Annotated in this window: 46 protein-coding genes, 1 pseudogene and 1 riboswitch (1 of these 48 running past the window's edge); of the genes and pseudogenes, 17 read left to right on the plus strand and 30 right to left on the minus strand. The window is 73.2% G+C overall.

The window, feature by feature from the left end:
• Positions 1–34 precede the first annotated feature (34 nt).
• Positions 35–1,336, minus strand: coding sequence for a DUF6986 family protein (locus tag IG62_RS0109360; RefSeq protein ID WP_030799728.1), 1,302 nt, complete (start codon positions 1,334–1,336; stop codon positions 35–37).
• 201 nt (positions 1,337–1,537) lie between these two features.
• Here IG62_RS0109360 and IG62_RS44385 point away from each other — a divergent pair.
• Both IG62_RS44385 and IG62_RS0109365 read left to right on the plus strand, forming a co-directional pair.
• A pseudogene (locus IG62_RS44385) lies at positions 1,538–1,786 on the plus strand (DUF664 domain-containing protein); the annotation flags it as partial.
• A gap of 73 nt (positions 1,787–1,859) precedes the next feature.
• Positions 1,860–2,174, plus strand: a complete 315-nt coding sequence (locus IG62_RS0109365; RefSeq protein ID WP_030799732.1) for a putative quinol monooxygenase — start codon at positions 1,860–1,862, stop codon at positions 2,172–2,174.
• 111 nt (positions 2,175–2,285) lie between these two features.
• On the opposite strand, the gene IG62_RS0109370 is transcribed toward IG62_RS0109365, so the two are convergent.
• The 4 genes from IG62_RS0109370 to IG62_RS0109385 all read right to left on the minus strand — a co-directional run bounded on the left by IG62_RS0109370 (position 2,286) and on the right by IG62_RS0109385 (position 5,459).
• Positions 2,286–3,248, minus strand: coding sequence for an electron transfer flavoprotein subunit alpha/FixB family protein (locus tag IG62_RS0109370; RefSeq protein WP_030413215.1), 963 nt, complete (start codon positions 3,246–3,248; stop codon positions 2,286–2,288).
• Between the two features lie 49 nt (positions 3,249–3,297).
• Positions 3,298–4,083, minus strand: a complete 786-nt coding sequence (locus IG62_RS0109375) for an electron transfer flavoprotein subunit beta/FixA family protein (RefSeq protein ID WP_078871898.1) — start codon at positions 4,081–4,083, stop codon at positions 3,298–3,300.
• 224 nt (positions 4,084–4,307) lie between these two features.
• Positions 4,308–4,814 (minus strand): flavin reductase family protein, encoded by a 507-nt coding sequence (locus tag IG62_RS0109380; protein ID WP_030799736.1) that lies wholly within the window; start codon positions 4,812–4,814, stop codon positions 4,308–4,310.
• A gap of 225 nt (positions 4,815–5,039) precedes the next feature.
• Positions 5,040–5,459: a thioredoxin family protein gene (locus IG62_RS0109385; RefSeq protein WP_030799740.1), complete on the minus strand. Its 420-nt coding sequence runs from the start codon at positions 5,457–5,459 to the stop codon at positions 5,040–5,042.
• Positions 5,460–5,534: 75 nt separating this feature from the next.
• On the opposite strand from IG62_RS0109385, the gene IG62_RS0109390 reads away from it, so the two are divergent.
• Complete coding sequence (locus tag IG62_RS0109390; RefSeq protein WP_030799742.1) at positions 5,535–5,963, plus strand: DUF4395 domain-containing protein; 429 nt, start codon at positions 5,535–5,537, stop codon at positions 5,961–5,963.
• Positions 5,964–6,122: 159 nt separating this feature from the next.
• Positions 6,123–6,833, plus strand: a complete 711-nt coding sequence (locus IG62_RS0109395) for a lysophospholipid acyltransferase family protein (RefSeq protein WP_030799745.1) — start codon at positions 6,123–6,125, stop codon at positions 6,831–6,833.
• 40 nt (positions 6,834–6,873) lie between these two features.
• Here IG62_RS0109395 and IG62_RS0109400 read toward each other — a convergent pair whose 3' ends face one another.
• The 4 genes from IG62_RS0109400 to IG62_RS0109415 form a co-directional block, all read right to left on the minus strand.
• Entirely contained in the window at positions 6,874–7,572 is a 699-nt protein-coding gene (locus IG62_RS0109400; protein ID WP_030799748.1) for a B3/4 domain-containing protein, read from the minus strand.
• A gap of 224 nt (positions 7,573–7,796) precedes the next feature.
• Complete coding sequence (locus IG62_RS0109405) at positions 7,797–8,867, minus strand: threonine aldolase family protein (protein ID WP_420711055.1); 1,071 nt, start codon at positions 8,865–8,867, stop codon at positions 7,797–7,799.
• Complete coding sequence (locus IG62_RS0109410; RefSeq protein WP_030799752.1) at positions 8,864–9,625, minus strand: SDR family NAD(P)-dependent oxidoreductase; 762 nt, start codon at positions 9,623–9,625, stop codon at positions 8,864–8,866. The genes IG62_RS0109405 and IG62_RS0109410 overlap by 4 nt, the downstream gene beginning before the upstream one ends.
• A gap of 59 nt (positions 9,626–9,684) precedes the next feature.
• Positions 9,685–11,082, minus strand: coding sequence for a DUF6421 family protein (locus IG62_RS0109415; RefSeq protein ID WP_078871899.1), 1,398 nt, complete (start codon positions 11,080–11,082; stop codon positions 9,685–9,687).
• Positions 11,083–11,569: 487 nt separating this feature from the next.
• Between IG62_RS0109415 and IG62_RS0109420 the strand changes: the two genes are divergently transcribed.
• The 4 genes from IG62_RS0109420 (at position 11,570) to IG62_RS0109435 (ending at position 14,957) form a co-directional block, all read left to right on the plus strand.
• Positions 11,570–12,253 (plus strand): glycerophosphodiester phosphodiesterase, encoded by a 684-nt coding sequence (locus IG62_RS0109420; protein WP_030799756.1) that lies wholly within the window; start codon positions 11,570–11,572, stop codon positions 12,251–12,253.
• A gap of 114 nt (positions 12,254–12,367) precedes the next feature.
• On the plus strand, positions 12,368–13,249 hold the full coding sequence (locus tag IG62_RS0109425) for an ABC transporter substrate-binding protein (protein ID WP_030799760.1): 882 nt from the start codon (positions 12,368–12,370) through the stop codon (positions 13,247–13,249).
• Positions 13,246–14,151 (plus strand): amino acid ABC transporter permease, encoded by a 906-nt coding sequence (locus IG62_RS0109430; RefSeq protein ID WP_078871900.1) that lies wholly within the window; start codon positions 13,246–13,248, stop codon positions 14,149–14,151. Before IG62_RS0109425 ends, IG62_RS0109430 begins: the two co-directional genes overlap by 4 nt.
• Entirely contained in the window at positions 14,148–14,957 is an 810-nt protein-coding gene (locus IG62_RS0109435) for an amino acid ABC transporter ATP-binding protein (protein ID WP_030799766.1), read from the plus strand. Before IG62_RS0109430 ends, IG62_RS0109435 begins: the two co-directional genes overlap by 4 nt.
• A gap of 18 nt (positions 14,958–14,975) precedes the next feature.
• Here the strand turns inward: IG62_RS0109435 and IG62_RS0109440 are convergent, their stop codons facing one another.
• Positions 14,976–15,509: a GNAT family N-acetyltransferase gene (locus IG62_RS0109440; protein ID WP_030413229.1), complete on the minus strand. Its 534-nt coding sequence runs from the start codon at positions 15,507–15,509 to the stop codon at positions 14,976–14,978.
• Between the two features lie 119 nt (positions 15,510–15,628).
• On the opposite strand from IG62_RS0109440, the gene IG62_RS0109445 reads away from it, so the two are divergent.
• The 4 genes from IG62_RS0109445 to IG62_RS0109460 all read left to right on the plus strand — a co-directional run bounded on the left by IG62_RS0109445 (position 15,629) and on the right by IG62_RS0109460 (position 18,631).
• Positions 15,629–16,015, plus strand: coding sequence for a VOC family protein (locus IG62_RS0109445; protein ID WP_030799769.1), 387 nt, complete (start codon positions 15,629–15,631; stop codon positions 16,013–16,015).
• A 121-nt stretch (positions 16,016–16,136) separates the two neighbouring features.
• Positions 16,137–16,745 carry a DUF5134 domain-containing protein gene (locus IG62_RS0109450; protein WP_030799771.1) on the plus strand — a complete coding sequence of 203 codons (609 nt, stop codon included), beginning with the start codon at positions 16,137–16,139 and terminating at the stop codon, positions 16,743–16,745.
• 125 nt (positions 16,746–16,870) lie between these two features.
• Positions 16,871–17,806: a M56 family metallopeptidase gene (locus IG62_RS0109455; protein ID WP_030799773.1), complete on the plus strand. Its 936-nt coding sequence runs from the start codon at positions 16,871–16,873 to the stop codon at positions 17,804–17,806.
• Positions 17,807–17,932: 126 nt separating this feature from the next.
• Positions 17,933–18,631 carry an HAD family hydrolase gene (locus tag IG62_RS0109460; protein ID WP_030799778.1) on the plus strand — a complete coding sequence of 233 codons (699 nt, stop codon included), beginning with the start codon at positions 17,933–17,935 and terminating at the stop codon, positions 18,629–18,631.
• A gap of 22 nt (positions 18,632–18,653) precedes the next feature.
• Here IG62_RS0109460 and IG62_RS0109465 read toward each other — a convergent pair whose 3' ends face one another.
• The 3 genes from IG62_RS0109465 to IG62_RS0109480 all read right to left on the minus strand — a co-directional run bounded on the left by IG62_RS0109465 (position 18,654) and on the right by IG62_RS0109480 (position 22,900).
• A complete protein-coding gene (locus tag IG62_RS0109465; protein WP_030799780.1) occupies positions 18,654–19,052 on the minus strand; it encodes a VOC family protein in 399 nt (132 codons plus the stop codon).
• Positions 19,053–19,407: 355 nt separating this feature from the next.
• A complete protein-coding gene (locus tag IG62_RS0109470) occupies positions 19,408–19,965 on the minus strand; it encodes a DUF3291 domain-containing protein (RefSeq protein ID WP_030799782.1) in 558 nt (185 codons plus the stop codon).
• A gap of 715 nt (positions 19,966–20,680) precedes the next feature.
• A complete protein-coding gene (locus IG62_RS0109480; RefSeq protein ID WP_030799788.1) occupies positions 20,681–22,900 on the minus strand; it encodes an NADP-dependent isocitrate dehydrogenase in 2,220 nt (739 codons plus the stop codon).
• Between the two features lie 647 nt (positions 22,901–23,547).
• On the opposite strand from IG62_RS0109480, the gene IG62_RS0109485 reads away from it, so the two are divergent.
• Positions 23,548–23,982: a GNAT family N-acetyltransferase gene (locus IG62_RS0109485; protein ID WP_030799791.1), complete on the plus strand. Its 435-nt coding sequence runs from the start codon at positions 23,548–23,550 to the stop codon at positions 23,980–23,982.
• 34 nt (positions 23,983–24,016) lie between these two features.
• Here IG62_RS0109485 and IG62_RS0109490 read toward each other — a convergent pair whose 3' ends face one another.
• The gene (locus IG62_RS0109490; protein ID WP_234326360.1) at positions 24,017–25,138 is read right to left on the minus strand and encodes an amidinotransferase; all 1,122 of its coding nucleotides are present in this window, start codon (positions 25,136–25,138) and stop codon (positions 24,017–24,019) included.
• Between the two features lie 231 nt (positions 25,139–25,369).
• Positions 25,370–26,785 (minus strand): peptidase C39 family protein, encoded by a 1,416-nt coding sequence (locus tag IG62_RS0109495; protein WP_030799797.1) that lies wholly within the window; start codon positions 26,783–26,785, stop codon positions 25,370–25,372.
• 238 nt (positions 26,786–27,023) lie between these two features.
• Here IG62_RS0109495 and IG62_RS0109500 point away from each other — a divergent pair, with 238 nt between their 5' ends.
• Together IG62_RS0109500 and IG62_RS0109505 are read left to right on the plus strand one after the other, a co-directional pair.
• Entirely contained in the window at positions 27,024–27,608 is a 585-nt protein-coding gene (locus tag IG62_RS0109500) for a uridine kinase family protein (protein ID WP_030799801.1), read from the plus strand.
• A gap of 483 nt (positions 27,609–28,091) precedes the next feature.
• On the plus strand, positions 28,092–29,981 hold the full coding sequence (locus IG62_RS0109505; RefSeq protein WP_030799804.1) for an AAA family ATPase: 1,890 nt from the start codon (positions 28,092–28,094) through the stop codon (positions 29,979–29,981).
• Positions 29,982–30,001: 20 nt separating this feature from the next.
• Here IG62_RS0109505 and IG62_RS0109510 read toward each other — a convergent pair whose 3' ends face one another.
• The 10 genes from IG62_RS0109510 to ribD form a co-directional block, all read right to left on the minus strand.
• Positions 30,002–31,120 (minus strand): hemolysin family protein, encoded by a 1,119-nt coding sequence (locus tag IG62_RS0109510; RefSeq protein ID WP_030799807.1) that lies wholly within the window; start codon positions 31,118–31,120, stop codon positions 30,002–30,004.
• Positions 31,117–32,475 carry a hemolysin family protein gene (locus IG62_RS0109515; RefSeq protein ID WP_030799810.1) on the minus strand — a complete coding sequence of 453 codons (1,359 nt, stop codon included), beginning with the start codon at positions 32,473–32,475 and terminating at the stop codon, positions 31,117–31,119. Before IG62_RS0109515 ends, IG62_RS0109510 begins: the two co-directional genes overlap by 4 nt.
• Before the next feature lie 165 nt (positions 32,476–32,640).
• Positions 32,641–33,093, minus strand: a complete 453-nt coding sequence (locus IG62_RS0109520) for a PH domain-containing protein (RefSeq protein ID WP_030799812.1) — start codon at positions 33,091–33,093, stop codon at positions 32,641–32,643.
• A gap of 45 nt (positions 33,094–33,138) precedes the next feature.
• Complete coding sequence (gene hisG / locus IG62_RS0109525; RefSeq protein ID WP_030412068.1) at positions 33,139–33,987, minus strand: ATP phosphoribosyltransferase; 849 nt, start codon at positions 33,985–33,987, stop codon at positions 33,139–33,141.
• A 52-nt stretch (positions 33,988–34,039) separates the two neighbouring features.
• Positions 34,040–34,312, minus strand: coding sequence for a phosphoribosyl-ATP diphosphatase (locus IG62_RS0109530; protein ID WP_030412067.1), 273 nt, complete (start codon positions 34,310–34,312; stop codon positions 34,040–34,042).
• A 34-nt stretch (positions 34,313–34,346) separates the two neighbouring features.
• Complete coding sequence (gene ribH / locus IG62_RS0109535; protein ID WP_030412066.1) at positions 34,347–34,832, minus strand: 6,7-dimethyl-8-ribityllumazine synthase; 486 nt, start codon at positions 34,830–34,832, stop codon at positions 34,347–34,349.
• 58 nt (positions 34,833–34,890) lie between these two features.
• Complete coding sequence (locus IG62_RS0109540) at positions 34,891–36,174, minus strand: bifunctional 3,4-dihydroxy-2-butanone-4-phosphate synthase/GTP cyclohydrolase II (RefSeq protein WP_030799815.1); 1,284 nt, start codon at positions 36,172–36,174, stop codon at positions 34,891–34,893.
• Positions 36,171–36,758 carry a nicotinamide mononucleotide transporter family protein gene (locus IG62_RS0109545; protein ID WP_234326362.1) on the minus strand — a complete coding sequence of 196 codons (588 nt, stop codon included), beginning with the start codon at positions 36,756–36,758 and terminating at the stop codon, positions 36,171–36,173. Before IG62_RS0109545 ends, IG62_RS0109540 begins: the two co-directional genes overlap by 4 nt.
• Before the next feature lie 137 nt (positions 36,759–36,895).
• Positions 36,896–37,540, minus strand: coding sequence for a riboflavin synthase (locus IG62_RS0109550; RefSeq protein ID WP_030799819.1), 645 nt, complete (start codon positions 37,538–37,540; stop codon positions 36,896–36,898).
• A gap of 1 nt (position 37,541) precedes the next feature.
• Entirely contained in the window at positions 37,542–38,669 is a 1,128-nt protein-coding gene (gene ribD, locus IG62_RS0109555) for a bifunctional diaminohydroxyphosphoribosylaminopyrimidine deaminase/5-amino-6-(5-phosphoribosylamino)uracil reductase RibD (protein ID WP_030799820.1), read from the minus strand.
• A gap of 152 nt (positions 38,670–38,821) precedes the next feature.
• Positions 38,822–38,952, minus strand: a riboswitch (FMN riboswitch).
• Positions 38,953–39,139: 187 nt separating this feature from the next.
• Between ribD and IG62_RS0109560 the strand changes: the two genes are divergently transcribed.
• Complete coding sequence (locus IG62_RS0109560) at positions 39,140–39,919, plus strand: SDR family oxidoreductase (RefSeq protein ID WP_030799823.1); 780 nt, start codon at positions 39,140–39,142, stop codon at positions 39,917–39,919.
• Positions 39,920–39,976: 57 nt separating this feature from the next.
• On the opposite strand, the gene IG62_RS0109565 is transcribed toward IG62_RS0109560, so the two are convergent.
• On the minus strand, positions 39,977–41,233 hold the full coding sequence (locus IG62_RS0109565; RefSeq protein WP_037838060.1) for an ROK family transcriptional regulator: 1,257 nt from the start codon (positions 41,231–41,233) through the stop codon (positions 39,977–39,979).
• A gap of 71 nt (positions 41,234–41,304) precedes the next feature.
• On the opposite strand from IG62_RS0109565, the gene IG62_RS0109570 reads away from it, so the two are divergent.
• Complete coding sequence (locus tag IG62_RS0109570; protein WP_030799827.1) at positions 41,305–42,555, plus strand: MFS transporter; 1,251 nt, start codon at positions 41,305–41,307, stop codon at positions 42,553–42,555.
• Between the two features lie 42 nt (positions 42,556–42,597).
• Here the strand turns inward: IG62_RS0109570 and IG62_RS0109575 are convergent, their stop codons facing one another.
• From IG62_RS0109575 to IG62_RS0109590, 4 genes are all read right to left on the minus strand, one after another.
• Positions 42,598–43,086, minus strand: coding sequence for an acyl-CoA thioesterase (locus tag IG62_RS0109575; RefSeq protein ID WP_030799829.1), 489 nt, complete (start codon positions 43,084–43,086; stop codon positions 42,598–42,600).
• Between the two features lie 112 nt (positions 43,087–43,198).
• Positions 43,199–44,023 carry an ABC transporter permease gene (locus tag IG62_RS0109580; RefSeq protein WP_030799830.1) on the minus strand — a complete coding sequence of 275 codons (825 nt, stop codon included), beginning with the start codon at positions 44,021–44,023 and terminating at the stop codon, positions 43,199–43,201.
• Positions 44,020–51,237, minus strand: coding sequence for a non-ribosomal peptide synthetase (locus IG62_RS0109585; protein WP_030799832.1), 7,218 nt, complete (start codon positions 51,235–51,237; stop codon positions 44,020–44,022). The genes IG62_RS0109580 and IG62_RS0109585 overlap by 4 nt, the downstream gene beginning before the upstream one ends.
• Positions 51,237–56,999, minus strand: the 3' portion of a protein-coding gene (locus IG62_RS0109590; RefSeq protein WP_030799834.1) for a non-ribosomal peptide synthetase. 681 nt of this gene lie beyond the right edge of the window; only the last 5,763 of its 6,444 coding nucleotides appear in the window; its start codon lies beyond the right edge, outside the window; its stop codon occupies positions 51,237–51,239. Before IG62_RS0109590 ends, IG62_RS0109585 begins: the two co-directional genes overlap by 1 nt.

Raw genomic sequence — 56,999 nt, forward strand, 5'->3', positions numbered from 1 at the left:
GGGGGTGGGTTCGGGGGTGGGGGGATGGACCCGTCTACCCCGCCCGCCCCGCCAGCGAGTCGAGGTCCGCGCGCGTCAGGCCCGTGAGGCGGGCGACCTCGGCCGTGTCGACGGCGCCGCAGTCGAGGCCGCGGAGGAGGTAGCCGCTGAGGGCCTTGGCGGTGGCGGGTTCGTCCATGACGTCGCCGCCCGCCTTGGCCACGTACGCCGCGAGCCGGGCCGCGGCCTGTTCGAGGCCCTCGCGGTAGAAGGCGTAGACGGCCGCGTAACGGGTCGGGAGGTGGGCCGGGTGCATGTCCCAGCCCTGGTAGTACGCGCGGGCCAGCGAGCGGCGTACGAGGCCGTGGTGGAGCCGCCAGGCGTTGTGCACCTGAGCCGTCGGGCCGACGGGCAGGACGTTCGTCGAGCCGTCGGACAGCCGCACCCCGGTGCCCGCGGCGGCGACCTGTATCACGGCCTTGGCATGGTCGGCCACCGGGTGGTCGAGGGACTGGTGGGCGGCGCTGACACCGCAGGAGGCGCTGTAGTCGAAGGTGCCGTAGTGGAGGGAGGTGGCGCGGCCCTCGGCGGCCTCGATCATCCGGGCGACGGTGGCCCGGCCGTCGGCGCCCAGGATGGCCTGGGTGGTCTCGATCTGGATCTCGAAACCGATCCGGCCGCTCTCCAGACCGTGCGCCTTCTCGAACGCCTCCAGCAGCCGCACCATGGCGGTGACCTGCTCGGCGTAGGTCACCTTGGGGAGCGTGAGGACCAGGCCGTCGGGCAGTCCGCCGGCCGCCATCAGGCCGGTGAGGAAGATGTCGAGGGTGCGGATGCCGCGGTCGCGGACGGCGGCCTCCATGCACTTCATCCGGATGCCCATGTACGGGGCGGCGGTGCGTCCCCCGGCCTCCGGCTGGGAGGTGCGCCCACGGCAGGCGGCCGCGACCAGGGCCGCGGCGCGGGCCGCGGCCTCGTCCTCCTCGGCGTCCGGGCGCGGGCCGTAGCCGTCCTCGAAGTCGATCCGCAGGTCCTCGACGGGCTCGCGGGTCAGCTTGGCGCGGACGCGGTCGTGGACGTCGGTGGCGAGCTCGTCCGGGATGTCCAGTACGGCGGCGAGGGCGGCGGCGTCGGGGGCGTGCTCGTCCAGGGCGGCGAGTGCCTGGTCGCCCCAGGAGCGCACGGTATCGGCGGCGAAGACGTCGCCGGGCACGTAGACCGTGTGCACCGGCTGGCGGGTGCCGGGGTCACCGGGGTAGCGCCGGGCCAGATCCGCGTCCACCTGGGCGAGTGCGGCGCCGATCCCCTCGCGTACGGTGTCCGCGAGGCTCGTCGCCACGGTCTCCTGCTGCCCCATTCGTTACCCTCCCGACGCTTACGCCCGATGCTGCCGCCGGGCGTTTTCCGCTTAACGGAATCAACAATCCGTAGAGCGAAGTTAACCGGGGAGATTGCCGAGGTCAACACCCCGCCGCGGGAGGCGGTGCAGGTCACGGCCGCCGGCACCGGCCCGGGAAACTCCATGGCGCCCGCCGCGCCTCGCCATCGGACTCGCGGCCTGACGTGGACCGCACCCTCCATCCGGCGCGGAGCCGTCCCGGCCGCGGCCGGCGAGCGGGAGATGCTGCGGGGCCGGCTCGACTTCCCTCGCGACACCCTCCTCGCCAAGTGCACCGGGTTCACCGGCGAACAGCTCGCCGAGGCGGCAAACCCGCCGTCCACCCTCACCCTGCTCGGCCTGGTGCGCCACCTGACCGACGTCGAACGCGCCTGGTTCCGCCAGCGCTTCCTCGGCGAGCGGATCCCGGAACCCGCTCTCCAAGATCACTTACGATCACTCACCAGTGACCACACCCGTCCGCAGCACCCCAGGAGGCCCCGTGCCCGTCGTTGTCGCCACCATCCGGACCAAGCCAGGCCGCCGCGAGGACGTCCTCGCCGCGTTCCGGCGGCACACCCCGGCCGTGCACGCCGAGCCGGGCTGTCTGCTCTACGCGGTGCACGCCGGTGAGGACCGGGTCACCGTCATCGAGAACTGGGCCGACCAGGCGTCCCTGGACGCCCACTCGGCCGGCCCGGCCCTGGCGGCCCTGGGCGCGGAGATCGCCGAGGCGCTGGCCGCACCGCTGGACGTGGCCGTCGTCGAGCCGGTGCCGTACGGGGAGCCCGGCAAGGACCGGCTGCCGAACACCTGACGCCGGGGCCCCGTCGGGGCCGGGGCAGCACGAGGCCCCGTACGCACCGCGCGTACGGGGCCTCGTGCGGTTCTGCCGGAGACGGCGGCGCCCGGAAGGCGTCCGAGAGGCTCAGCCCTTGCGGGTCTTGACCTCTTCGGTGAGGGCCGGGACGACGTCGAAGAGGTCGCCGACCACGCCGTAGTCGACCAGGTCGAAGATCGGCGCCTCGGCGTCCTTGTTGATGGCGACGATGGTCTTCGAGGTCTGCATACCGGCGCGGTGCTGGATCGCGCCGGAGATGCCCGCCGCGATGTACAGCTGCGGCGAGACGGACTTACCGGTCTGGCCGACCTGGTTGGTGTGCGGGTACCAGCCGGCGTCCACCGCGGCGCGCGAGGCACCGACGGCCGCGCCGAGCGAGTCGGCGAGCGCCTCGATGACCGGGAAGTTCTCGGCGCCGTTGACGCCGCGGCCGCCGGAGACCACGATCGCGGCCTCGGTCAGCTCCGGGCGGCCGGTCGACTCGCGCGGGGTGCGCGAGACGATCTTGGTGCCCTTGGAGGAGTCGGCGACGGTCACCGCGAGCGGCTCGACCGTACCGGCGGCCGGCGCGGCCTCCGGGGCGGCGGAGTTGGGCTTGACGGTGATGACCGGGGTGCCCTTGGAGACACGGGACTTGGTGGTGTACGAGGCCGCGAAGACGGACTGCGTGGCCACCGGGCCCTCGTCGCCGGCCTCCAGGTCGACGGCGTCGGTGATGATGCCGGAGCCGATGCGCACCGCGAGGCGGGCGCCGATCTCCTTGCCCTCCGCGGAGGACGGCAGCAGCACGGCGGCCGGGGAGACCGCGTCGTAGGCGGCCTGCAGCGCATCGACCTTGGGGGCGACGAGGTACTCGGCGAACTCGGGTACGTCTGCGGCCAGCACCTTCACGGCGCCGTGCTCGGCGAGGACCTTCGCAGCCTCTTCGGCGTTCGGGCCGAGGTGGACGGCCACCGGCTCGCCGATGCGGCGGGCCAGGGTGAGCAGTTCGAGGGTGGGCTTGCGGACGGCGCCGTCCACGTGGTCGACGTAGACAAGGACTTCAGCCATGGGAATGCTCTCCTGCGGGAAGAATGAGGGCGGTGGGAAGGACTGCGGCTCAGATGAACTTCTGGCCCGCGAGGAACTCGGCGAGCTGCTTGCCGCCCTCGCCCTCGTCCTTGACGATCGTGCCCGCCGTACGGGCCGGGCGCTCGGTCGCGTCCTCGACCTTGGTCCAGGCGCCGTCGAGGCCGACCTCGTCCGCGTCGATGTCCAGGTCGTCCAGGTCCAGGGACTCCACCGGCTTCTTCTTGGCGGCCATGATGCCCTTGAAGGAGGGGTAGCGCGCCTCACCGGACTGGTCGGTGACGGACACGACGGCCGGCAGCGCGGCCTCCAGCTGCTCGCTGGCGGTGTCGCCGTCCCGGCGGCCGGTGACCTTGCCGTCGGCGACGGATACCTCGGAGAGCAGGGTGACCTGAGGGACGTTCAGCCGCTCGGCGAGCAGGGCGGGCAGCACGCCCATCGTGCCGTCGGTGGAGGCCATACCGCAGACGACCAGGTCGTAACCGGTCTTCTCGATGGCCTTGGCAAGCACGAGCGAGGTGCCGAGCGCGTCGGTGCCGTGCAGGTCGTCGTCCTCGACGTGGACGGCCTTGTCGGCGCCCATGGACAGGGCCTTGCGCAGCGCGTCGTTGGCGTCCTCGGGGCCGACGGTCAGGACCGTGATCTCCGCGTCGTCGGCCGCTTCCTTGATCTGCAGGGCCTGCTCGACGGCGTACTCGTCGAGCTCCGAGAGCAGACCGTCCACGTCGTCACGGTCGACGGTCAGGTCCTCGGCGAAGTGCCGGTCGCCGGTGGCGTCGGGCACGTACTTCACACAGACAACGATCCTCAAGCTCACGCCGGCTCTCCTACCTGCTTGGTCTCTTCAGAACTGCCTCGTGTTGGCAGCATAGGCGCCTGTCGGGGCGGCTCCCGGTCGGATGCGGTTCCCCACGCCGACCGCCATATTACTCGCCAGTACATCCAGTCTCGTGCCCCGAATCAAGGCCGTCGAAATGTGACCTTCCCAACGGCCCTGATCGGGCGAAGAGCGCGGGTGAGGAGCGGGCCGCGGCGGGCCCGTCAGTCGCGCAGCGCGTTGAAGCGGCCCTGGTGGTAGAGGAGGGGGCGGCCGGGCCCCGCGGGGTCGCCGACGACGGGCTGGGCGAGCACGATGCGGTGGTCGCCGGCCGGCACCCGGGCGACGACCTTGCAGACCGTCCAGGCCAGTACGCCGTCCAGGAGCGGCACGCCCTCGGGGCCGGTGCGCCAGGAGGTGCCGGGCCCGAAGCGGTCCGCGCCGCTGCGCGCGAAGGTGGCGGCCAGGTCCGCCTGGTGCTCGCCGAGGATGTGGACGCCTATGTGGTCGGCCACCGAGACGGCCGGCCAGCTGGAGGCGCCGGTGCCGATGCCGAACGAGAGCAGCGGCGGCTCGGCGGCGACGGAGGTGAGGGAGGTGGCGGTGAAGCCCACCGGGCCGGAGCCCTGGGCGGTGATCACCGCGACGCCGGCGGCGTGCCGGCGGAAGACGGAGCGCAGGAGGTCAGGCGAGGCGGTGCGGGGCGTGCCGAGGCCGGACGAGACCGTCATGGAGTTGTCCTTCTGCTGGGGCGGACGAGCCGGGGCGGGGCCGCCGGGGCCCGTACGGCGCCCTGCGGCGGTGGTGTCGTCGTTGCTCACACGCCCGGACAGCGGGCACTGGCGGTCCGCAGAAGGTCGACGTGGGCGCGTCCGTAGAGAAGGGTTCCTGGCCGCATCACGTCAGAGTGACGATGTGTGACCCACAGCGTCAAGGGCGGCCCGGTATCTGGGAGATCAATCACGGACCGCCGCCCCGAGCGCCGCGATGACGTCGGCCTTGCGGGGCTGCCCGGAGGCGCGGCGGACGATCGTGCCGTCCGCGTCGAGCACCAGCACCGTCGGGGTGCGCAGCACGTTCAGCTTCCGTACGAGGTCGAGGTGGGCCTCGGCGTCGATCTCCACATGGGCCACCCCCTCGACCATGCCGGCGATCTCGGCGAGGGTGCGCCGGGTGGCGCGGCAGGGCTGGCAGAAGGCGCTGGAGAACTGCAGCAGGGTGGCACGCTCCCCCAGCGCCGTGCCGATCTCCGCGGCACCGAGCCGCGCCGTTTCGTCCCGCTTGCGCACCGACAGTCTCCCGTTGCGGCGTTGGTGCCATACGCCGAAGAGGCTCGCTGCCGCGAGCACCGCGAGGCACACCATGAGTCCGGTCATCGAGGAGTGCAGCGTTCACGCGACCGCAAAGATTCCCGGTGCTCCGCGCGGGCCGTTCCGGGGGAAGGTAGGGGCATGACGAGCGACGGGATCGACGACCGGATCGACGTACGCGGCCCCCGGTTCGGGGCGGCGCTGACGACCGTGGTGCTGGCGGCGGTGCTGATCAGCGGGAGCGGATGGCTGCTGGCCTGCCAGGCGCTGGTCTTCGCCGTCGGGGCGGTGGCCGGGGTCCAGCGGTCGCCCTACGCCTGGCTGTTCAAGGCGGTGGTGCGGCCGCGGCTGCCCGCGCCGACGGCGTTCGAGGACCCGGCCCCGCCGCGCTTCGCGCAGAGTGTCGGGCTGTTCTTCGCGCTGGTGGGTCTGGCCGGTTTCGCCGCGGGGGCGCAGTGGCTGGGGCTCGCGGCCACTGCGGCGGCCCTCGCGGCGGCCTTCCTCAATGCCGCTTTCGGGTACTGCCTGGGGTGCGAAATGTACCTTCTGCTGCGGCGGGTGACCGGCTGAGCCGGCCGGTACGTGACGAGGATCTCCCGGCCGGGGCGGTCGGCGCGCTGGCCGCGGCGGCCACAATCGGGCACGATCTCCCGAAAGCCGCAGTGACGACGGCGTAGGTTTCCGCCGGGAGAACCCTCCCCAGGCATGGAAAAAGGGGTCCTCCGGACAATGGCAGAGCTCGTCTACCCGCCCGTGATCGGTGCCGCGCGCACGCTGTTCAAGGCGCTCGACCTGAAGTTCGACATCGCCGGGACGGAGAACATTCCGCGCCGCGGCGGGGCGGTGCTGGTGAGCAATCACATCGGGTACCTGGACTTCGTCTTCGCGGGGCTCGCCGCGCGCCCGGCCAAGCGGCTGGTGCGGTTCATGGCGAAGGAGTCGGTGTTCCGGCACAAGGTGTCCGGACCTCTGATGCGGGCGATGAAGCACATCCCGGTGGACCGCGCGCAGGGCATGCACGCCTACAAGCACGCGCTGACGGCGCTGCGTTCGGGCGAGATCATCGGGGTCTTCCCGGAGGCGACCATCTCCGAGTCGTTCACCCTGAAGTCCTTCAAGTCGGGCGCGGCGCGGCTGGCGCAGGAGGCCGGGGTGCCGCTGTTGCCGGTGGCGCTGTGGGGCACCCAGCGGCTGTGGACCAAGGGTCACAAGCGGGACCTGGGGCGGAACCACATACCGATCACCATCCGGGTCGGCGAGCCGGTGGCGGCAGATCCCGCCGAGCCGGCGGAGAAGATCACCGACCGGCTGCGGGCCCGCGTCCAGGACCTGCTGGAGGCCGCCCAGCGCGCCTATCCGGTACGGCCCAAGGGCCCCGAGGACACCTGGTGGATCCCGGCCCACCTCGGCGGTACGGCACCGGCGGCGCCCGGCGCGTAGCGCGAGGGCACAGGGCGGGCCGGCCGGTGCCGGTCCGCCGCTATGCGGTCCGGATCCCGCCGATCTCGATCCGGGCGCCGGGGCAGCTCTTCTGAAGCGCCTCGGCCAGCTCCTCGCCCGCGGCCGCGAGGTCGTCGAGGGGCATCGGGGCCATCCGTTCCAGCAGGAACAGCGCGCTGACGGAGTCCTCGGTCAGCCGGGTCCGGACGCCCTGGCGCCAGTTCCAGCGGCGGCAGGTGACGCCCTCGTCGTCGCACCAGACCACCTCGCCGGCCTCGGGGTGCTCGATCACCCCGGCGCCGCCGGCCGCGGTCGCGAACGGCTCGTCGCCGGCCGCCCGGACGAGTCGCATACCGCCCTGGATGCGGTCCAGGTCCTCACCGCCGACGGGGACGAGGTGGGCGACGCTGATCGCGTTGTAGAGGTCCACGAGGCGGTTGATCCGCGGCAGCCCGCCGTCCGTGAGCGCGCGCCGGGCCAGCGCCTCGGCGGAGTTGCGGGTGCGCGAGGGCTTGGCGCCGAAGGCGGTGTACGCGGCGCGCCAGGCGGCGAGGTGCGGGTCCTCCTGCGGGGCGCGCCCGTCGAGGCGCCGGACCAGCCGGCGGGCGGCCTCGTCCAGCAATGCGGCGCTCGGCCCGTCGCTGGGCCCGTTCGTCAGGCCGTGGGCTTCGACGGTGAGGTGGGCGAAGCCCGGCGCCAGGGCGCGTACCTCGTCGGAGACGTACAGGGGTGTCGACATCGGGCCGTTCCTCGCAGGTCGTGGCGGTGGCTGCCGGTGGCGCGGCCGCGTCGGCGGCCATCCGGCGGCATTGCAGCACGACGGGGCAGGGTAAATCAAACCGTACTGTTGAGTTCATTGTGATGTACCGGCCGGGGCCGCCGCGAGGGTGCCGGAAATGGGCCACGCCCGGCCGGCGGTCATGTCATGACCTCCGGCCGGGCGCGGGCCCGTCGGGTGAGGCGTCAGCGGGCGATTTCCTCCCGGAGCGCGGCGAGGAAGCCGTCGACGTCCTCCTCGGTGGTGTCGAACGCGCACATCCAGCGCACATCGCCGGCCTGCTCGTCCCAGAAGTAGAAGCGGTAGCGCTTCTGGAGGCGTTCGCTCACGTCGTGCGGCAGCCGGGCGAAGACCGCGTTGGACTGCACCGGGTAGAGGATCTCCACCCCGTCGATCTGCCGGACGCCGGCCGCCAGCCGCTGCGCCATGGTGTTGGCGTGGCGGGCGTTGCGCAGCCACAGGTCCTTGGCGAGCAGCGCCTCCAACTGGACGGAGACGAAGCGCATCTTGGAGGCCAGCTGCATGGACAGCTTGCGCAGATGCTTCATCGCCCGCACCCGGTCGGGGTTGAGCACGACCACGGCCTCACCGAAGACGGCGCCGTTCTTCGTGCCGCCGTAGGAGAGGATGTCGACGCCCACGGCGTTGGTGAAGGCCCGCATGGGCACGTCCAGCGTCGCCGCGGCGTTGGCTATCCGCGAACCGTCCAGGTGGACCACCATGCCGCGCTCATGCGCGTGTTCGCAGATCGCCCGGATCTCGTCGGGGGTGTAGACCGTGCCGAGCTCCGTGCTCTGGGTGATCGAGACGACCTGCGGCATGGCGCGGTGCTCGTCCTCCCAGCCCCAGGCCTGGCGGTCGATCAGCTCGGGGGTGAGCTTGCCGTCCTCGGTGGGCACGGTGAGCAGCTTCAGCCCGCCGACCCGCTCGGGCGCCCCGCACTCGTCGACGTTGATGTGCGCCGACTCGGCGGCGATCACCGCGCCCCAGCGGTCGGTCACGGCCTGGAGGGCGACGACGTTGGCGCCGGTGCCGTTGAACACCGGGAACGCCTGCGCCCGCTGGCCGAAGTGGCTGCGGAACACCCGCTGGAGGTGCTCGGTGTAGTCGTCCTCGCCGTAGGCGATCTGGTGACCGCCGTTGGCGAGGGCGAGCGCGGCCAGCACCTCGGGGTGGGCGCCGGCGTAGTTGTCGCTGGCGAAGCCGCGGATCTGCGGATCGTGGTGCTGCCGGGCGTCGGTCTTCGCTCCGGTCACGGCTCGGGGGTCAGCCACAGACGCTGTCCATTCACTTCCTGGGCGGGCCGGTCCCAGACCCCGGCGATGGCCTCGGCCAGCTCCGAGACGTCCGTGAAGCCCGCGAACTTGGCGTTCGGTCGCTCGGCGCGCATCTGGTCGTTGACGAGCGCCTTGACGACCAGGATGGCAGCCGCGGCGCGCGGTCCCTGCTCGCCCCCCGCCTTGCGGAAGCCGTCCGCCATGGCGAGCGTCCACGCCTCGGCGGCGGCCTTGGAGGCGGCGTAGGCGGCGTTGCCCGCGGTGGGCTTGCTGGCGCCGGCCGCGCTGATCAGGAGGAAGCGGCCGTTCCCGCTGCGCTCCAGGGCGTCGTGGAAGGCGAGCGAGGTGTGCTGGACGGTGCGGATCAGGAGCCGGTGCAGGGCGTCCCAGTCGCGCAGGTCGGTCTCGGCGAACGTGGACGAGCCGCGCCAGCCGCCGACGAGGTGCACCAAGCCGTCGATGCGGCCGAATTCCTTCTCCGTGCGGTCCGCCCATTCGCGGGTCTGCTCGAGGTCCAGGAGGTCGACGGTGTCCCCGATCACCGTGGCACCGCCGTGGGCGTAGCGGGCCGCGTCCACGGCCTCGGCGAGCCGTTCGGGGTTGGCGTCCGAGCCGACCACCACGGCGCCCGCCTCGGCCAGCCGCAGCAGCGTGGCCCGGCCGGCCGGACCGGCCGCTCCCGCCACCGCGATGACCGCACCCTCCAGCGGCCCGTGACCGCCCGTCGAAGTCACCATCTCCGTCGCCTCCTCGTCCTGCTCCTGGACGGCCGTGGGCCGGTTGTCACGGTCGGTGCTCATGCCGCCGCCAGCGTGTCGCTGTGGGCGGTGATGCCCTTGGTCGAGGCGATCACGGAACGCAGCTTCTTGGCGAGCGCCTCGTAGAACATGCTCAGCGGGAATTCGTCGGGGAGCACGTCGTCCACGAGCTTGCGCGGCGGCTGGTCCAGGTCGAGGGCGTCCGGTCCCTTGGCCCAGACCGAGCCCGGGTGCGGGGCGAGATAGGTCGAGACGAGGTCGTAGGCGGCGAACCAGTGGACCAGCTTGGGCCGGTCGATGCCGTCGCGGTAGAGCTTTTCGATCTCGCCGCACAGCTCGTTGGTGACCTTGGGTGCCCGCTCCCAGTCGATGTGCAGTGTGTTGTCCGTCCAGCGTACGACGTCGTGCTTGTGCAGGTAGGCGAAGAGCAGCTGGCCGCCCAGGCCGTCGTAGTTGCGGACCCGGTCGCCGGTGACGGGGAAGCGGAACATCCGGTCGAAGATCACCGCGAACTGCACGTCACGGGCCTGGGAGTAGCCCTCGGCCTCCAGCTTCACGGCCTCCTTGAAGGCGGTGAGATCACAGCGCAGCTCCTCCAGGCCGTACATCCAGAACGGCTGGCGCTGCTTGATCATGAAGGGGTCGAACGGCAGGTCGCCGTGGCTGTGGGTGCGGTCGTGGACCATGTCCCACAGGACGAACGCCTCCTGGCAGCGCTCCTGGTCGGTGAGCATCTCGCGGATGTCCTCGGGCACTTCGAGGCCGAGCGTCTCGACGGCGGCCTCGGTGACCCGGCGGAAGCGGGCGGCCTCGCGGTCGCAGAAGATGCCGCCCCAGGTGAAGCGCGCGGGGGCCTCGCGCACCGCGATGGTCTCCGGGAAGAGGACCGCGGAGTTGGTGTCGTAGCCGGCGGTGAAGTCCTCGAAGGCGATGCCGCAGAAGAGGGGGTTGTCGTAGCGGGTCCGCTCCAGCTCGGCGAGCCAGTCGGGCCAGACCATGCGCAGCACCACGGCCTCGAAGTTGCGGTCCGGGTTGCCGTTCTGGGTGTACATGGGGAACAGCACCAGGTGCTGGAGGCCGTGGGCGCGCGCCTGTGCGGGCTGGAAGGCGAGCAGCGAGTCCAGGAAGTCCGGCACGCCGTAGCCGCCGTCGGCCCAGCGGCGCAGGTCGGCGACGAGCGCCTCGTGGTAGGCGGCGTCGTGCGGGAGCAGCGGGGCGAGCTCCCGGACGGCCGCTATCGCCCGCTCGACCTCGGCGCGCACGGCGTCGGCGGTCGGCGCGCCCTCGGCGGCGAGGTCGATCGAGCCGTCCTTGGCCTGCCAGGGGCGGATGGTCTCGACGGCGTCCTTGAGCACGGGCCACGCCGGGTGATCCACCACGCGCTCTGCGGTCGGAGTGTCTCCCGGGACACCCACAGGCGAAAGAATTTCCGTCATGACTGCCCTCCGGCGGTAGATCGTGTTGTCAGCACACGGTAACCAGCCAAGGATCGTCCGCTCAAGTGGGGGAGCCGAAAATTATCCGGCCGACACCCCACCACAACCCTCATTTTTCCTGTCGCAGCCCGCTCTCGCGACACTTACTGCCCGCAGCGGCAAGGGATTTGGCACTTTCTCCGGTTGCGGCCACTGTGGCATATGCCACACTCCCCCACCCCCGCCGGTGAACGGAGTGAGGGGTTCCGAGGCCGGCCCGGTGGGGTCGCGTCAGCGGGACGGGGGCGCGCCCACGTGTGGGTGAGGGGGGCTGGGGCCGGATATGGCGGGTACGGGTACTGGACACACCGCGGGGTCGTTCGGCAACCGGTTTCGGGGCATCCGGGCCGTTAGGCTGAGCGCCGTTTCGCACGCCGTTGCCGACGGTCGACGGTCGACACCGGCAGTGAGCCGACAGCACTACCGAGCCGACAGAAGCGAGGCAGCCTTGTCCTTTCTCACCATCGGGCACCGCGGGATCATGGGCGTCGAGCCGGAGAACACCCTGCGCTCCTTCGTACGTGCCGAGCACGAGGGCGTCGACGTCATCGAGCTCGACCTGCATCTGAGCAAGGACGGCGCGCTGGTCGTCATGCACGACGCGGACGTGGACCGGACCACCGACGGGGCCGGGCCGATCGCCGAGCGCACCCTCGCCGAGCTGCGGGAGCTGGACGCCGGCCAGGGCGAGCGGATCCCGGTGTTCGAGGAGGTCGTGGACGCGGTCAAGGCGCCGCTGCAGGCCGAGATCAAGGACGTGGCGGCCGCGCAGGCGCTGGCCGACGTCATGCGGGCGCGCGATCTGACCGGCCGGGTCGAGGTGATCTCGTTCCACGACGAGGCGCTGGCCGCCATCCGCACGCTGCTGCCCGGCGTGCGCACCGCGCTGGTCGGCAGCCGGTACGGCGCCGACGTCGTCGACCGTGCCCAGGCCGTCGGCGCGTACATGCTGTCGCTGAACATCCGCCGGCTCACGCTGGAGCTGGTCGAGCGGGCGCACGCCGCACAGCTGAAGGTCGTCGCCTGGACGGTCAACACCCACGACCAGCTCCGGCTGGCCCGCGGCCTCGGCCTGGACGGGGTGGTGACCGACCTCCCGGAGATCCGGCGAGCGGTGCGCTTCACCGCCTGACGGACCGCCGGACGGGGAAATCCGCAGTTCACAGCGGTGCAACAGGCTTCCAGCATGCGGACGTTTTCCCCGATGATCTCGACAGACGGCGGTGCGCACTGCCACTCTCCCGCCATGCGCCTCGTCAACCGCCCTCTTCGCCTGGCCACTTGCGCCGCCGCCGTACTGCTCACCGCGGCCGTCGGCTGCGCCCCGCAGGACGAGTCCCCCGGTGGCCCGCGGGCCACCGGGCAGGGCAAGCAGAGCTGCGACCGCGGCAAACTCACCACGGTGCGGGCCGGGAAGCTCACCGTCGGCACCGACAAGCCGGCCTACGCACCGTGGTTCCGGGACGACGACCCGGCCAGCGGCAAGGGCTTCGAATCGGCCGTCGCCTACGCCGTCGCCCGCCAGCTGGGCTACGGCAAGGGCGCGGTGGACTGGCAGACCGTGCCGTTCGCCAACGCCTTCGCGCCCGGCGAGAAGAAGTTCGACTTCGACATCAACCAGATCTCCATCAGCGCACAGCGCAAGCACGCGGTGGCGTTCTCCTCCGGCTACTACGACGTGCGCCAGGCGGTCATCGCGCTCAAGGGCTCCCGCGCCGCGCACGCCAGGAGCATCGCCGACCTCCGGCACGTCAAGCTCGGCGCCCAGGTCGGCAGCACCAGCCTGGACGTCGTCAACGACACCATCCACCCGGACCGGACCCCCGCGGTCTTCCAGAAGAACGACTACGCGAAGACGGCCCTGAAGAACGGCCAGGTCGACGCGATCGTCACCGACCTGCCGACGGCGTTCTACATCACCTCGGCCGAGGTCCGGGACGCCGAGGTGGTCGGCCAGTTCGCGGGCACCGGCAGCACGAAGGAGCAGTTCGGGCTGGTGCTGGACAAGGAGAGCCGGCTCACCGGGTGTGTGACGGCCGCGGTCGACGCGCTCCGGAAGAACGGCACGCTGGCCGCGCTGGAGAAGAAGTGGCTGACCGACGCCGTTGCCGTTCCGGTGCTCAAGTGACGTACGACAAGGGGTTGTTGAAGGTACCGGCGGGCAGCGGGGAGCCGGCCGGGGACGGCTATGTGCCGTCCGCGCGGCGGATCGAGCGGGAGCGGTTCAAGCGGGCCAGGGCCCGTCGTGCGACGGCGGTCGCCGCGCTGAGCACCCTGGTCACCGCCGCCGTGCTGTTCGTCGTGATCACCGGCTCCCCGGGCTGGCCGCGCACCCGGGACACCTTCTTCAGCGCCGCCTACGCCCGCAAGGCGCTGCCCCAGGTGCTGGACGGGCTGCTGCTGAACCTGCGGCTGCTGGTGGTGTGCGGGGCCGCGGTGCTGGTGCTCGGGCTGCTGCTGGCGGTGGCCCGTACGCTGCGCGGGCCGGTGTTCTTCCCGTTGCGCGCGCTGGCCACCGCGTACACCGACTTCTTCCGCGGGCTGCCGCTGATCATCTGTCTGCTGATGGTGGTGTTCGGGGTGCCGGCGCTGCGGCTGCGGGGCGTGACCACCGATCCGGTGGTGCTCGGCGGGACCGCACTGGTGCTGACGTACTCGGCGTACGTGGCCGAGGTCTTCCGGGCCGGGATCGAATCGGTGCACCCCTCCCAGCGGGCCGCGGCCCGGTCGCTGGGGCTCTCCAGCGGGCAGGCGCTGCGCTTCGTGGTGCTGCCGCAGGCCGTGCGGCGGGTGGTGCCGCCGCTGCTGAACGACCTGGTCTCGCTGCAGAAGGACACCGGTCTGGTGTCCATCGCCGGTGCGGTGGACGCGGTGTACGCCGCGCAGATCATCGCCGGCAAGGACTTCAACTTCACGCCGTACGTCGTGGCCGGGCTGGTCTTCGTCGCGCTGACGATCCCGATGACCCGCTTCACGGACTGGGTCACGGCCCGGACGGACCGCCGGCGCGCCCAGGGAGGGCTGGTATGAGCACGACGGACCGCACACCGCAGCCGGCCGCCGAGGAGACCACGGCGGCCTCGGGGGACGGCCCCGTACTGCGGCTGGAATCGGTGCGCAAGACCTACGGGCGGGACACGGTCGTGCTGCGGGACGTGGACCTGGAGGTGCCCCCGCACACCGTGACCGCGCTGATCGGCGCCTCCGGGTCGGGCAAGTCGACGCTGCTGCGCTGCGCGAACCTGCTGGAGGAGATCGACGACGGGGCGATCTTCCTGGACGGCGCGGAGATCACCGATCCGCGGGCCGACGCGGACGCGGTGCGGCGCCGGATCGGGGTGGTCTTCCAGGCGTACAACCTCTTCCCGCACATGACCGTGCTGGACAACATCACGCTGGCGCCGCGCCGGGTGCACGGGGTGCCGCGCGCCGAGGCGGAGGAGCGGGCCCGGGAGCTGCTGAACCGGCTGGGGCTCGGCGGGCGGGCCGGTGAGTATCCCGACCGGCTCAGCGGCGGCCAGCAGCAGCGGGTCGCGATCGTCCGGGCACTGGCCGGCCGGCCCCGGCTGCTACTGCTCGACGAGATCACCGCGGCGCTCGACCCGGAGCTGGTCGGCGAGGTCCTCGGCATGGTCCGCGACCTCAAGGAGGAGGGCATGACCATGGTCATCGCCACCCATGAGATGGGCTTCGCGCGGGACGTCGCCGACCAGGTGTGCTTCCTGGACGGCGGGGTGGTGCTGGAGCGCGGCGCGCCCGGGCAGGTCTTCGGGGAGCCGCGGCACGACCGCACCCGGCAGTTCCTGCAACGGATCATCCGGGCGGGGCGGCTGTAGCGCGCCCCGCGGGGACGGTCAGCCCAGCGGCTTGACCAGCACCTCGAACTCCAGGTCGGCGCGCTGCGGGATGCCGAACCGCTCGTCGCCGTACGGGAACGGGCTGAACTCGCCGGTGCGGCGGTAACCGCGGCGCTCGTACCAGGCGATGAGTTCCGTGCGCTGCCGGATGACGGTCATCCGCATCTCGCGGGCCTCCCAGGTCTCCCGGGCGGTCCGCTCGGCCTCGGCGAGCATGGTCCGGCCGAGGCCGCCGCCCTGGAGCGCGGGGCGCACCGCGAACATCCCGAAGTACGCGTGGTCGCCGCGGTGTTCGAGCTGGCAGCAGGCGGTCAGCGCACCCTCCCGCTCGGCGACCAGCAGCAGCCCGGTCTCGTGCCGCACCACGGCGGCGACGCCCTCCGGGTCGGTGCGCTGGCCCTCCAGCAGATCGGCCTCTGTGGTCCAGCCGGCCCGGCTCGCGTCGCCGCGGTACGCCGACTCGATGAGGTCGACGAGGCCGGGGACGTCGGCGTCGACGGCGGTACGGAAGATCAGCTCGGTGGTGGGCATCGCGGGCGGAGTCCTCTCGGGCCGGGCGGGGCGGAGCCGGGCGGCTGGCGGGACCGAGGCTAACAAGAGGTGCGCGTGCCGTGTCGGGCCCACCGGCCGTGCGGCGTAGGGTCGCCGGCATGGTGCATGTACTGAGCAGCAGGGTGCTGTTGCGGCCGTCCGATCCGGAACGGTCGCGGGCGTTCTACGGCGAGGCGCTGGGGCTGGAGATCTACCGGGAGTTCGGCACCGGCCCCGAGCGCGGCACGGTCTACTTCCTCGGCGGCGGCTTCCTGGAGGTCTCCGGCCGCGCCACGGAGCCGGCCACGGACACCCTCCGGCTGTGGCTGCAGGTGGCGGACGCCGAGACCACGCACCGGAAGCTGGTGGCGCGCGGGGTGGAGGTGCTGCGGCCGCCGGTGCAGGAGCCCTGGGGGCTGATCGAGATGTGGATCGCCGACCCGGACGGGCACCGCATCGTGCTCACCGAGGTCCCGGCGGACCATCCGCTGCGCTACCGGCCCTGAAGGCCTCTCCCGCTCGCCTCCGCGCTCCCCGTTTGCGCCCGTGCGCTCCCGTGTGCGGCCTTCGCCGCGGGCATCCTGCAGCCGACGCGTACGGGTGACGACGGCCGCAGGGAGGCGCTTCGTGCACGCACCACCGTTGGTCGGCTGGCTGCTGGTCCTGTTGTGCGCGGGCGCCGGGGCCTACTGCCTGGCCCGGGCCGGTGGTGTACCGCCGGCGCAGCGGGCGGCGGCCCGCGGGGAAGGGGTGATGGCGCTGGGGATGGCGGTGATGGCCGTGCCGGCGTCCGTGGTGGCGCCGCCACCGTGGTCGCCGTGGCTGTTCACCGCGTTCTTCGGGGCGGCGGCCGGGGCGGCCCTGGTGCGCCGGCATCTGCACCACGCGGTGGGCGCACTGGCGATGGTGTACATGGCGCTGGCCATGGTGTGGCCGGGCGGCCCCGCGGGCCGGCCGGGAGCCGGGCACGGCATGGCCGGGACGGACCACCTGGGCGCGATGACGCACTCCGCGCCGGGCGGGGTCCCCTTGGTCACGGCTCTGCTGCTCGCCTACTACACGGTCTATGTGATCGCCGCGGGGGTCCGGCTGGTGCCTGCGGCGGCCGCGACCGCGGACGGGCCGGCGCTGGCCGGGGCACCCGCCGTGGCGGGCGGGGCCGGGACGGCGGACGTGCTGCGTGCCTGCCGGGTGGCGATGGGCATCGGCATGCTGGCGATGCTGCTCATGATGTGAGCACGGCGGCGCGGCCACGGGCCGGTACGGCCGCCTCCCGCGCCACACCCCGCACCGGGGTGGCGTACGTCACTTCCGATGCGTGCCTGTACCAACGAGTAGTCGTGCGCTCATAGGCTGACGCCATGATGGTCCCTATCGCGCTGATGATTCTCGGCGCGCTGGCCGCGGCGACGGCGCCGCGGCTGATGGCCCGTTCGGACTGGCCCGACCGCGAACCGGTGCTCGCCCTGTGGGTGTGGCAGTGCGTGGTGGCCGGTGTTCTGCTGTGCTGCATCCTCGCGATGTCGCTGAGCGCGGCCGCCGCCTGGGAATCCGTCCGCAGCCCGGTGTTCGGCCCGGCGCCCCGGGTGGTCGTCGAGGCGTACGCCCTGCAGGCCCACGGGCCTTGGGCCGGGGTGCTGGCCCTGCTGCTCGCGGGCGGCGGTGCCTGGACGGGCCTCGCGCTGACCCGGGAGGTGCGCGACGCACGGGCCCGCCGGCGCCGGAGCCGGGACGAGCTGCGGCTGCGCGCCCCGCTGCTGCCCGGTGAGGAGCCGGCCGGGGAACGGCTGGTGGTCCTGGAGGGCGACCGCCCGGAGGCGTGGTGGCTGCACCACTCCTCACCCCAACTGGTCCTCACCACCTCGGCGTTGCGACGACTGAAGGGCCGTCAGCTCGATGCGCTGATCGCCCATGAGCAGGGCCATGTGCGGGCCCGGCACGATCTGCTGCTCCACTGCGCGTCGGCGCTGGCGGCCGGCTTCCCGCAGATCCCGGTGTTCGCGGCGTTCCGCGACCAGGTGCACCGGCTGGTCGAACTGGCCGCCGACGACGTGGCCTCGCGCCGCTTCGGCCGGCTGACGATCGCCCTGGCTCTGGTCGAACTCAACGAGGACCGCGGGGTGTTCGGGCCCTGCCCGACGCAGCTCGCCGAGGTTCCGCAGCGGGTGGACCGGCTGCTGGCGCCCGCCGCGCGCTTCACACCGGGCCGCCGGCTGCGGATGACGGCCTGCGCCGTCCTGGTGCCGGCGGTACCGCTGCTGGTGACGTTCATCCCGGGGCTGAACGCGCTGACCTGAGGGGGCCGGCTGCCCGGGGCCGGGTGCCCGGGGGCCGGGGCGCATTGGCCTGAAAGACCCTGGGACGGGCCGCGCGCTGTGTGCCCGCCCGTCGCCCCGGGCGGCGTTCCGGGCCAGGATGGGGCCATGACCACGATCAAGGGTGTGCTCTTCGACTTCTCCGGGACGCTGCTGCGGATCGAGCCCGCCGAGGCCTGGCTGCGTGCCGCGCTGAGGGCGACCGGGGTCGCCATGGACGAGCCGGAGCTGGCCCGCCGGGCGGCCGAGCTGGAGCGGGCGGGGGCGCTGCCCGGCGGCTCCTCCCCCGTCGCGCTGCCCGACGGGCTGGCCGGGCTGTGGGAGGTCCGGGACCGTGACGCCGCCCGTCACCGCGCGCTGTACACCGGGCTGGCCCGCCAAGTCCCGCTTCCGGCCGACGAGTTGTACGACGCGCTCTACGAACGCCATATGACGGCGGCGGCCTGGCGGCCCTACCCGGACGCCGTCGAGGTGCTGGCGGAGCTGCGCCGGCGGGGTGTGGCGACCGGTGTGCTGAGCAACATCGGCTGGGACCTGCGGCCGGTGTTGCGCGCGCACGGCCTGGCCCGTTACCTGGACAGCTGTGTGCTGTCGTTCGAGCACGGTCTGCAGAAGCCGGATCCGCGGCTGTTCGCGATCGCCTGCCGGGAGCTGGGGCTGGACCCGTCGACCGTGCTGATGGTGGGCGACGACCGTACGGCGGACGGCGGGGCGACCGCGCTGGGCTGCGCCTACCTACCGGTGGACCATCTGCCGGTGGAGCGCCGCCCGGACGGCTTGCGGCCGGTGCTGGACCTGGTGGGGTGAGCGGCGCCGCGGCCGGGCCGGGTCAGCCGGTGGTGCGCGGGGCCAGCCACTGCTGGAGTTCGAGGAGGTTGCCCTCGGGGTCCCTGAGGTGGGCCACCCGCATCCGGTCGGTCATCGGGGCCGGACCGTGGTCCAGCACCGCACCGCGCCCGGTGAGCCGCGCGCAGTACCCGTCGAGGTCGTCGACGCGCAGGGCGATGACGGAGCGGTGTCCGGCCGGGAGCGCCGCCAGGTCGGTGACGACCCGGGCCAGCTGGGCGCGGTCCTGCAGGGCAATGCCGGCGGAGCCCTGGTCGCAGGTGAACTTGGCGTACGGGCCGTCCTCCGCCTCGAACTGCGGGGTGAGGCCCAGCACGTCGCGGTAGAAGCGGTAGCAGCCGCGGAAGTCCGTGACGAGCAGGCGGACCTGGGCGAGTTCCATCCGTGCGTTCCCCCGTGAGACGTGATGACCGGGTCGCCGTGACCGGTGTGCGCGGTCATGCGCGGCGGTGGTGACGGGGTGACGCTACCTCGCCGGGGTCCGCCGTGCCGACGGGTTACGGCCCCTGGCCACGGCTGGTTCCGGGGGTGTGGTCGGCGGCCCATTTTCCGGAGCGTGGCGAAGTCGTCGGGCCCGGGTGGTGGCGTTTCGGCCCGCCCGACCGCACGGCCGGGGGAGTCGGAGCCGTTTGGCTTGTTCACAAGAAGCGGGTTCTCGTGAACAAAGCCAGGCCGTGCTGTTCGCCGTCATTCCCTCGAGGCGTTCGACAGCGAATCCAGTCGTTCAGGCTTCCTTGTCAGCGAACCTGGTCGCTCTTCGGCCCGATGTCTTTGATCCTGGTCGGAGTTCCGTCCGGGGCGAACGAGTGGTGGAAGGTGAAGGCGTGCGGCGCAGAGCCGTGGTCGTGGAGGTGCTCCAGCCTGGAAACCCCGTCCTGCCAGGTGGGTATCACGCCGTCGGAGACCCACCAGAACACGTAACTCGGGTGTTCTCTCTTTTCGAACCAGTCGTAACGCCTGTTCAGCGCCGCACGGTGCAGACCGGTGAAGACGGCGTCGAAGGCAGGGCGCAGGTCGGTCCAGAGTGAGAGGGTCGCGGCCAGGGCGGTGGTTTCCGCCGTATGGCCCTTGTCGTACCAAGTCGGTACGGCGAACTCTCCCCATGCACCCCAGTCCGCCTCGAAGAGCACGCCCCGGTCACCTTCTGCCGCTTCGGCATGCCCGAGGTATCCGGGGTGCTGACTGATCTGCCGGTAGACGGTCTCACCGATGTCGTAGAACTCGCGCGTGAGAGGTGCAGGATCGGCGAGAGGTGACTTCAGGACGCCGAATGTGTACAGAGCAAGATGGGGCATGCGTCTCTCCCTGATGGGGGCTGCCTGGCGTGGACCCGGTTCGGTGGCTTACGCATGGGGGCGAGGGTTCGTGGGTCGTGACCGGCCCGTCCCGTCGCGGCTGGCCCAGCCTGAAGGAACCCCTCTGCGACCGTGGGCGACCACCGAAGACGAGATGAAGGTAGCTGCCTCTGCGAGCCCTGTCGAAGTTGCAATTTCCCTGCCCAAGTGGCCTCTTGCACAGGTCCTTGCGGGAATTGGGGCGGGAGGGAGCAGGGCTTCGGTGCCGGGTCGGCGATGCGGGCTTCGAGGCCGGCGACGCGCCGGTCCCGGAAGCGCAGGTTCGGGCGGGCGGCGTTGAGTCGCTCGCCGAGGGTGCGGTTGCCGGTGGTGAGCCGCTCGGCGTTCAGGGCGCGTTCGCGCCAGGCCATCTGCCGTTCCAGGTCACGCAGTTGGACCGTCGGACCGTGCCGAAGGCCAGGCACTCGCGCTCCGGCCACCGCAGGTGGTCCACCAGGTAGTACGCGTACGTCTTCCGCGTGCCCGAGCCCTCGTGCTCAGGCAGGAACGGTCCGCCTCCGTGTGCAGGGTTCCCTCGGAGGAGGGGCGGGGTGGCGTCCACCGGGTGATGATGCCGCGGACGGCGCCGGGCCATTCGGTTCGGGTACGGCGCCGCCCCGGCCGGGCGGGATGCCGGCCGGGGCGGGGCGGGGCCGTGGGGCCCGCAGCGGCTGGATCAGCCGAGCGAGGCGATGGCCTGGTTGAAGGTCTTCGACGGACGCATGACCGCCGCGGCCTTCGCCGGGTCGGGCTGGTAGTAGCCGCCGATGTCGGCCGGCGAGCCCTGCACCGCGATCAGCTCGTCGACGATGGTCTTCTCCTGCTCGGCGAGGGTCGCCGCCAGGCCCTTGAACGCCTCGGCGAGCTGGGCGTCCTCGGTCTGCTTGGCCAGCTCCTGGGCCCAGTAGAGCGCCAGGTAGAAGTGGCTGCCGCGGTTGTCGATACCGCCGAGGCGGCGGCTGGGCGACTTGTTCTCGGCCAGGAAGGTGCCGGTCGCCCGGTCGAGGGTGTCGGCGAGCACCTGGGCGCGCGCGTTGCCCGTCTTCTGCGCGAGGTGCTCGAAGCTGACCGCGAGCGCGAGGAACTCGCCCAGGCTGTCCCAGCGCAGGTAGTTCTCCTTGACCAGCTGCTGGACGTGCTTGGGCGCGGAGCCGCCGGCGCCGGTCTCGAACAGGCCGCCGCCGTTCATCAGCGGGACGACCGAGAGCATCTTGGCGCTGGTGCCCAGCTCCAGGATCGGGAACAGGTCGGTCAGGTAGTCACGCAGCACGTTGCCGGTGACCGAGATGGTGTTCTCGCCGCGGCGGATGCGGTCGAGGGAGAACTTGATCGCGTGGACCGGCGCCATGATCTCGATCTGCAGGCCCTCGGTGTCGTGCTCGGTGAGGTACTGCTTGACCTTCTGGATCAGCTGGGCGTCGTGGGCGCGCTCGGCGTCGAGCCAGAAGACGGCCGGGTCGCCGGTCGCGCGGGCGCGGCTGACGGCGAGCTTGACCCAGTCGCGGATCGGGTCGTCCTTGGTCTGGCACATCCGGAAGATGTCGCCGGCGCTGACGACCTGCTCCAGGACGGCGTTGCCGGCCGCGTCGAGGACCCGCACGGTGCCCGTGGTGGGGATCTCGAAGGTCTTGTCGTGGCTGCCGTACTCCTCGGCCTTCTGCGCCATCAGGCCGACGTTGGGCACCGAGCCCATGGTCGACGGGTCGAAGGCGCCGTGCGCGCGGCAGTCGTCGATGACGACCTGGTAGATGCCGGCGTAGCTGCTGTCCGGGAGGACCGCGAGGGTGTCGTGCTCCTGGCCGTCCGGGCCCCACATGTGGCCGGAGGTGCGGATCATGGCCGGCATGGAGGCGTCGACGATGACGTCGCTGGGGACGTGCAGGTTGGTGATGCCGCGGTCGGAGTCGACCATGGCGAGCTCCGGGCCCTCGGCGAGCTCCGCGTCGAAGGACGCCTTGATCTCGGGACCCTCGGGCAGCGACTCCAGGCCCTTGTAGATGCCGCCGAGGCCGTCGTTCGGGGTGAGGCCGGCGGTGGCGAGAACCTCGCCGTACTTGGCGAAGGTCTTCGGGAAGAAGGCCCGGACCACGTGGCCGAAGACGATCGGGTCGGAGACCTTCATCATCGTGGCCTTGAGGTGCACGGAGAACAGCACGCCCTCCGCCTTGGCGCGGGCGACCTGGGCGGTGAGGAACTCGCGCAGCGCGGCGACCCGCATGACGGAGGCGTCGACGACCTCGCCGGCGAGGACCGGTACGGACTCGCGCAGGACGGTGGTGGAGCCGTCGTCGCCGGAGAGCTCGATGCGCAGCGAACCGGCCTCGCCGACCACCGCGGACTTCTCGGTGGAGCGGAAGTCGTCGTTGGTCATGTGGGCGACGTTGGTCTTCGAGCCCGCCGTCCACTCACCCATGCGGTGCGGGTTGGCCTTGGCGTAGTTCTTCACCGAGGCGGGGGCGCGGCGGTCGGAGTTGCCCTCGCGCAGGACCGGGTTGACGGCGCTGCCCTTGACCTTGTCGTAGCGGGCGCGGATGTCGCGCTCCTCGTCGGTCTTCGGGTCGTCCGGGTAGTCCGGGAGCGCGTAGCCCTGCTCCTGCAGCTCGGCGATCGCGGCCTTCAGCTGCGGGATCGAGGCCGAGATGTTGGGCAGCTTGATGATGTTGGCCTCGGGCGTCTTGGCCAGCCGGCCGAGCTCGGCGAGGGCGTCCTCGATGCGCTGGCCCTCCTGGAGACGCTCGGGAAAGCTCGCGATGATGCGACCGGCCAGGGAGATGTCACGGGTCTCCACGTTGACGCCGGCCTGCGACGCGTAGGCCTGGATCACAGGCAGGAAGGAATACGTCGCGAGGGCGGGGGCCTCGTCAGTGTGGGTGTAAATGATGGTCGAGTCAGTCACCGGGTGCTCCGCTCCACGTCTGCAACATTGCTCGACATCAAGATATCTCGTGACGGCCTCCCCCTCGACAGGACCCTTCCACTGCGTTTGGCTTTCCTCCCACGTACCTGGCTGTCCCGCCGCGCGGCTTGCTCGCCGTTGCGCTGTGCGGCGCCCCGTACGTACCCGTCTGTCCCGCCGCGGGGCTTTCTCGCCGTTGCGCTTGGCGGCGCCCCGCACGTTGTTGTCTGTCTCGCCGCGGGTCGTCTCGCCGTTGCGCTTGGCGGCGGGCGTGGTGTTTTTGGGTGCGGTGCCGGCCCTCCAGACTTCGTCCTCCGGTCCAGCCCCTCCCGTGGGTGGGAGGTTTGAGCTGGTTGGGGGCGGGCGCAGTCCGTTGCCTGTACGCACGTGGGCATTACGTGCACCCCCACCGGCCTTTTTCTTCCCCCCAACGGGAGGGGACGGGCCGGAGGGGCCGGAGTTCGGGACGTAAAGCGACAGCAGTCCCAAACACCGGCCCCGGAGGCCCGTCACCGCACCCGACACCCACCCAGCCCGCCGCAGGCGCAACGGCGAGACGCCCCGCGACGCAGCAGACGGCTACGTGCGGGGCACCGCAAAGCGGCAAACCGGTTGACAGTCGCCGTACGCGCCGGTTACCTGACCCGGTGCCCACACTGCGCTTCGTACGGGTGGACGGCGAAACCGGTCTCGCGGACTGGCAGCACGTCCACAACGTGATCATCCCCACCCACCAGCTGTCCCTCGACGACGTACGGGAGCGTTCCGGGCGTCACCACCTGGAGGTCGCGTATCTCGGCGACGTCCTCATCGGCTGCAGCACCGTCCGGCCGCCGGCGGACGGCACGGCCACGGTGATCGCCCGGGTGCTGGCCGCCCACCGCGGGCAGGGGTACGGCGGGGAGCTGTACGCGCGGGGGCTGGAGCGGGCCCGCGCGCTGGGCGCCGGAACGATCGAGACCGTGGTCCTGTCGTCGAACGAGGACGGCCTGCGGTTCGCACTGAAGCAGGGCTTCGAGGAAGTGGAGCGCTACCTGCTGCCGGGCGACACCATCCCCTGGATCGACCTGCGGCTCGCCTGACGCCCGCACCCGCGAACTCCGCCCCGCCGGCCCCTCAGAAGTAGGACTGCAGGATTCCCCGTCGCCGGACGTCCACGGTGGCGCAATGGAACGATCCGCCGAAGCTGTTGAAATTGCGGAAATTGCAGGGAATGGGGGTGAAACCGAACTTCTTCATCGTCGAGATCATCGGCTCGTCCTGCCGCTCGACGATGACCCGCTGTTCGTCCAGCATCAGGATGTTCATGTTGATCCATTTGCTGGTCATGTAGAGCGGATGCGCATCCGGAATGACCGGTTGGGGTGCGGCCATGACATCCCAGCCCTTGAACAGCTCCGGTACTTCCGGCACCCGTTCGGGGTGGATCAGCAGCTTGCCCGGCGCCATCGGAACGAGCGTGGCGTCGATGTGCATCGGGTGCGAGTCCTTGAACTCGAAGACGTGGATGCGGTATTCGTCGCCGAGGTGGCGGCGCAGCCACTCGATTCCGAAGTCGTTGGTGACATTGCTCTTCTGCGCGATGATGTCGCGTCCGCAGCGGGTGAAGTCGGCCGCGTCGAAGGTCGGCTCGAACTCCGTCACCACCAGCCGCTGGGGGCCGTCCTCGCCCGGATCACTCCATTCCTGGTCGAATTGGGCGTCGGTCAGCTCGGGCTTGGGGCCGGCGGTCCATTTCGCGCCGCCGCGGAAGTACTCCTTGAGCAGCGGGCGGTAGGCGAGGTTCTCGTAGTAGCGGGAGCGCCAGGCCATCGGGCATTCGATGATGTCGTCACCGACGACGAGAATCGCGTCCCGGGGCATCGCCGCGTACATTCCGGTACTGGTCCAGTCGAGCGTGGTGTAGGGCGTGCGCTGCGGTATGGGCTCCGGCCGGCGCACGGTCACCCCCTCGCCCTCCAGTATCCGGACGAATTCCTCCAGCTCGGCGCGGGCCGCGGTGACCTGTTCGGGCGGGAACGGCTTCCCGGCATTCCGCCGGAAGGTCTCGTGCTGGTCGCCGGGGAGCACCGGCGGTAAGGCCATGTGCCAGGTCGGGAAACTGGCGTCGTCGACGATGCCGACGATCACTTCCTCCAGCGGGTCCCACTCCGTGTAGGAACACACCGGGCTCTCAGGCCGGTCCGCGGAAACGGCGGACGGGTACGTCCGCACGGGCGGGTCGTTCTGGGCTGTCACGCACTCGCTCCTCGATCTCATGGCGCACGGCAGCCAGGAATCTGACTGCCGTGAGGAAGATCGATTGAACGCGGCGACGGACGGCCGGGGCAAGCGTCGTTCACATCTTGGCCAAAACTCCTGCCTTGCCACTTCTTACGCGCTCTGCTATTCCACGGGAACGGAAAAGGGCACAACCAACGCCTGGCAAATGGGAGTTGGCCGCACCCTTGCCCTTTCGGGACTTTTCCGTCAGACGACTCCGACCGCGCGCAGCGCCCTGCGCTGCACGGCACTGGGCCGGGCCGGGAAGTACAGGTAGCAGACCCCGCCGCTGCCGCTGACGGTCTTGCCGTCGGCGTTCTTGCGCTTGGTCCTCAGCCAGATGTTCTCGAACTGCCGGCGGCGGTAGATGTGGCGGACGGCCTGGTCGTCGGGGGAGGCCGGGTCGTTGGCGATGACGTCGCCGTCCTTGGTGAAGCCGATGACCGTCATCAGGTGGCCGGCGGTGCCGTAGCCCGCGCCGTCGAGTTCGGTCTTCACAAAGGACTGGGAGGTGATGACCGGGAGGCCGGCGTGGACCAGGCGTTCGGCGTCGTTGAGGGAGGTCAGGCGGGTGACGACGGCCTGGAGGTCGCGGTAGGTGGCGGCATAGGCGGCGTTGAAGGGCCAGTTGCCGCAGCCGTCGTACTGGTAGTCGAAGGTGTAGCGGGCCGCGTGGCAGACCTGGGGGTCGGCGTAGTCGGGGTTGACCCAGGAGAGCTGCTGCCGGGTGGGCCGGCGGCCCCAGTACTCGATGATCATCTGGGACGAGGTGGGGCTGCACCACGCCTCGCCGCCGTTGTCGTACTCCGGGTACTGGCCCTTGTGGATCTCCTGCGAGTACCGCGGGACGACCAGCTCGCGGCCGGTCAGGGCGGGCGTGGACGCCGGCACCTCGAAGCGGTCGGGCAGGTCCGAGCCCATCGCGCCGAGCCGCCAGACGGTCGGGGTGAGTGAGGTGCCGGGCCTGCGGTGGAGGGTGAGGCGGAGCCGGTACGAGGCGAGCCGGAGGCCGCCGGCGGGGTCGTCGACGGCGAAGGTGTCGGTGGAGATGCTGCTCTTGCCGTCCTTCTGGCCGTCGACGGAGGTCCGCCGGATGTCGGCGTCGCCGTCGCCGGCCGTCCAGTGGCCCATGACGTACCAGGGCGTGCCGGTGCCGTCGCTGTAGGTGCCCCGCAGTTCGACGGTGATCCAGGTGCCGGGCGGGGTGTGCGCGTTCCAGGACGCGACGACCTCGGTGGCGGGGACCGGCAGGGCGTGCACCGGGGAGGTCCAGGTGGCGTACTCCCAGGCGGCGGTCCGGCCGGTGTGCGGGTCCTTGTAGTCGGCGGTGCCGGCCGGGCGGGCGAGGCGGATGCCGGGACGGGGGCCGTGCGCGACGGCGGTGCCCTCGGTGTGGCCCCGTCCCCAGTCGGCGGTGGTGGTCCAGGCGTGATAGTCCACGAGGCTCTTCGATCGGCGCGCGGTGGTGTCGGCGGTGCCGTCCGGGGCCGCTTGGCCGGCGGTGCCCGCGGCGGTCCTGCGGGGTTCGGCGGCGGCGTGCGCCAGGGCCACGGGGGTGGCGGCGCCGGCCGCGGCGGCGAGCGCGGCGGCCAGGACGGTGCGCCGGGGCGCGGAACTGGTCATGTGGAGGTCCCCCAGTCGGATGCGTGCGATCGGGTGGGCGGGGCGGGCCGGGGCGGCGGGCGGGCAATGGGGCTCCCCTGCTCGAACGGAGTCGAGAGCTCGGGGAGGGCTCGGCAGTGGCTCAACTATTGCCGTTCCGGACCTGCTTCGGAAGGCGCTGCGGCGCGCGTCGCCCGGGAAATATTGGTCCACACCAGTGGCGTGCGGGAGGCGCCGGGCCGCGGCGTACGCTGGCGCGATGGTTCACGATCTGGCCCCGCTCGCCGCCCGGCTGCGCACGTTGCCGCCCTCCTGCGGACCCGTGCGGCTGATCGCGGTGGACGGCCACGCGGGCTCGGGGAAGACCACCTTCGCCCAGCGGCTCGCCGGGGCGCTGGGCGGAGCGCCGGTGGTGCACACCGACGACCTGGCCACCCATGAGGAGTTGTTCGCCTGGGACGAGCGGTTCCGCACCCAGGTGGTGGAGCCGCTGTCCCGGGGCGGGACGGCGCGGTACGGGGTCTACGACTGGGTGCGCAGGGAGTTCACCGAGGAGCGTGCGCTGGGGCCCGCGCCGGTCGTCCTGGTCGAGGGCGTCGGCACCGGACGGCGGACGCTGCGGCCGTATCTGAGCGCTCTGCTGTGGATGGAACTGACGCGCGAACATTCCTGGGAAAGGGGGCAACTCCGGGACGGGCCGGGCCTCTCGGCGTTCTGGGGTGGCTGGATTCCGGCGGAGCGCGCGCACTTCGCGGCGGATCCTTCGCGCCCCTACGCCGATTTTCTGGTGCACCAGGGGAAGTTGGGGTACGAGGTACGAGTGGGGCCCGCACCCGCATCGTGATCGGCCCCGCTTTTCACTCTGCGTAGCGGACGGCGCCCGGTGGGGGGCGCACCGACGACAGGGTCTTGCCGAGTGCCCCAACTCGGCTTGACCTGGGGGGCGTACAGGACTTACGTTCTCAATGTGCGGTTCAACGGACCGCCCGCAGATGCGAAGCCCCCGGTTGTTCCCCCGTGATCGGGGGCTTCGTTCTGCGTAAAACCACCTCGCGCACCGGCGTGCGCCGCCTTCCCCCCTCACCCTGGGTCACCGCATCCATCGCGCCGCCGCGCCGTACCGCTCGTCCGCTCTTGCCCCGTACCGCCCTCTACGGCCCGCGCCGTTCCCGCAGGTACCATGCGGGTCTGTGCCACCGCAGGCCACACACCGGAAATCCGCCGCGGCGAGGGTCAACTCCCGTATGCCGTACGCCGGTTCAGGAACGGCTCCAGCGGCGGGCACCGGCCCGGCGGCACACACGGGGGACGCTTTGTGGGGGGACGGATGGATTTCGGAACTCAGGGTTCGCCCGCCCCGGCCGAGCTCGCCTGGCTGCGCGCGGTCGACGCCTACACCGTGGGCGCCTATCCGCAGGCGGAGGAGGAGTTCCGGGCCGCGGTACGGCTCGATCCGTCGATGGCCGACGCCTGGCTCGGACTGCACGCGCTGCGCGCCGACACCTCCATCGCCCTGCTGCGGATGCACCGCCACCGCGACCGCTTCGGCGAGATGCGCACCCGGCACCGGCGCACCCTCAACTCCTGGTACTGGCTGGGCTGGTGGGTACAGCCGGTGCTGGAGACCGGCCGCGACCTGCTGCTGGCGCACGCCTCGCACTGGCTCGACGGCCGGCACGTCGCCGAGCTCGACCAGGCGCTGGCCGGCTGCCCGCCGGTCGACACCGACCCGCAGGTGCGCTTCCTGCACGCCTGCCGCGCCTATCTCGTCAAGGACTGGGACCAGCTCGTCCGGCACACCGACCCGCTGCTCGGCGATCCGGTGCTGGGCATCGAGGCCGGGCTGTTCGGCGGGATGGCGCGGGTACGGCTGGAGATGTACGGGCAGGCCGAGCCGCTGCTGTCGGCCGCGCTGATGCGGTGCCGCAGCGAGCAGCCGCAGCGCAAGGAGCTGCGCTACTGGCTCGCCCGCGCCCATGAGGGCACCGGCCGCAGCGCCGCGGCGCTCCCCCTCTACCGCGCGGTGCACCGGGTGGACCCGGCGTTCATGGACACCGCGGCCCGGCTCGCCGCGATCGCCGAGGTGGACGGGCTGGACGAGGGATCGGACCTGGCGGCGGTCTCCGCGTCCGGGCTCGGCCAGGAGGCCGGCGGCGACCTGGACCCGCTGGCGCCGCTCGACCCCGTCGACGGCCGGGAGCTGCTGGCGACCGGTGAGGCGGACGGGCCGGACGGCGATCCGCTCGGCGCCGCCGCGGCCGGCGGCGAGCCGGCCTTGGCCCGGGCCAAGGCCGCGGTGCCGGGTCCGCGCGGCACCGAGCGGCTGCCCGCCGGGCCGGCCGATCCGGTGCTGCTGGAGAAGGCGCTGGCGGAGCTGGAGCGGATGGTCGGCATGGAGCCGGTCAAACGGCAGGTGCGGGCGCTGTCGGCCCAGCTGCGGATGGCCCGGCTGCGGGCGGGCCAGGGCCTGCCGGTGCAGCCGCCGAAACGGCACTTCGTCTTCTCCGGGCCCTCGGGCACCGGCAAGACCACCGTCGCCCGGATACTCGGGCGGGTCTTCTACGCGCTGGGGCTGCTCGGCGGCGACCACCTCGTGGAGGCCCAACGCGCCGACCTGGTCGGCGAGTTCCTCGGGCAGACCGCCGTCAAGGCCAACGAGCTGATCGACTCCGCGCTGGGCGGGGTGCTCTTCGTCGACGAGGCGTACAGCCTGTCCAACTCCGGCTACAGCAAGGGCGACGCCTACGGCGACGAGGCGCTGCAGGTGCTGCTCAAGCGCGCCGAGGACAACCGGGACCGGCTGGTGGTCATCCTCGCCGGCTACCCCGAGGGCATGGACCGGCTGCTGGCCGCCAACCCGGGCCTGTCCTCGCGGTTCACCACCCGGGTCGACTTCCCCAGTTACCGGCCTCTGGAGCTGACCGCCATCGGGGAGGTCCTGGCCGCGGAGAACGGTGACCACTGGGACGCGGAGGCCCGCGACGAGCTGTGCAGCATCAGCGGCCACGTCGTCGACCAGGGCTGGATCGACGAGCTCGGCAACGGCCGCTTCCTGCGCACGCTCTACGAGAAGAGCTGCGCCTACCGCGACCTGCGGCTGTCCACCTGGCAGGGCACCCCCACCCGCGACGACCTCGCCACCCTGCGGCTGCCGGATCTGATGCAGGCGTACGGCGAGGTGCTGTCGGGGCGGGGACCGGAGTCACCGGGCTTCTGACGCGGCCGGGGTGTCCTTCCCTAGCGCGCCATCGCCCGGTCCTCCGCGGGCAGGGACGCCTCCTCGCGGGGTTCCGCGAGCCGGTCGCCCGGGCTGCGGGAGGCCGGGGTCCGGCGGTGGGCCGGGTCGCGGACCTCGCCGACCAGCATTTCCAGCACGTCCTCCAGGGCGACCAGGCCGAGCACCCGGCCGCTGGGGTCGGCGACCGCCGCCAGGTGGGAGGCGGCCCGCCGCATCGCCGTCAGGGCGTCGTCCAGCGGAAGCTCCGCGCGCAGCGTGGTCATCGCGTGCCAGATCCGCTGGGGCACCGCACGGTCCCGTTCCTCCAGGTCGAGGACGTCCTTGACGTGCAGATAGCCCATGTAGGCGCCGCCGGGGGCGCAGACCGGGAAGCGCGAGTAGCCGGTGCGCACGGTCAGCGCCTCGACCTGGCGGGGCGTCACCGTCGGCTCGACGGTGATCAGCGCCGCCGGGTCCAGCAGGACGTCCGTGACGGGGCGGCTGCCCAGCTCCAGGGCGTCGGAGAGACGCTCCTGCTCGGCCGGTTCGAGCAGGCCGGCCTGGCCGGAGTCCTCGACCAGATGGGTCAGCTGCTCGCTGGTGAAGACCGCCTCGACCTCGTCCTTCGGCTCGACCCGGAAGAGCCGCAGCACTCCGTGGGCGCAGGCGCCGAGCAGGGCGGTCACCGGACGGCACAGCCGGGCGAAGGCCACCAGGCCGGGGCTGAACCACAGGGCGGTCTTCTCGGGCGCCGCCATCGCCAGGTTCTTGGGGACCATCTCGCCGATGACCAGGTGCAGGAAGACCACCAGCGCCAGGGCGATGACGTAGCCGAGCGGATGGATCAGGGCGGCGGGCATCCGGACCGCCTCGAACAGGGGCTCCAGGAGGCGGGCGACGGTCGGTTCGGCGACCGCGCCGAGCGTCAGGGAGCAGACGGTGATGCCGAACTGTGCGGCGGCCATCATCTGCGGGAGGTTCTCCAGACCGTGCAGCACCCGGCGGGCCTGTTTGGAGCCCTCGGTCGCCAGCGGTTCGATCTGGGAGCGGCGGACCGAGACCAGGGCGAACTCGGCGCCGACGAAGAAGCCGTTGGCGAGCACGAGCAGCACCGCGAACAGCAGCTGGGCCAGGGTCATCGGGCCACCTCCGCGCCGGCCGCGACGGGCTCACGGGTGACCGGAGCGGCGGCCGCGGTCCGGACGATCCTTATCCGCTCGGCGCGGTGGTGCGCGACCAGCCGCACCCGCAGCCGCCAGCCGTCGAGTTCGGCGGTGTCGCCGGGGGCGGGGATCCGCCCGAGTATGTGGGCCACCAGTCCCGCCACCGTTTCGTACGGCCCCTCGGGGGCGTCCAGGCCGATCCGCCGCAGGGTGTCCACCCGGCAGCCGCCGTCGGCGTCCCAGGCGGGGCGGCCCTCCTCGGGCGGCGCCTGCCCGAGTTCGGGCAGGTCCACCCGGTCGTGCTCGTCGCGTACCTCGCCGACCAGTTCCTCGATGATGTCCTCAAGAGTGACCACGCCGGCCGTGCCGCCGTACTCGTCGACGACCACGGCTATCGGCTGTTCGCTGCGCAGCCGCTCCAGCAGCGGCTGCACCGGCAGCGTCTCGGGCACCAGCAGCGGCGGCACCGCGATCCGGACCGCCGGGGTGCGCAGCCGCTCGTCGGCCGGGACGGCCAGCGCGTCCTTGAGGTGGACCATGCCCACGACCTCGTCGAGCCGGGTGCGGTAGACGGGGAAGCGGGACAGGCCGGTGGCGCGGGTGAGGTTCACCACGTCCTCGGCGGTCGCGGACGCCTGCAGGGCGCTGACCCGGACCCGCGGGGTCATCACGTTCTCCGCGGTCAGGTCGGCCAGCGAGAGGGTGCGGACGAAGAGGTCCGCGGTGTCCTGCTCGATGGCGCCGGCCCGGGCGGAGTGCCGGGCCAGCGAGACCAGTTCGCCGGGCGTGCGGGCGGAGGCCAGCTCGTCGGTCGGCTCCACGCCCAGGGCGCGCACGAGCCGGTTGGCGACGGTGTTCAGCAGGGTGATCACCGGGCGGAAGAAGCGGGAGAAGTGCCGCTGCGGCCCGGCCACGACACGGGCGACGTGCAGCGGCTTGGAGACCGCCCAGTTCTTGGGCACCAGCTCACCGATGACCATCTGGACGGCGGAGGCCAGCAGCATGCCGAGGACGACGGCGATGCCGGGGACCGCGCCCTTGGGCAGCCCGGTGGCGAGCAGCGGGCCGGACAGGATGTCGGCCAGCGCGGGCTCGGCGAGCATACCGACCACCAAGGAGGTGATGGTGATGCCCAGTTGGGTGCCGGAGAGCTGGAAGGAGAGTTCGCGCAGTGCGGAGACGACGGTACCGGCGCGGCGGTCGCCGTCGGCCGCGGCCCGTTCGGCGTCCGCCTTCTCGACGGTGACGAGGCCGAACTCGGCGGCGACGAAGAATCCGTTGGCGAGGATGAGGACGAGGGCCGCCGCGAGCAGCAGCAGGGGGCCAGTCATGCCGCCGCCCCCTTGGTATGCGGAGGGGCGGCGCAGGTACTACAGGACGATCCGTCCATTGCCGGAGGGAGTCACTCCTCGGGTCGGGTTGGGCCCACGAAGGGGCGGGGCGCGGGGTGCGTCCCGGAGAACAGAGTAAACAGCGGGGCCCGTGTTAGGGCAGGCTCATCGGGCCGTGTGGTCGAGCGCACCGTGCTTCTCGGTGAGGTCACGCAGCACACGGGCGTCCCGAATGGCCTGATTTCGGGCGATACCGGGCTGGATGCCCATGGCGGGCAGGCTGGTGCCGTCGGCCAGGTCGAGATGGACCCAGGGATCACCCTGCCGGAGGTTGACCCGGACGATCTGGGCCCAGGCCAGTTCGCGCCGGGTGGTGAGGTTGACGACCGTGACGCCCTCCTGCCGCGCGACCACCTTGGGGCGGCTGAGCAGCAGGAGGACGGCGCCCACCAGCAGTCCGGTGACGACGAAACTGGTCCGCTCGCCGCCGGTCAGCTTCGGCAGCGCCAGCGCGATCGCCGTGAGGGCGGCGAGCTGAGCGATGCCGACCGTGTACAGCACGACCCGGGTGCGGGTCGGCCGGAATGTCACCGGGAGGCTGGGCAGGGGCGCGGACACGTCGTGAAGTCTTTTCGTCGGTGGGTCGGGGTGGTACGGGGCCGGTCAGAGCCGGCAGGCGTGGATGCCGGTGGTCAGGATCGCCCGGGCGCCGAGGTCGTAGAGCTCGTCCATGATGCGCTGGGCCTCCTTGGAGGGGACCATGGAGCGGACCGCGACCCAGCCCTCGTGGTGCAGCGGGGAGACGGTCGGCGACTCCAGACCGGGGGTCAGGGCGACGGCCTTCTCGACGTGCTCGACCCGGATGTCGTAATCCATCATCACGTACCGGCGGGCCACCAGGACGCCCTGCATGCGGCGGAGGAACTGGCGCACCTTCGGGTCGTCGTCCGGGGCTCCGGTGCCGCGGATGACCACGGCCTCGGACTTCAGGATCGGCTCGCCGATGATCTCCAGTCCGGCGTTGCGCAGGGTGGTGCCGGTCTCCACCACGTCCGCGATGATCTCCGCCACGCCGAGCTGGATGGCGGTCTCCACCGCGCCGTCCAGGCGGACCACGGAGGCGTCCACGCCGTTCTCGGCGAGGTGCTGCTTGACCAGTCCCGCGAAGGAGGTCGCGACCGTCATGCCGCCGAACTCGCTGACGTCCTTGGCGGTGCCGGGACGGGTGGCGTAGCGGAAGGTCGAGCCGGCGAAGCCGAGCTGGAGGATCTCCTCGGCCGGCGAGCCGGAGTCCAGCAGCAGGTCACGGCCGGTGATGCCGATGTCGAGCTTGCCGGAGCCGACGTACACCGCGATGTCGCGGGGACGCAGGAAGAAGAACTCGACCTCGTTCTCGGCGTCGACCAGGACCAGTTCCCTGCGGTCCTTGCGCTGGCGGTAGCCGGCCTCATGCAGCATCGCCGACGCAGGCTCGGACAGTGAACCCTTGTTGGGGACAGCGATGCGCAGCATGAGAGCGATTTCCTTTGCAGCTGAGGGAGTTGGGGTGGGTGCCTGGGGTGGTTCAGAGGTGGGCGTAGACGTCGTCGAGGGAGATGCCCTTGGCGACCATCATGACCTGGAGGTGGTAGAGGAGCTGGGAGATCTCCTCGGCGGCGGCCTCGTGGGATTCGTACTCGGCGGCCATCCAGACCTCCGCGGCCTCCTCGACGACCTTCTTGCCGATCGTGTGGACACCGGCCTGCACCAGCTCGGCGGTACGGGAGGTGGCGGGGTCGCCGGTGGCGGCCTTCTGCTGGAGCTCTGCGAACAGCTCCTCGAACGTCTTCTTGGACATGATGGTGACTACCCTACGCGGTCGCCCCGTCTCCTCAGCGCCAGGGCTCGGACACGGTGCGCAGGGTGGCGGCGGTGGCGACCGCGGCGGTGACCGCTTCGTGGCCCTTGTCCTCCGCGGAGCCCTCCAGGCCCGCGCGGTCCAGCGCCTGCTCCTCGGTGTCGCAGGTCAGCACGCCGAAGCCGACCGGTACGCCGGTGTCCACCGAGACCTGGGTCAGGCCCTGGGTGACGCCCTGGCAGACGTAGTCGAAGTGCGGGGTGCCGCCGCGGATGACCACGCCGAGCGCGACCACCGCGTCGTAGCCGCGGCCGGCCAGGACCTTGGCGACGACCGGCAGCTCGAAGGTGCCGGGCACCCGCAGCAGGGTGGGCTCGTCGATGCCGAGCTCGGTCAGCGCCCGCAGCGCACCGTCGACCAGGCCGTCCATCACCCTTTCGTGCCACTGCGCGGCGATGACGGCCACCCGCAGGTCGCCACAGTTCTTCACGGTCAGTTCGGGTGCGCCCTTGCCGCTCACGGTTCTCCTTGTACGGGTGGTGGTGCCGGTTGGTGGTGATGTCGCAGGTGTCGCGGGGTTACTGGTTGTGGCAGGTGCCGGTGTGATCGGGATCCAGCCAGGGCAGGTCGTGGCCCATGCGGTCGCGCTTGGTGCGCAGGTACCGCAGGTTGTGCTCGCCGGCCTGGACGGGCATCGGCTCCCGGCCGGTGACCTTCAGGCCGTGCCGCACCAGGGCGGCGGTCTTGTCGGGGTTGTTGGTCATCAGGCGCAGCGAGCGCACGCCCAGGTCCTTCAGCATCTGCGCGCCGGCCGCGTAGTCGCGGGAGTCGGCGGGCAGGCCCAGTTCGAGGTTGGCGTCGAGGGTGTCCCGGCCGCGCTCCTGGAGTTCGTAGGCGCGCAGCTTGGACATCAGCCCGATGCCGCGGCCCTCGTGGCCGCGGAGGTAGATCACCACACCGCGGCCGGCGTCGCTGACCCGCTTGAGCGACTCCTCCAGCTGGGGGCCGCAGTCGCAGCGCAGGGAGTGGAAGATGTCGCCGGTCAGGCACTCGGAGTGGACCCGGACCAGGACGTCCTCGCCGTCCCCGAGATCGCCGGCGACCAGCGCGATGTGCTCGACGCCGTCGACGGTTGAGCGGTAGCCGTACGCGGTGAACTCGCCGTGCGCGGTGGGCAGCCGGGTGGCGGCCTCGCGGCGGACGGTCGGCTCGGACGAGCGGCGGTAGGCGATCAGGTCCTCGATGGAGATGATCGACAGCCCGTGCTTGCGGGCGAACGGGACGAGCTCGGGCAGGCGCAGCATCGCGCCGTCCTCGCCGGCGATCTCGACGATCGCGGCGGCCGGGCGCAGGCCGGCCAGCCGGGCGAGGTCGACACCGGCCTCGGTGTGGCCGTTGCGGACGAGGACGCCGCCGGGCCGGGCGCGCAGCGGGAAGACATGGCCGGGCCGGACGAAGTCGCCGGGGGTGGAGTCGCCGGAGGCCAGCAGGCGCAGGGTGGTGGCGCGGTCCGCGGCGGAGATGCCGGTGGAGACGCCGTGCGCGGCGGTGGCGTCGACGGAGACGGTGAAGGCGGTCCGCATCGACTCGGTGTTGTGCTCGACCATCTGCGGGAGTTCCAGCCGGTCCAGCTCCGGGCCCTCCATGGGCGCGCAGATCAGTCCGCGGCATTCGCTCATCATGAAGGCGACGACCTCGGGGGTGGCCTTCTCGGCGGCGATGACGAGGTCGCCCTCGTTCTCGCGGTTCTCGTCGTCCACGACGACGACCGGACGGCCGGCGGCGATGTCGGCGATGGCCCGCTCGACGGGGTCCAGGACGAGGGAGTCGTCCGCGTCGTACCAGCTCTTGAGGGCGGTCATGCCGCTGCTCCTTCCAGGACGGTGCGATCTGTCACGGCGCGCGAGCGCAGCCACCAGTCGCGCATGCCCCACACGACGAGGGCGAGGTAGACGACGTAGACGAGGCCGGAGAAGGCGAGTCCGCTGCTGAAGGCGAGCGGGACGCCGACCACGTCGACCAGCAGCCAGGCGAACCAGAACTCGACCAGGCCGCGGGCCTGGGCGACCATCGCGGCGAGCGTGCCGACGAAGATGTAGGCGTCCGGCCAGGGGTTCCAGGACAGTTGCGGGAAGAGGGTGAACAGGCCGCCGACGGCGGCGGTGCCCAGGGCGGTGCCGGCGAGCAGCAGTCCGCGCTCGCGCCAGCCGGCGAAGCGTACGGCGATGGAGCCGTCCTGGGCCTGCCGGCGGCCGCGCTGCCACTGCCGCCAGCCCCACAACGCCACGCCGATGACGAGGAGTTGCTTGCCGACGCCGCCGCTGAGGTGGGCCGAGGCGTAGGCGGCGACGAGGATCAGGCCGGAGAGGAACTGGGCCGGCCAGGTCCATATGGACCGCCGCCAGCCGAGCGCCAGGGCGGCCAGACCGATGGTGTTGCCGATCATGTCCGACCAGATGACGTGCTGGCCGAAGGCCGTGAACGCCACGCCGGACAGCCAGTGACCCACCGGCGCCAGGGTCGCATCGACCACTTCCTTGACCAGGCCGCGGCCGGCGATGTCGCCGAGGGCCCCCAGGACGCTCACCGGTCCATCTCCTTGATCTCTTCGATGTCGTGGAGGTCCGCGGCGTCCGCGGAGCCCCGGCCCAGCAGCCGCTCGACGTACTTGGCGAGGACGTCGACCTCCAGGTTCACCGGGTCGCCGGCCTGCTTGATGCCGAGGGTGGTCAGCGCGAGGGTGGTCGGGATGAGGCTGATGGTGAAGTAGTCGTCGGCGGCCTCGACGACGGTGAGGCTGACGCCGTCGACGGTGATGGAGCCCTTCTCGACGACGTAGCGGGACAGCGCGGCCGGCAGCGCGATCTTGACGATCTCCCAGTGTTCGGCGGGGGTGCGCCCGACGATGGTGGCGGTGCCGTCGACGTGGCCCTGGACGAGGTGTCCGCCGAGCCGCCCGCCGAGCGCCATGGGGCGCTCCAGGTTGACCCGGGAGCCGGCGGTCAGCGCGCCGAGGCTGGAGCGGTTCAGCGTCTCGGCCATCACGTCGGCGGTGAATTCACCGTCGGCGGTGTCCACGACGGTCAGACAGACGCCGTTGACCGCGATCGAGTCGCCGTGCTTGGCGTCCTCGGTGACGACGGGGCCGCGCAGTCGGAAGCGGGAGCTGTCGCCGAGGTCCTCGATGGCGACGACCTCTCCCAGTTCTTCGACGATTCCGGTGAACACTTCAGTTCTCCTCGGGGAGGGCGGGGCGGAGGGGCGTGGCGGTGATGCGCAGGTCGGGGCCGAGTCGTTGGGTGTCGGTCACGTCGAGCCGCAACGCCTGGGCGAGGGTGGTGATTCCGGCGTCGCCGACGGCGGCCGGTCCGGCGCCGAGCAGCACCGGTGCGAGATAGCCGACGACCTTGTCGACGGCCCGGGCGGCGAGGAAGGCGCCGGCGAGGGTGGGCCCGCCTTCCAGGAGTACGGAGCGGACGTCCCGCTCGTACAGGGCCGCGAGGAGCGCGGGGATGGACAGGCCGGGTCCGCCGGCGGCGCGCGGCAGCCGGACGAGCGGGGCGAGACCTTCGAGGTGGGCGGCGTCGGCGTCCTCGGCGACCGCGATCAGGGTGGGCGCGGTGCCGTCCAGGACGCGGGCGCCGGGCTTGACGGCGGTGGCGCCGGAGTCGACGACGACCCGCAGCGGCTGGCTGATCTCGTCGTCGGTGAGCCCGCTGATCCGGGCGCCGAGCTGCGGGTCGTCGGCGCGGGCGGTGCCGGAGCCGACGATCACCGCGTCCGCGGCGGCCCGCAGCCGGTGCACGTCGGCGCGTGATGCGGCCGAGGAGATCCAGCGGCTGGTGCCGTCGGCGGCGGCGATCCGGCCGTCGAGGGTCGCGGCGTACTTCCACAGCACGAAGGGGCGGCCGCGCAGGACGGCGGTCAGCCAGGCCTCGTTGCCGGCCGCGGCCTCGTCGGCGAGGAGTCCGCCCTCGACGTCGATGCCGGCCTCGGCCAAGGTGACGGCGCCGCCGGTGGCGGTCGGGGTGGGGTCGGAGACCGCGTAGACGACCCGGGCGATCCCGGCGTCGATCAGCGCCCGGGCGCAGGGGCCGGTGCGGCCGGTGTGGTTGCAGGGTTCGAGGGTGACCAGGGCGGTGCCGCCCCGGGCGCGTTCGCCCGCGGCGCGCAGTGCGTGGACCTCGGCGTGCGGGCCGCCGGCGCGCCGGTGCCAGCCCTCGCCGACCGTGCGGCCGTGGGAGTCCAGGACGACACAGCCGACCACGGGGTTGGGGCTGGTGTGCCCGAGGCCGCGGGCGGCGAGCTCGATGGCTCGGCGCATCGCCGCGGTCTCGACGGGGGCTGCGGTGGCCACCGGGTCCTCCTGCCTCTTCGGGCACGGACTCCGGGGCTGTCTGGACGACAGAAAGCGGAACGACGCAACGGGGGCACCGCGCCGGAAAAGGAAGCGCCCGCCCGGATAAGACCGAAAGGCGCCGCCGACGGCGGTGTACCGAAGCTCGCCCGCCGCGCACTGCCTCCCATCCGGACTTTCACCGTCGGTGCAGGAATTCCACCTGCTCAACCGACCGCTGGAGGCGGACGGGTCGCGGACTGTTACCGCCGGTTCGGAATTACACCGACCCCGGAGTGCGCTGCTGCTCTTATGTCAGTACAGCTTCAGTCTGCCACGGCCGGTAGTCGCCCATGCGGGCGAACCGCTGTGGGCTGTCTCACAGCGTCCGGCGCGCCGCGGTGTCACGAACGGGGACGGCTGTTCCGTCATGAGGGGACGGTACGCACCGGGGACGCAGTTGTCCCCCCGCACGCAAGGACTGATCGACGATGGCGAGAATTCTGGTGACCGGCGGTACCGGCACGCTCGGCCGGCCGCTGGTGGAGCGACTGCTGGGTGACGGGCACGAGGTCCGCTCGGTGAGCCGGCGGCCGCACACCGGCACCGAACGGCCGCGGCTGCGGTCGTACGCGGTCGATCTGCGCGAGGGCACCGGACTGGACGTGGCGCTCGCGGACGTGGACGCCGTGGTGCACTGCGCCTCGACGCCGTCCGGTGGTGACCTGGAGGCGGCCCGGCCGCTGCTCGACGCGGTGACGGCGGCGGGGGTGCCGCATCTGGTCTACATCTCGATCGTCGGGGTGGACCGGGTGCCGCTCGGCTACTACCGGACCAAGCTCGCGGTGGAGCGGCTGATCGAGGACTCCGGCATCGGCTGGACGGTGCTGCGGACGACGCAGTTCCACGATCTGGTGCTCCAGATGGTCAAGGCGGGGGCCCGGTCGCCGGTGGTGCCGGTGCCGACCGGGATCCGGATGCAGCCGGTGGAGGTACGCGAAGTGGCCGCGCGGCTGGCCGAGTTGGCAGCCGGGGAGCCCGCGGGGCGGGTCACGGACATGGGCGGGCCCGAGGTGCTCGATGCCCGGGAGCTGGTGCGGGCGACGCTCGACGCGGGTGGGCGGCGCCGGCTGCTGATGCCGGTGCCGGTGCCGGGCAAGGTGGGCGCGGCGCTGCGCCGGGGCGGGAACCTCACCCCGGAACACGCCGTCGGGGTGGGGACCTACGCGGAGTTCCTGGCGGAACGGGCGGGCGGCGGGGCGGCGCACTGAGCGCGGGCCGGGCCGCGCGGAGCCGGGTGGCCCGGCCCGGCTTCACCCGGAGCGGATTCAGCCCGCCGGGGCGAACAGCTCGTCCTGCGCGGCGTCCCGGGCGGCGAGGACCGCGCCGCGCAGTACCGCCCGGCCGCCGACCGCGCCGGCCCGTACGTCGGTGCGCAGCGGGGAGAGCCGGGCCAGCCGGCCGGCGACCCGGTCGGCGAGCGCGGCGCCGCCGGCCAGGCCGATCTCGCCGCCGAGGACGACGCAGCCGGGGTCGAGCACCGCGCAGACGGCCGCCGCGCCCAGGGCGACCCGGGCGGCCAGGGCGTCGAGGAAGGCGGTGGCGGCTGGGTCGGTGCCGCCTTCCTCGGCGGTGACGGCGGCGCGGACCAGCGCCTCGGCGGGCGGGGCGTCGGTGGGGCCGGCGGCGCCGCGCCGGCCGGCCGGTTCGCCGGGCGGGACGGCGAGGCCGTGCTCCGCCGCGAGGGCGCAGAGCGCCGCGGAGCCGGCGAGGGAGTGGAAGCCGCCGTCGCAGCCGGTGGCGGAGGGCAGTGCGCCGGTGCCGGGGACGGGGAGGAAGCCGATCTCGCCGGTGCCGCCCGAGGCGCCGCGTCGCAGCGCGCCGTCCAGGACGACCGCGGCGCCGGTGCCGTGGCCGAGCCAGAGCAGGACGAAGGTGTCGTGGTCGCGGGCCGCGCCCTCGCGCTGTTCGGCGAGGGCGGCGAGGTTGACCTCGTTCTCCAGCAGGACCGGTGCGGCCGTCCGGGTGCGCAGTTCACCGACCAGGGTGGCGTGCCAGGACGGGATCGAGTCGGTGCCGCCGAGCCGGCCGGTGGCGGGGGCGACCAGGCCGGGAGCGCCGACCGCGAGGGTGTGCGGCCGGTCGGCGCCGGCCGCGGCGAGCGCCTTGTCGACCACGGCGAGGGCGGTGGCGACGGCCGCGTCGGGGCTGGTGTCCGCGCCGACGGGGGCGGTGCGTTCGGCGCGCACCCGGCCGAGGAGGTCGGCGACCGCGACCGTGACGCTGTGGGTGCGCAGGTCGAGGCCGACGAGGTGGGCGCGGTCGGCGACGATTCCGTAGAGCCGGGCGTTGGGTCCGCGCCGCTGTGCGCCGCTCTCGCCCACGACGGCGATCAGTCCGGCCTGCTGGAGGCGTTCGACCAGGTCGGCCACGGTCGGCCGGGACAGCCCGGTCAGCGTCTTGAGCTGACCGGCAGTCAAGGGGCCCTCGGACTGGAGGAGTTGGAGGGCCAGCCGGTCGTTGATCAGCCGGGCGGTGGCCGGGGAGGCGGTGCGGCCGGCGGCTGCCGCGCGCGGTGGGTGCATGGGCGGGATTCTGTCATCCGGTCGGGCCAACACCCTTATTAACAGGCAGGGTTCCTGATAATTTACAGCCCATGGCTGGCACCGGCACCCCCGACGGCTCCCTCTTCCCCCTCTCCCCGCTCTCGCCGCTCCCCCAGGACCGGCTGCGCCGCGCCCGCCGGTCCATTGCGCTGGTCTTCCTCGTCCACGGCTCGGTCACCGGCAACTTCGCCACCCGCATCCCCTGGATCCAGGACCACACCGGCATCTCCGCCGGGCAACTCGGCCTGGCCCTCGCCTTCCCGGCGATCGGCGCGTCGCTGGCCATGCCGCTGGCCGGCCGGATCAGTCACCGCTTCGGCGCCCGGACGGCACTGCGCGCACTGCTGGCGCTGTGGACCCTCTCGCTGGTCCTGCCCGCCCTCTCCCCCGGCCTGTCCGCGCTCTGCCCGGCGCTGCTGGTGTACGGCGCGGCCTCCGGCACGGCGGACGTCGCGATGAACGCCCTCGGCGTGGAGACCGAGGACCGGCTCGGGCGGCCCATCATGTCGGGGCTGCACGGGATGTGGAGCGCGGGCGCCCTGCTCGGCTCGGCGGCCGGCACCCTCGCCGCGCACGCCGGCTGGGACGCCCGGCTCCATCTCGCCGGTGCCGCACTGGTGTTGACCCTGCTGGGCGCGGCCGCCTGCCGGGGCGTGCTGGACCTGCGCAGCGCCCCCGAGGAGCATCCGCCGCCGCGGTTCGCGCTGCCGCCGAAGTCGGCCCTGGTCATCGGGGTCATCGGATTCTGCGCGGTGTTCGCGGAGGGTGCCGGGCTGGACTGGTCGGCGGTCTACCTCCGCGACCGGTTGGGCACGGACGCCGGTCTGGCGGCCGCCTCGACCACCGCCTTCGCCTGCACCATGGCGGCCGCGCGGCTGGCCGGCGACAAGGTGGTGGCCCGCTTCGGCGCGGTGCGCACGGTACGGGCCGGGGGCGTGCTGGCGGTGGCCGGCGGACTGCTGATCGTCGCGGCCCGCCACCCGGTGACGGCGATGGCCGGGTTCGGGCTGATCGGCCTGGGCATCGCGGTGGTGGTCCCGCTGGCCTTCGCGGCCGCCGGGCGCAGCGGTCCGGCGCCGAGCCAGGCGATCGCCGGGGTCGCCACGATCACCTACACGTCCGGGCTGATCGCCCCGTCCGCGATCGGCCAGATCGCCCAGGCCAGTTCGCTGACGGTCTCGTTCGCGCTGGTCACGGCGCTGGCCTGCGGTCTGGTCGTGGGGGCCCGGGTGCTGGCCGTCCCGGCCCGGACGGCCTCGGGGGGCGCGCCCGCGGTGGCGGACGACCTGGAACGGTCCTGAGCCGGACCGGTCCCGGCGGCGGGCCGGGGCCGGTCCGGCGGATCAGGCCGCGTCCGCCGCCGTCCCCGGCTCGTCCCGCTCCGGCCGGATCAGTTCCCCGGCCACCGCGCGGGCCCGGTCGGACCACGGCGTGGGCCGCAGCGTGGCGGAGTCGACCCGGACCAGGACGCGGTGACCGTGGGCGTAGGTCTCGCCGCCGTCGGCCGAGCAGAGCCGGAAGCCGTAGGTGAGGCCGGTGCGGCCGAGGCGTTCGATCCACAGGTGGGCGGCGTAGTGGCCGGGGCGGGTGACCGGGCGCTCGTAGGAGACCCGCATCTCCTTGATGACGTTGCACATGTCGCCGGCCGCGGCCCAGTCGCCGTCGAAGCCGAAGCCCTGGCCGTGCCAGTACTCCGCCCAGGCGCGTTCCACGAGCAGCGGGTAGCGGGAGTTGTGGAGCATGCCCAGCGCGTCGAGGTCGTCGAAGTGGACGGTGACGGGGACGAGCCGGCCGTACGGGAGGGCGGCGGCCGGAAGGGATTCGACGGTCACGGACGGGGCTCCTGGTGCTGTTGCGGACATGCCCGTCCATGGTAAGCGGCTGCTCAGTATGCTCCGCCCGCCGGGTGCCCAGGTGCCCGATGGCCGCCCCGCGCGCGGCGGCTCACTCCCGGGACCGGAAGCTGGTCAGGGCGGCCGCCATGGCCCCGGCGAGCAGCAGCCCGAGCCAGCAGCCGGCGACCAGGAAGGGGTGCTGGCCGGGGAAGCCCGAGCCGGGCTGGACGGGGTTGCCCCACAGGTGGCGGATGGCGTCGGCCACCGCGGTGACCGGGTTCCACTCCACCACCGGGCGGAGCCAGGCGGGCATGGCGGACGCCGAGAAGACCGCGTCCGAGAGGAAGGTGCAGACGACCAGGCCGAGGGCCGCGATCGAGTCGACGGACTCGATGTTGCTCACGGTCATCCCGAGCGCGATGCCCACCCACACGGTCGCGAGGATGAACAGGGCGGCGACGCCGAACCCGGCGAGGACCGACAGCGGGTCGCCGTGCACCCGCCAGCCGATGCACAGTCCGACGAGGCTGATCACCACCAGGACCCCGAGCCCGATCAGCAGGTCGCCCAGCGCGTGCGCGGTCAGCACCGCCGCCCGGGAGATGGGCAGCGACCGGAAGCGGTCCATCAGCCCGGCCCGCCGGTCCAGGGCGACGCTGACCGCGGTGGGCCCCACACCGGCCAGGCCTATCTGCGCGGTGATGCCGGCCATCAGGTACTCCTGGTAGGCACCGCCGTGCGGGGACACGATGGCGTTCTTGAACAGGTAGCCCACGGCGAGCAGCATCACCAGCGGGTTCATCACGAGCCCCACCATGCGGCCGGGGGCCCGGCGCAGGTGGCGCAGGCGCCGGCCGGCCAGGGCGAAGGTCTCCCTGATGACGCCGGCTGCGGCGGACGGTCCGGCTGGGGTGTCGACGGTGAGGGTGCTCATGCCTGCCTTCCGGGGCGCCGCGACGTGAGGCGGCGCAGGTCGTCGTCGATGATCTTCCCGATCGCCGCTTGGGGGCCGGGGTGCATCAGGTACTCGTGCTCGTGCGGTACGTCGTGCCGGTGCACCGTGCCGGTCACGTGCTGCCGCCAGCGCCGGACGGAGTGCGTGGTGGCTTCCGCGGTGCGCTCGGCGGCGGCGACCACCAGGGTCATTTCGCCCTCGTGACTGCCGGGCCGGAAGCGGGTCGCCAGGTCGGCGTGGTGCCGCATGGTGGCCATCAGCCGCTCGACGTCCTCGGTGGCGAGCCGGGCGAGCGTCCCCCCGTGCCGGCGGAGCGTCCGCGCGACGGACTCGGCGCCGCCGTCGGCCGCCCCGGCCGCGTCCTCGTGCCCGAGGTACGCGAGGAAGCGCACCAGGAGTTCCCGGTCGCCGGGCAGCGGCCCGTCGTGGGCCGGGTCGTGCGGGTAGGCGTCGAGGTTGGCCAGGTAGGCCACCCGTTCGCCGCCGTCCCGGAGCCGGACGGCCAGTTGGTGGGCGAGCAGGCCGCCGTAGGACCAGCCCATCAGGTGGTAGGGGCCCTCGGGCTGGATCCGCCGGATCAGCCGGAGGCAGTCGTCGGCCTGCGCCTCCAGGCCGGCCGGCGGTGCGCCACCGCTCGCCTGCGGCGCCTGGAGGCCGTACAGGGGCCGGGCCGGGTCGATGTGGGCCGCCAGGCCGAGGTACGGAAGGCTGAGGCCCAGCCCGCCGTGGAGGCACCACAGGGGCGGCAGCTCGCCCGTGGGCCGGATGGGCAGCAGGGGGGCGAACGGGTCCAGGCCGGCCGCGTCGAGCCCGCCGGCCGTCCACTGCTCCTCCAGGTGCCGGACCGTCCCGTCGCCCGAGGCCGCCGGGCTGCGGCCGGCCAGCGCGGCCAGGGCGGCGACGGTGCGTGCGGTGAAGACCTCCGCGACGGCGATCCGCAGGCCGTCCTTGGCCAGCCGGGAGACCAGTTGGACGCTGCCGATGCTGTTGCCGCCGAGGGCGAAGAAGTCGTCCTCGGCGCCGACCCCGGCCACCCCCAGCACCTCCGCGAAGGCGTCGGCGACCTGCCGTTCGGTCCCGGGCGCGGGCGGCCGGGACGGCGTGCCGCGCCGCTCGGGCACCGGCAGCGCGGCGACGTCCAGCTTGCCGTGCACGGTCAGCGGCAGCTCCGGCAGGGCCGTCAGGGCCGCGGGCACCATGTGACCGGGCAGCTTGCGGGCGAGCGCGGCACGCAGCGCCGGGAGGTCGGGTTCGGTCCCGGCCTCAGGCACCAGGTAGCCGACGAGCCGCAGGTCCCCGGGGCGGTCCTCACGTGCGACGACGGCCGCCTGGGCCACCCCGGGCTCCTCGGTCAACGCGCTCTCGATCTCGCCGGGCTCGATCCGGAAGCCGCGGATCTTGACCTGCTGGTCGGCCCGGCCCACGTAGTCCAGGTTGCCGTCGGGGAGCCACCGCACGAGGTCTCCGGTGCGGTACATGCGGGAGCCGGGCGGGCCGAAGGGGTCGGCGACGAAGCGTTGCGCGGTCAGCTCCGGGCGGTTGAGGTAGCCCACCGCGAGGCCCGTGCCGCCCACGTAGAGCTCTCCGGTGACGCCGGCCGGTACCAGGGACAGCGCGTCGTCGAGGACGTAGAGCCGGTGTCCGGCGACGGGGCGGCCGATGGGCGGGCGGCCCCCGTCGAGCCGCTCGCTGATCGAGCAGCAGACCGTGGTCTCGGTCGGGCCGAAGGCGTTGACCATCCGGGTGGCCCCGGCCCAGCGCTCGACGAGCTCCGGTGGGCAGGCCGAGCCGGCGACCGCCAGCAGCATGGCCTCCGGCAGCCGGGCGTCCGGCGGGAGGGAGGCGACCACGACCGGCGGGAGCACCGCGAGGTTGACCGCGTGCCGGCCGATCGTGTCGGCCAGCGGCTCCCCGGCCCGCCGGTCGTCGTCGGCCTGGACGAGGGTGCCGCCGCTGAACAGCGATACGCACAGTTCCCACACGGCCGCGTCGAAGCCGAAGGACGCGAACTGCAGGGCCCTGGTGTGCGGGCCGAGTCCGAGGCGGGCGCGGTGGTCGCGGGCGAGGTCGGCGGCCGTGGCGTGGCTGACGGCGACGCCCTTGGGCCGCCCGGTGGAACCGGAGGTGTAGATCACGTACGCGAGGTCCGCGGGGGTCAGGGGCCGGGTGCGCTCGTCGTCGGTCAGCGGCCGGGAGGGGTGCGCGGCGACGGACGCGGCGGTCGCGGGGTCGTCGAGCACCACGGTCCGGCCGTCCGCGACCACATCGCCGGGCAGCGCGCCCGAGGCCCGCACCGCGGTGCGGGTGACCTGGAGCGTGGGCCGGGCATCGGTCAGCATCTGCGTGATCCGCGCGGTGGGGTAGCCGGGGTCCACCGGGAGGTAGGCCGCGCCGGTCTTGAGCACCGCGAACAGCGCGACCACCAGGTCGGCCGAGCGGGGCAGCGCCAGGGCGACCAGGGTGCCCGGGCCGGCGCCGAGGTCCCGCAGATGGCGGGCCAACCGGCCGGCCCGCTCGTCCAGTTCGCGGTAGCTCAGCTGGTCCCGGTCGGAGACGAACGCGGGGTGGCCGGGCTGCTGCCGCGCCCACTGTTCGAACAGGGCCGGCAGGGTGACGGGCGGGGGCGCGGTCCACCGCCGGTCGGCGCTCCACCGGTCCAGGAGCTGCCGGCGTTCCCCGGGCGCCAGGACCGCAAGGGAGCTCAGCCGGTCCGCGGGCCGGGTGACCGCGGCGGTCAGCAGCCGGACGAAGCGCTCCGCGAGCCGCTCGGCGGTGGGACGGGTGTACAGGTCGGTGGCGAACTCCAGCCGGCCGGCCAGGCCCGCCGGTCCGTCGGCGTCGTGCTCCTCGGCGATCTCGAAGGCGAGGTCGAACTTGACGCCGGCGCCCACCTCCACCGGGGCGCACTCCAGCCCGTCCAGGGAGAACCGCGGGCGCTCGGTGTTCTGGAGGATGAGCATGACCTGGAACAGGGACTGGCGCGCCAGGGAGCGGGTGGGGCCCAGCGCCTCCACCAGGCGCTCGAAGGGCAGGTCCTGGTGCGCGTAGGCACCGAGGTCCGCCTCCCTGACCCGGTGCAGCAGTTCGCCGAAGGTCGGATCGCCGCTCGTGTCGGTGCGCAGCACGAGGGTGTTGACGAAGAAGCCGACCAGGTCGTGCAGGGCGGCGTCGGTGCGGCCCGCCACGGGGGTGCCGAGGGGGATGTCGGTGCCGGCGCCCAGTTTGGTGAGGGTGACGGCGAGGGCGGCCTGGAGCACCATGAACGGGCTGACGCCGGCGGAGACCGCCAGCGCGGCCAGCCGGCGGTGGATCCCGGCGGGCACGGTGAAGCCGACCGCATCACCGGCATACCCGGCCACCCGCGGCCGCCGGTGGTCGGTGGGCAGCTCCAGCTCTTCGGGCATGCCGCGCAGGGAGGTGGTCCAGTGGTCGAGTTGCCGGTTCTGGAGGCTTTCGGGGTCGTCCTCGGCGCCGAGCAGGCGCCGCTGCCACAGCGTGAAGTCGGCGTAGGTGACCGGGAGTCGGGGCAGTTCGGGGGCACGGCCGGCGGCCCGCGCCCGGTACGCCCGGGAGAGTTCGCCGGCGAGGACCTCCAGCGACCAGCCGTCGACGGCGATGTGGTGCATCACCAGGAGCAGCACGTGCCGGTCCGGTCCGAGCCGGAACAGCCTTGCGCGCAGCGGGAGTTCGCTGGTGAGGTCGAAGTCGGCCGCGCACTCGGCGGCGAGCCGGGCGGTCAGCTCCCGCTCGCCACCGGTCACCTCGTACCGGGGCAGCTCCGGCCGGGCCTCGGCGGCGTCCACCACCACCTGGCCGGGGACGCCGGCCAGTTCGGGGTAGACGGTGCGGAGCACCTCGTGGCGGTCGGTGAGGTCGCCCAGGGCCGCGCGCAGCGCCCCGGTGTCCAGCGCGCCGGTGAGGCGGACCGCCGACGCCACGTGGTAGGCGCCGCCGCCGGGGGCGAGGCGGTTGAGGAACCACAGCCGCTGCTGCATGTGCGACAGCGGCACGAAGGACGGCCGTTCCTGCGGGCGCAGCGGTTCCCGGGCGGCCGGCGCGGCGGTGAGGTGGCCGGCGAGGGCGGCCGGCGTGCGGTGGTCGAAGAGGGCGCGGACCGACAGTTCGGCCCCGAGCGCGGCCCGGACCCTGCTGACCAGCCGGGTCGCCAGCAGGGAGTGGCCGCCCAGGACGAAGAAGTCGTCGTCCGGGCCGACCTCGGCGCAGCCCAGGGCGTCGGCGAACAGGCCCCGCAGGATGTCCAGCGCGGGGGTGCCGGTGGCCGGGAGGGGCCGGGCCCGGGTGGTGGCCGGCGGCTCCGGGAGCCGGGCGCGGTCGATCTTGCCGCTGGGGCCGAGCGGCAGCTCGGCCAGGCGGACGAAGGCCGCCGGGACCATGTAGGAGGGCAGCGCGGCGGCCACCCGTTCGCGGATCCGCGCGGTGTCCGGGTCCGGGTCGGGGGTGACGAGGTAGGCGACCAGCCGTACGTCGTCCTCCCCGTAGGTGTGGGGCACCACCACGGCATGGGTCACGCCGGGCTGTTCGACGAGGGCCGCCTCGATCTCGCCGGGTTCGATGCGGTGGCCGCGCACCTTGATCTGGTGGTCGGTCCGGCCGAGGTACTCCAGCTGCCCGTCGGCGTCCCAGCGGGCCAGGTCACCGGTGCGGTACATGCGGGTGCCCGGGGCACCGTGCGGGTCGGCGACGAAGCGTTCGGCGGTCAGCGCGGGGCGGCCGAGGTAGCCGTCGGCCAGCTGGGAGCCGGCCAGGTAGAGCTCGCCCACGACGCCGGGCGGTACCGGTCGCAGCGCGGCGTCCAGGACGTATCCGCGGGTGTTGGCCAGCGGGGTGCCGATGGGCGGTGTGCGGTCGACCGGCGTCCGTACCTCGTGAGCGGTGACGTAGACGGTGGCCTCGGTGGGCCCGTAGAAGTTGACGAGGGATCCGGCGTGCCGGAGCAGCCCCTCGGCGAGCGCCGCGCTCAGCGCCTCTCCCCCGGACAGCAGGCGCAGTCCGGCCAGGCAGGCGGGCTGCGAGGTCAGCAGCGCCTGCAGCTGGCTGGGGGTGGCCTGCAGGACGGTCGCGCCGTGGGTCCGTACCGCCGCCGCGAGGGCCGCCGGGTCGCGGGTGGTGGCGCGGTCGGCGAGGACGAGGCCGCTGCCGGTCAGCAGCGGCAGGAAGAGTTCCAGCAGGGCGATGTCGAACCCGAAGGTGGTGGTCGCCAGGATGTGGTCGTCCCCGGTCAGGGGCACTCTGCGCGGCAGGTCGTGGAGGAAGTTGGCGAGGGCGCCGTGCGGGACCACGACGCCCTTGGGCCGGCCCGTCGAGCCCGAGGTGTACAGGACGTAGGCGGGCAGGCCCGGGTGGAGCGGGCCGCCCCGCTCGGCGTCGGCGACGTCGCCGTCGGCGAGGGTGTCCAGCAGGTCGTGGACGGCGGGCCGGTCCACGAGGACGGTGGGGCCCGGCCAGCCGATGGCGGCGGCCTCGGCGGTGGCGCTCAGCAGCACGGCGGGGCGGGCGTCGTCCAGCATGTACCGGATGCGGGTGCGCGGGTGGTCGGGGTCGACCGCGAGGAACGCGCCGCCGGCCTTGAGGACGGCGAGCACGGCGACCAGCAGGTCGCCGGTGCGGGGCATGGCCACGGCGACGACGGACCCCGGCCGGACGCCGTGGTCGAGCAGGTGCCGGGCGAGCCGGTTGGCGCGGCTTTCCAGCGCTCCGGCGGTCAGCGTCCCGTGGTCGCTGACCACGGCGACCCGGTCCGGGTCCGCGGCGGCCCGCCGGGCGAGGGCGTCCGGCAGCAGCCGGCCGGGGGCGGGCCGGGCGGTGTCGTTGTACCGGCCCAGTACGAGCTCCCGTTCGCCGGGTGCGAGGAGGTCGAGGCGGCCGGCCGGTTCGCCGGCGACGTCGGGGAGGCGTTCCAGCAGCCGGGTGGCGCGTTCCAGCAGCCGGTGGGCGGCCTGCTCGGTGACGAGTCCGGGGTGGTACTGCAGGCGCAGTTCGAGGCCGTCCCCGGGAAGGACGACCAGGCTCAGCGGGAACTCGGTGTCGTTGCGGATGTCGGAGGCGAGCAGGCGCAGACCGGTCAGTTCGGTGAAGGCGTCCTCGCCGGTGCGCGGGTAGTTCTGGAACAGGACCGCGGTGTCCAGGAGGGTTCTGCCGCCGACGAGTTGCTGGATGTCGACGAGGCCGAGGTGCCGGTGCGGAAGCAGGTCCGCCTGCTGGTCCATGAAGGCGGTGAACACCTCGGTCAGGGAGCGGGCCGGGTCGATCCGCAGCCGGGCGGGCAGGGTGTTGGCGAACATCCCGACCAGCGAGTCGACACCGGGCAGCTCGGCCGGCCGGCCGGAGTCCACCACCCCGAAGGTGACGTCGGCCCGGCCGGTGAGCTGGCCGACGAGGAGTCCCCAACTGCCCTGGACCACCATGCCGGTGGTCAGCTGGTGGCCGCGCGCCCAGCCGGCCAGGCGTTCCGCGGCCGGTGGCGCGAGGTGGCCGCGGACGGTGTGCGGGACGACCGCGGTGCGGCCCGGGTCGTCCGGCGCGACCAGGGAAGGTTCGGACAGCCCCGACAGCGCCTCGCGCCACGCCTGACGTGCCGCCGGGCCGTCCTGGCGGGTCAGCCAGGCCAGGTAGTCCCGGTAGCCGGTCCCCGGACGTACGTCGGGGCCGGCGGTGGCGGACGCGGCGGCGTAGTCCTCGAAGAGGCCGGACAGCAGCAGCGGCATGGACCAGCCGTCCACCACGATGTGGTGCACGGTGAGCAGGAAGCGGTGCAGACCGTCGGCGCGGCGGACGAGGGTGCAGCGCAGCAGCGGCGGGCGGCTGAGGTCGAAGCGTTCGGTGCGGTCGGCCTCGGTGATCCGTTCCAGTTCGGCACGCTGCCCGTCGGGGGGCAGATGGCCGAGGTCGATCGAGGTCCAGCGCAGGGGCACGGCGGCGGGCACCACCTGTACCGGCTCCCCCGACCTGCGGGTGCGGAAGCAGGCCCGCAGGTTGGGGTGGCGTACGAACAGGGTGCGCACCGCGGAGCGCAGCCGGCCTTCGTCGAGGGGACCGGCGAGGTCGGCCGTGAACTGCAGGACGTGGATGTCGGGGCCGTCCTGCACGAGGTCGGCGTGGAAGAGGAAGCTGCGCTGCAGCGGCGACAGCGGCAGGAACTCACTGCTCGGCCGGCTCGTGGGGGTGATCGCCATCATGACTCCAGCTCGGTGTCGAGTTCCGCCAACTCACCTTCGAGTGCGGCCAGTTCGTCGCCGTCCAGGCCGAGCAGGTCGGTCGGGTCCGCGGTGGTGCGGGCCTCGGCCGGGGCGGGCTCCTCGGCGGGTGGCCGGGCGGCGGCGAGGGCGGCGGGGGTACGCAGCCGGAAGACCTGGCCGGCGGTCAGCGGCAGGCCCTTCGCCCGAGCCCGGCCCACGACCTGGATCGCGCTGATCGAATCCCCGCCCAGCAGGAAGAAGTTGTCCTGCGGGCCCACCTGTCCGAGCCCCAGGACCTCCGCGAACAGTCCGCACAGCAGCTCCACCTCGGCGGCCACCTCGGCACCCGCCGCGCCGGGGGCCGGTCCGGTGCCGGCCCGGTCCGTCCCGCCGGCAGGCGCCGGGACAGCGCCGCGGGGCAGCACGTCCTCGTCGGGGCCCAGCTCGTCCGGTCCGGTCACGGGCCGGCCGGGGTGCTCCACCAGCCCCAGGAGCAGCCGGCGGAAGGCGGTGGCGAGCGCCTCGACGGGGGCCCGGTCCAGGACGTCGGGCGCGTGGTCGAAACGGATCTCCATCCGGGTGCCGGTCCGCACCACCAGGCTGAGTGGGTGGTGGCGGGCGTCGCGGGCGCCCGCGTCGGCCACCCGCAGGCCCGCCCCGGTGGGCAGGTCGCCGGTGCCCACGGTCGGGAAGTTCTCGAAGACCAGGACCGTGTCGAAGGGTTCACCGGCCGCGGCGAGCGTGGGGTTGCCGCCGAGCATCTCGCCGAGCGCCAGGTGGTCGGCGTCGCGCAGCGCCGACTGCTCCTTCTGCAGCCGGTGCAGGAAGTCGGTCGCCGGTTCGTCCGGGCGCAGCGCGGCACGTACCGGGAGGGTGTTGAGGAACGGCCCGACGATGGACTCCACACCGGGCAGCCCGCCGGGCCGGGTGGAGACGATCGAGCCGAACAGCACGTCGGCGCGTCCGGTCGTCCGGCTCAGCAACGCCGCCCAGGCGCCCAGCAGGAGGGTGTTGACGGTGAGCCCCTGGGCGGCCGCGAACCCGGTGAGCGCGGCCGTTTCGGCCTCGGTCAGCAGCAGCGGCACCGACGCGGGCTCGACCGGTTCCCGGCCCGGCTCGGCCGCGCAGAGGTACACCGGACCCGTGAGGCCCTCCAGCGCCGAGTGCCAGGCGGCCCGGGCCGCCGCGCGGTCCTGTGCGGCGAGATGGGCCAGGTAGGCGCGGAACGGCACCGGCGCGGGCAGGCCCTGGGCCTCGCCGCCGTCCGCGTAGCAGGTCAGCAGTTCCCGGACGAGGACGGGCATGGACCAGCCGTCGACCAGGATGTGGTGCAGGGTCCAGATCAGCCGGTGGCGCTGGTCGTCGAGGCGGACCAGCGTCCAGCGCATCAGCGGCGGGCGGGCGAGGTCGAAGTGGCGCTCCCGGTCGGCCGCGGCGAGGCGGGACAGTTGCGCCTCGCGCTCCCGGCCGGACAGGGCGCGGCAGTCGGCCCGGGTGAGCGGCACGGTGACGCCCTCGCGCAGAACGGCGACCGGGTCGCCGGCGTCCCGGTAGCGGAAGCCCGCCGCCAGCTGGGGGTGCCGGTGCAGCAGGGCGGCCATCGCCCGCTCCAGCGCCGCAGGGTCGAGGGGGCCGACCAGGTCGGCGGAGACCTGGAGGGTGTAGAGGTCGGGTCCGTCGCCGCGCAGTTGGGCCTGGAAGAGCAGGCCGCGCTGGAACGCGGTCAGCGGCAGCACGTCCGTCAGGGCACCGGCGCCCTCCCGCGCCAGGTCGTCGGTCTCCTCCTGGGTCAGGGAGACCAGCGGAAAGTCCGACGGGGAGTGTCCGCCGGCGTCCGGCAGCGCGAGGTGGCGCACCACGGCCCGCAGCGCCTCGAACCAGCCCTGGGCGATCTCCTCGACGTCTCCGGCGGTCAGCACGCCGTCGGCCCACAGCCACTCGGCGGCCAGCCGCGGCCCGGTCCCGAGGTCCTCGGTGACGGCGGTGACGGCCAGCGGGTGGCGCAGCGGCATGCCGGGGTGGACGCCGGTGCCGACGACCGCGTGCGCGCCGTCCATGGTCCACGGGCCGGCCGCGCCGTCCGCGGTGAACCGCCCGAGGTAGTTGAAGCCGATCTCCGGGGTGCCGCCCGCCGCCAGCAACCGGGCCGTCTGCGGGTTGAGGTGGCGCAGCAGGCCGTGGCCGAGGCCGCGGGCGGGCACCGCACGCAGCTGCTCCTTGGTGCGTTTGACGACGGTGGCCAGGGCGGGCCCGGCGGCCCATGCCTCGGCGGCGTCGAACTCCCCCGGGTCGAGCAGCACGGGGAAGACGGAGGTGAACCAGCCGACCGTGCGGGACAGGTCGGCCGCTTCGTCGAGTTCCTCGCGTCCGTGGCCTTCGAGTTCGACCCGGACCCGCGGGCCGGCGTCCGGGGTGCGGCGGGACCGCCAGCGGCCGACGGCCAGGGCGAGCGCGGCCAGCAGGAGGTCGTTGATCTCACCGTGGAAGGCGGCGACGGCGGAGGTGAGCAGGGCGGCGGTGGTGTCCTCGGGCAGGTGCAGCCGCAGCCGGCCGGCCCGGCCGTAGGTGTCACGGGCCGGGTCGAGGGGGCGCCGGCCGAGACCGGCGGCCGGATCGCCGGTCTGCCGCTGCCAGTGGTCGAGTTCGGCGATCCGCCGGCCGGCGCGGGACTCGCGGGCCAGCAGCGACGCCCAGCGCCGGTAGGAGGTGGGCACCTGCGCCGGCTCCGGGCGCTCCCCGGCCTCGACCGCCTCGCAGGCGGAACGCAGGTCGGCGAGGAGGATGCGCCAGGAGACGCCGTCGACGACGGTGTGATGGGCCAGCAGCAGCAGGCGGCCGGTGCCGTCCGGCCCCTGGCCGAGGAGCACCGCCTGCAGCATGACGCCGGCGCGCGGGTCCAGCCGGGCGCGGGCCGCCTCGGCCTGCGCCGCCACGGTCCGTTCGAGGGCGGCCGGGTCGGGCAGGGCGCCGTCCGCGGTGTGGAGCAGGCCGGCGGCGTCGACCGTGCCGGGCTCCCCGGTGCGCAGCGTCCAGACGCCGGGCACCGGTTCGCCCAGCCGCAGCCGGAGCACGTCGTGCCGGTCGACGAGGGCCTGCAGGGCGGGGAGGAGGCGTTCGGCGGTCAGCTCCGGGGGTGTGCGGAGGACGACGTACTGGCTGTACTGCGCCGCCGGCCCGTCGAGCGTGGTCAGGTCCTCGCAGAGCTGGGCGATGATCGGGGTGGGTTCGACGTCTCCCACGCCGTCGTCGGCCGCCGTGGTCCGGGGCGCCGAGCCCGCCGAGGCGTTCTCGCCCCCGCCCACGGGGTGGTGCGCGGCGAGGGCGGCGGGGGTGCGGTGGTCGAAGATGGCCCGGGGGGTGAGCGTCACCCCGCGGGTCCGTGCCCGGCTGACCACCTGGATCGCGGTGATGGAGTCGCCGCCGAGGGCGAAGAAGCTGTCGTCGACCTGGACCTCGGCCAGGTGCAGCACCTCGGCGAAGGTCTCGCAGAGCACCGTCTCGGCCCCTGGCCGCGGCCCGCGGCGCCGCCGGGTGACCGGGGCGGCGGTGGCGCCGGCGGGATCGGGCAGCGCCCGGCGGTCCACCTTGCCGTGCGCGGTCAGCGGCATCCGGTCCAGCGCGACCCAGCCCGACGGCACCATGTACTCCGGCAGCGCCGCGGCGACCGCGTCGCGTACCGCGTCCGTGGACACGTCCGGCGCGACGACGTAGGCGATCAGCCGGGTGGTGCCGGACGGGCCGGTGACCGCCCGGACCGCCGCGTCGGCCACCTTGTCGACGGCGCGCAGCGCGGCCTCCACCTCGCCCAGTTCGATCCGGTGTCCGCGCACCTTGACCTGGTGGTCCAGGCGCTCGACGAACTCCAGCTGCCCGTCGGGGCGGCGCACCACGCGGTCGCCGGTGCGGTACATCCGTGCCCCGCCCCCGGCGAAGGGGTCGGCGACGAACGAGGCGGCGGTCTTGACCGGGTCACCGAGGTACCCGCGGCCCACTCCGGCGCCGCCCACGAAGAGTTCGCCCACCTGGCCCACCGGGACCGGGCGCAGGTCGCCGCCGAGCACGTGCAGGACGGTGTTGCGCACCGGCCGGCCGATGGGGACCCGGGCGCCCAGCTCCTCCCCCGGCCGCAGCACGGCGTGGGTCACGTCGTCCGAACACTCCGTGGGGCCGTAGGCGTTGACCATCGGCACCGGGGCGATCCGCCACCACCGTGCGCACAGGTCCGCCGGGAGCGCCTCACCGGTGACCATCAGCCACCGGAGCGAGGTGGTGTCGGGGCCGGTGTCCGAGACCTGCCACAGGTCCAGGGCGGCGCGCAGCAGGGACGGCACGACCTCCAGGACCGTCACCGCGTGGTCCGCGACCGTGCCGAACAGTGCCTCGGGGTCGGCGGCGACCTCGTGCGGGACGATCTGCACGACGCCACCGGCCAGCAACGGGCCCAGCATCTGCCACACCGACACGTCGAAGGTCACCGGTGCGTTCCACACCACCGTGTCGGCGGGCCCGAGGCCGAGGTCCTCGATCTTGGCGAGGAGGTGGTTGAGCATCCCGCGGCGTTCGACGACGGCGCCCTTCGGCCGGCCGGTCGACCCCGAGGTGAAGATCACGTAGGCCGGGTCGCGCGGCTCGCCCACCGGGGCGGACGGTGCGGCGGGCGCGGCCGCCGCGTCGAAGTCTCCGTCCGCCGCCAGCCGCCGCACCGGGTGGCCGGTCAGCGCGGTCACCTCGTCGGCCGCCGCGGCGCATCCGGGTCCGACCACCAGGTGGCCCACGCGGGCGTCGGTGAGCAGCCCGGCGGCCCGGGCCGCCGGGGCCCGTACGTCCAGCGGAACCCAGGCCCCGCCGGCCTGCAGGACGGCCAGCACCGTGCCGAGGAAGACCGCGCCGGGTTCGGCCAGGACGCCCACCAGCGAGCCGGGCCCCACGCCGGCCTCGGCCAGCCGCCGCGCCATCGCGTCGGCCCAGGCCGTCAACTCCCCGTAGGAGACGGTCCGTTCGCCCTCCGCCAGAGCCCTGGCCGACGGGTCGCGCTCGGCGCGCTCCCGGATCCGCTCCACCACGCCGCCGTGCACCGGGCCGGTGGCTCCCGTGCCGGCGGTGAGCAGCTCGGCGCGTTCGTCCTCGGTGACCATCTCCAGCCGGCCGAGCGGGGTGTGGGCCGGGGCCGACGCCAGCCGGCGCAGGAACGCCTCGAACCGGCTCAGGTGGCCCCGGATCTCCTCCGGGCGGTAGAGCGCGGGGTTGCCGTTCATGTGGAGTTCCAGACCGCCGCCGACGGCGTCCAGGACGGTGATCATCAGGTCGTCGACGATGCCGGTGGAGAGGTTGTGCAGCTCCGCCCGGCAGGGGCCGAGGCGGATCTCCGGGTTCTGCGGGAGGACGTTGACGAACGGTCCGAACGGCCGCCGGTCGCCCGCCGTCAGGCCCCTCGCCCGGCGCAGCCGCTCGGCCGGGTAGCGCTGGTGCCGCAGCGAGCGGGCGAGGGTCCGGGAGGTCGCGGTGAGCAGCTCGGCCACCGTCGTCGGGGCGGGGAGCCGGGCCGGGAACGGCAGGTAGTTGGCGACCATCCCGGGGACGGTGCGGGCACGCGCGGACTGCCGTGCGGTCACCGGGAGGGTCAGCAGCACCTCGGGGTTGCCGGTGGCCTTGGCGACGTAGGCGGCCGTGGCGGCGATGGCGAAGGTGGGCCAGGTCACCCCGGCGTCCGTCGCGGCGGCGCGCCAGGTGGTCGCGTCGGCGGCCTCGACGGTGCTGGT

The organism is Streptomyces sp. NRRL S-337, assembly GCF_000720175.1.
Lineage (GTDB): Bacteria > Actinomycetota > Actinomycetes > Streptomycetales > Streptomycetaceae > Streptomyces > Streptomyces siderophoricus.

What these genes read in the sequence shown, in the direction of transcription:
- IG62_RS0109395 (WP_030799745.1), top strand. Translation starts at nt 6,123, where the DNA reads ATGGCAGAGCTCGTCTACCCGCCCGTGATCGGTGCCGCGCGCACGCTG.
- IG62_RS0109460 (WP_030799778.1), top strand. Translation starts at nt 17,933, where the DNA reads ATGACCACGATCAAGGGTGTGCTCTTCGACTTCTCCGGGACGCTGCTG.
- IG62_RS0109455 (WP_030799773.1), top strand. Translation starts at nt 16,871, where the DNA reads ATGATGGTCCCTATCGCGCTGATGATTCTCGGCGCGCTGGCCGCGGCG.
- IG62_RS0109440 (WP_030413229.1), bottom strand. Translation starts at nt 15,509, where the DNA reads ATGCCCACCACCGAGCTGATCTTCCGTACCGCCGTCGACGCCGACGTC.
- IG62_RS0109560 (WP_030799823.1), top strand. Translation starts at nt 39,140, where the DNA reads ATGGCGAGAATTCTGGTGACCGGCGGTACCGGCACGCTCGGCCGGCCG.
- hisG (WP_030412068.1), bottom strand. Translation starts at nt 33,987, where the DNA reads ATGCTGCGCATCGCTGTCCCCAACAAGGGTTCACTGTCCGAGCCTGCG.
- IG62_RS0109445 (WP_030799769.1), top strand. Translation starts at nt 15,629, where the DNA reads ATGGTGCATGTACTGAGCAGCAGGGTGCTGTTGCGGCCGTCCGATCCG.
- IG62_RS0109425 (WP_030799760.1), top strand. Translation starts at nt 12,368, where the DNA reads ATGCGCCTCGTCAACCGCCCTCTTCGCCTGGCCACTTGCGCCGCCGCC.
- IG62_RS0109470 (WP_030799782.1), bottom strand. Translation starts at nt 19,965, where the DNA reads ATGCCCCATCTTGCTCTGTACACATTCGGCGTCCTGAAGTCACCTCTC.
- IG62_RS0109500 (WP_030799801.1), top strand. Translation starts at nt 27,024, where the DNA reads ATGGTTCACGATCTGGCCCCGCTCGCCGCCCGGCTGCGCACGTTGCCG.
- IG62_RS0109570 (WP_030799827.1), top strand. Translation starts at nt 41,305, where the DNA reads ATGGCTGGCACCGGCACCCCCGACGGCTCCCTCTTCCCCCTCTCCCCG.
- IG62_RS0109510 (WP_030799807.1), bottom strand. Translation starts at nt 31,120, where the DNA reads ATGACCCTGGCCCAGCTGCTGTTCGCGGTGCTGCTCGTGCTCGCCAAC.
- IG62_RS0109410 (WP_030799752.1), bottom strand. Translation starts at nt 9,625, where the DNA reads ATGGTGACTTCGACGGGCGGTCACGGGCCGCTGGAGGGTGCGGTCATC.
- IG62_RS0109415 (WP_078871899.1), bottom strand. Translation starts at nt 11,082, where the DNA reads ATGACGGAAATTCTTTCGCCTGTGGGTGTCCCGGGAGACACTCCGACC.
- IG62_RS0109580 (WP_030799830.1), bottom strand. Translation starts at nt 44,023, where the DNA reads ATGAGCACCCTCACCGTCGACACCCCAGCCGGACCGTCCGCCGCAGCC.
- IG62_RS0109360 (WP_030799728.1), bottom strand. Translation starts at nt 1,336, where the DNA reads ATGGGGCAGCAGGAGACCGTGGCGACGAGCCTCGCGGACACCGTACGC.
- IG62_RS0109565 (WP_037838060.1), bottom strand. Translation starts at nt 41,233, where the DNA reads ATGCACCCACCGCGCGCGGCAGCCGCCGGCCGCACCGCCTCCCCGGCC.
- IG62_RS0109380 (WP_030799736.1), bottom strand. Translation starts at nt 4,814, where the DNA reads ATGACGGTCTCGTCCGGCCTCGGCACGCCCCGCACCGCCTCGCCTGAC.
- IG62_RS0109545 (WP_234326362.1), bottom strand. Translation starts at nt 36,758, where the DNA reads ATGATCGGCAACACCATCGGTCTGGCCGCCCTGGCGCTCGGCTGGCGG.
- IG62_RS0109495 (WP_030799797.1), bottom strand. Translation starts at nt 26,785, where the DNA reads ATGACCAGTTCCGCGCCCCGGCGCACCGTCCTGGCCGCCGCGCTCGCC.
- IG62_RS0109540 (WP_030799815.1), bottom strand. Translation starts at nt 36,174, where the DNA reads ATGACCGCCCTCAAGAGCTGGTACGACGCGGACGACTCCCTCGTCCTG.
- IG62_RS0109515 (WP_030799810.1), bottom strand. Translation starts at nt 32,475, where the DNA reads ATGACTGGCCCCCTGCTGCTGCTCGCGGCGGCCCTCGTCCTCATCCTC.
- IG62_RS0109530 (WP_030412067.1), bottom strand. Translation starts at nt 34,312, where the DNA reads ATGTCCAAGAAGACGTTCGAGGAGCTGTTCGCAGAGCTCCAGCAGAAG.
- IG62_RS0109585 (WP_030799832.1), bottom strand. Translation starts at nt 51,237, where the DNA reads ATGGCGATCACCCCCACGAGCCGGCCGAGCAGTGAGTTCCTGCCGCTG.
- IG62_RS0109435 (WP_030799766.1), top strand. Translation starts at nt 14,148, where the DNA reads ATGAGCACGACGGACCGCACACCGCAGCCGGCCGCCGAGGAGACCACG.
- IG62_RS0109390 (WP_030799742.1), top strand. Translation starts at nt 5,535, where the DNA reads ATGACGAGCGACGGGATCGACGACCGGATCGACGTACGCGGCCCCCGG.
- IG62_RS0109505 (WP_030799804.1), top strand. Translation starts at nt 28,092, where the DNA reads ATGGATTTCGGAACTCAGGGTTCGCCCGCCCCGGCCGAGCTCGCCTGG.
- IG62_RS0109465 (WP_030799780.1), bottom strand. Translation starts at nt 19,052, where the DNA reads ATGGAACTCGCCCAGGTCCGCCTGCTCGTCACGGACTTCCGCGGCTGC.
- IG62_RS0109370 (WP_030413215.1), bottom strand. Translation starts at nt 3,248, where the DNA reads ATGGCTGAAGTCCTTGTCTACGTCGACCACGTGGACGGCGCCGTCCGC.
- IG62_RS0109400 (WP_030799748.1), bottom strand. Translation starts at nt 7,572, where the DNA reads ATGTCGACACCCCTGTACGTCTCCGACGAGGTACGCGCCCTGGCGCCG.
- IG62_RS0109385 (WP_030799740.1), bottom strand. Translation starts at nt 5,459, where the DNA reads ATGACCGGACTCATGGTGTGCCTCGCGGTGCTCGCGGCAGCGAGCCTC.